Here is a 55,627-nt window from a genome sequence, read left to right as displayed (position 1 = left end):
CCACCGGCGGCCTGGGCGACGAGCTCGCCGCCGGGTTGCGACGACCGCGGCCCGTAGAGGCCGAACGGGGTGACCATAACGACGACCGCGCCCTCGGCTGTGGGTGGTGTGACGGCAACGCCGTGGTCGACGATCACGATGTCGTATTCGTTGCCGAATGCCGGTGCATATCGGCCCGGTTCGAGTATTTGCTTGCGCCGATCAAGGGTGAGGTCGATGGCCGCCACGGGACCGGCCGCAGCGGCGATCACCGGCCCCACTCGGGCGGGCGCTGCACGACCCGCCACCTTGGTAGCGTCGGCTCCGAGGTCAGCCAGCAGCGCCACGGCCGCCGAACCGGCGATCCCATCGCCGAGTTGGAGAACCCGGACGCCGGACAAAAATGTCGCGTGACCGACGACGGTCATTTCCCGCTCGGTCCTGCGTCGCCGGCGGGATGGCGCGCGATCAGCCAGCGCGTGACCACATCGCGGTGGTAGGCGCGGGGCCCGAGGCTCGCCGCCGCGCTCGCCGCGCGGCGCAGGTAGATGTGCGCGTCGTGCTCCCAGGTGTAAGCGATTCCGCCGAACACCTGGGTCGCGCCTGCCGGCACCGCCCGTAGCGCGTCGATGCCCCAGTAGGCGGCGAGGGATACCAGCGCCGGGGCGTCTGGATGCTGCTGCTGGCAGGCGTCGGCAGCCCGGTTGACGAGCGCACGCCCCACTTCGATCGCGCATCGCTGGTCGACCAGGCGGTGTTTGATCGCTTGGAAGGCGCCGATCGGGCGGCCGAAGGCCACGCGGAGCTTTGCGTACTCGGTTGCGGCGGCATTGGCGGCCGCCGCGATGCCGACCAGTTCGGCCACCTGAGCAACGCAATTCCGCAGGGCCGCCTCGCGGTGGCGACGTCCGGCACCCTCGCCCGACTCGATGACTCGAATGGGCGCATTGTTCAACGTGATTCGCGCTGCCGGGTTGTGGTCGAGCGGGGTCACCGGTTCGCAGAGCACCCCCGGCGTGGTGGCTTTGACCGAGCCAAGAACCGTGGCGTCCCCCGTGCCCGCACAGACCAGCAGCCTGGTCGCGACCGCGCCGTACGGCACGAGCTGCCATATCCCCGAGACGCCCGTCGCGGCACGCTCACCGCGCTCGAGTAGCAACAGGCTGACGCCCTCGGCGCAGCGGTCCTCGCACCACCCGGCGACCGCCGCCGCGGTGAGCGGGACGGGTGCCGACGCGGCGCCGGCGGCCTCGGCGAAGACGCACAGTTCGCGCAGGCCGCCCCCTCCCCCGCCGACGGTCTCGCTGACCAAGACGTCGGCCCAACCCGCGTCGGTGACGGTCTGCCACAGCTGGCGGTCGAACACCGCGCCCGGGCTGTCGAGCAAGGCCCGACACGCCTGAGGCGTCCACACCCTTCTTAGGATATCGTCGGCCGTCGCGCGAAGCCGGGCGAGTTCCTCTGCGCTGTCTGCGATTTCGCTCAACGACGTCACACCGTCAGGGGTCACGGGGCAACCCCAGCAGTTTCTCGGCGATGACGTTGCGCTGGATCTCCGATGTGCCCGCGCCGAATGTCGCGGCCCGCATCAGCAGGTAGCTCTGTGCGACGTTGCCGTTCTTCGTCGCCCCCACCGAGCCGCGCTCCAGGGTGCCCCCCGGTCCGGCGAGGTCGAGGCCGAAGTCGGCCATGGCTTGGTCGACCTCCGAGGTCATGAGCTTGGCCACCGACGCTTCGGGTCCGGGACTGACACCGCGGACGCCGGCAGCCGTTGCCTGGGCGGCAATTTGACGTAACGCCTCTACTCGCGCGGCGAACCCAACTATCCGATCGGCCGCGTAACCGTCGTCGCAGCCTTCGTGCCCCAGCGCCCCCTGTTCTTGTGCCATCCGGACCAGGATTCCCAGCCGCCGTTCGATGCGATGGGTGCGGCTTTGGCCCACCCGCTCGTAGCCCAGCGTGGACTTCGCCACCTGCCAACCGCCGTGCAGTGGCCCGAGCACGTTCGCGAGCGGCACCCGCACCGAATCGAAGAACACCTCGTTGAACTCGGCCTGCCCGGTGATCTGGCGGATCGGGCGCACCTCGATTCCGCTCGCGGTCAGCGGCACAAGGATGTAACTGATTCCTCGGTGCTTTTCCGCCGTCGGATCGGTGCGCGCCAGGATATACATCCAGTCGGCATACTGCGCCTTGGACGTCCAGATCTTCTGGCCGGTGATGACCAACTCGTCGTCGCACAGTTCGGCCCTGGTCTTCAGAGCGGCGAGATCACTGCCCGCGTCGGGCTCGCTGAAGCCCTGACACCACACTTGTTCGCCCGAAAGGATTTTCGGCAGATAGCGGTGGCGTTGCTCGTCGGTACCCCACTGAATGATGGTGGGCCCGAGCTGATTGACGGCGCTGCGGTTGATGGGCTCCGGCGCATGCGCTGCGGCCATTTCGGCGTTGAAGACGAGCTGCTGCACCGGGGTGGCGCCGCGACCGCCGAATTGCACGGGCCAGGAGATCGCTGCCAAACCGGCGTCGTGAAGCCGGCTCTGCCACAGGCGCATTCGCTGCAGCCGGTCGGCCTCGGCGCGAGCGGAGCCGCGGATGTCGGCCGTGAGAGCCGATGCCAGGAAGGCGCGAACCTCGTCACGAAACCGTCGATCGGCCTCGGTGAGGACGACCCCGTAATCCGGTTCGGTCACGCCCCACCGCGAAGGATCGACGCCATCCGTACCTTCATGTCGCCGTAGGTGATCGCGGTAGCGCCCGCCCTGGGCGCGCGGCCGGCGTCCACCTTCGGCGCCGACAGATCCAGACCGGCGATTCTTTCCCGCAGCGCCGCGACGGTGCAGTGTTCCCTGCCCCGTCGCTCGACGCCGGTGTAGCCGAAGGCGCGGGCCGCATTGCGCCAAGTGATCGCCTCGACCTCGTCGGGTGTGCAGCCCTCCAACTGGGCGGCGAGTTGCTCGGGCGCGTCCGGCCAGCTGCTGTCCGAATGCGGGTAGTCCATCTCCCAGCAGATGGTCTCCACCCCGATGCGATCCCGCATCTCGATGCCGACCCGGTCGCGGATGAAGCACGACATGAAGTTGCGGCGATACACGTCGCTCGGGCTCAGTCCGTCACCCAGGTCGTCCCCCGTCCAGGCTCGCTGGCGCGAGTAGATGTCCTCAAAGCGCTCCAGCAGGAACGGAATCCACCCGATGCCGCCTTCCGACAGCGAGAACTTGATGGACGAAAACTTCCGCACGATCGGCGAGAACAACAGGTCGGCCACGAAACGCTGGGTATCGATCGGCAGCATCGAGTTGTAGGCCAGATAGGTCGTCAGGTCCGACGGCACGGGCAACCCGCCCCCCGTGCCGATGTGGATGTTCACCACCGTGTTCTCTTCACAAATCGCCTCCCACAGCGGATCCCAGTGCGAATCCTGCCAGGGCGGCTGCCCGTAACTTCCGATGTGCTGCGGCGCTGTGACCGCGCGACAGCCGCGCCCCGCCAGCCGCCGCACTTCGGCCGCGGCCAGGGCTGGGTCCCACAAGGGCAGGATCCCCATCGGGATGAACCGGTCGGGATGCCGGCCGCACCAGTCCTCGATGTGCCAGTCGTTGTAGGCGCGCACCATCGCCTCGGACACGTCGCGGTCGCCGCGGTAGGTGAACAGCGCGCCCGAGATGGTCGGGAACGACGGGAAACACAGTGACGCAAGGACACCGGAGGCGTCCATGTCGTTCACTCGGGCGTCCACGTCGTAACACCCGGCCCGCATGTCGCTGAACCGTGACGGCTCGAATCCCCATTCGTCGTTGGGCCGGCCCACGACGGCATTGAGCCCGATGTTCGGCAGCTGCAGGCCGTCGTACACCCAGAAACACACGCCGTCGGCGTCCTCGACGATGCGCGGCGCGTCCTCGGCGAAGCGGCTGGGCACCCGGCCGACGAACATGTCGGGTGGTTCCACGGTGTGGTCGTCGACGCTGATCAGTACCAGATCGAGAGGATCAATCACTCGAACAATCCTAAACCATTAGACATTTTCTGTCTAAGTGTTCTATTGGGATCGACTCGCTTGGGCGAAGTCTTGCACCCAGCCCGCCATCAAGCCGTAAACGGACTCCATGGCACCGCGTGCGGCGGCATCATCACCGATGGGCTCGTAGTCGATGTCCCAGACCACGATTGATTCCTCCGCGGCGTCCGGGCTCCCGGTCACGGTGTTCACCGCCACGAAGCGGCTGACCGGCATCGGATTGTTGGCGATCTCGTACGACAGCGCGCGCTCGTCGGGCTTGATCCAGATCAGGGTCTCGATGACCGGCTTCTCCGTGCTCGCGGCGATGAACCGCCGCATGCCGGGCCCTTCACCGTCGACCCTGACATCGCTGGGTCCGGGGATCCAGTCGACGTTGCCGAAGTCGGCGAGAACGGCCCACACCGCGTCCGGTGGCGCGGCGAGCCGCTTGGTGACCGTGAATGTTGGCATTCGCCGACCGTATCACCCGATGTGACAGTTGATCGACTAGTGTACTTGTGTACTGCCAGCGCGGGAAGGAGCGCGGATGGGCAACGACGCCGCCGCTGACGGCGAATTCGACGTCGATGAGGACTGGGTCCGCTACGAGATCGTCGAACCGCACGTCGCGCAGATCACTATCAACCGGCCCGAACGGCGCAACGCCATCCTGTCGCCCGGCATGCATCGCCTCTTCAAGGAGCGCCTCGACCGCGCCGAAGACGACGACCAGGTCAAGGTCGTCGTATTGCTGGCCGAGGGCAAGGATTTCTGCAGCGGAGACGACGTGCGCCGACTCCCGGTGGAGGAAGCGGGGCTGCGCAAGGGCGCGCGATTGCCGCAGACCGCGCGCCTGGGCAACGCCCGACGCCTGCACCGGCACCTCACCAATTGGCTGGAGTTCCCGAAGACGGTGATCGCCGGCTGCCAGGGAGCCACGCTGGGCGCCGGGGTGAATCTCGCCCTGGCCGCCGACATCCTCGTCGCCTCCGATGACATGTACCTCGCCCGCCCCCAGGCGCGCATCGGGTTCGCCGGGTTCTCCACGGCCATGCCGCTCGCGCTGCTCAAGCTGGGGCCCAACCGCGGCTACGAGGCGATGATCACCGGCCGCAAGGTGACCGCAACCGAGCTGCGGGAGTGGGGGGTGGCCGCGTCCGTGGTCCCCGCCGACCGGCTCCGCGACGAAGCGTTGCGGTATGCCCGCGCCATCGCTCACCACTCCGCCGACGGCCTGATGGTGGGAAAGCACGCCCTGATCGCGTTCTGGCACGCCGTCGGGATGGCGCAGTTCGGGGACTGGGTTCCGATGGGCCACACGGTATTCAGCAACCTTATGTGGCGCGACGACGAGTTCAACTTCATGAAGGAACGCGGTGCCCGTGGCGGCCGGGAGGCGATGGCCGAACTCGAACGCCGCTATGCCGAGTGGGGGTTCGAGTAGCCTGAACTAAACAGCTATACAGATTTTGTGTGTCTGTTCTGTATGCTAGCCAGACGGGATGGGAGTTGACTGACCATGGGTGTGCTTGACGGACGTACCGCGCTGGTAACCGGCGCCGGGCGGGGAATCGGCGCCGCGGTGGCCGAGGGCCTGGCCGCCGAGGGCGCGACGGTCCTGGTCTCCGATGCGGGCGTCAGCGTCGACGGGACCGGACACGACTCCGGTCCGGCCGAAAGCGTCGCGGCGACCATAACGAGCCGTGGCGGCAAGGCATTCGCCGATACCACCGACATCACCGACTTCGCCGCATGCGCGGATCTCATCGGCCACGCCGCCGAGACGCTCGGCGGCCTGGACGTCGTGGTGAACGCCGCGGGGATCCTCCGGGACGGCATGGTCTTCAAGATGAGCGAGCAGGACTGGGACGCGGTGGTGTCGGTGCACCTCAAAGGGACGTTCAACGTCACGCGCCACGCGGCGGCCTGGTGGCGGGAGAACCGGGGCGGGCAGTACCGGCTGATCAACTTCACATCCATGTCGGGCTTGCAGGGCGCGCCGAGCCAGCCGAACTACGCCGCGGCCAAGATGGGCATCGTCGGCCTGACCTTCTCGTGCGCCAACGCGCTGCGCAACTACGGGGTGCGCTGCAACGCCGTTGCGCCGATCGCGGGCACCCGGATGACGCAGGGCATCAAGGGCGGCGGCAGCATGGACTACTCGGACTCGAACGTTCGCCTTTCGCCGAAGAATTGCGTGCCGCCGGTCGTGTATCTGGCCAGCGAGCAGTCCGACTGGCTCAACCGGCGCGTGATCTTCGCCGGGAACGGGCGGATCAGCCTGATGTCCAATCCGGTCGTCGAACGCGAGATCGTGTCGGCGTCGGGGACGTGGGACATCCCGACCGCATTCGCCGAGATCGAGACGTCGTTCAAGGAAGCGGTGCTGTATCCCAACATCTTTGACAAGCCACCGTCCAGCTGAACCGACGAAAAGTGCGACAATGACCGAGCTTGCCACCGAGCGGGTGCCACAAAAGTTCGCCTGCGGTGAGACTTTCGTGCCCAAGAGCCGGTACATCGACCCGGAATTCCTGAACCTCGAGCTGGAGCGATTGTTCACCCGGGTGTGGCAGCCCGCGTGTCGCGAAGAGGAAGTACCGGACGCCGGCTGCTTCTACGAGTACACGATCGGCCGGCAGTCCATCGCCGTGGTGCGCCAGAAGGACGGCAGCATCAAGGCATTCCACAACACCTGTGCCCACCGCGGCATGAAGGTCGTCCGCGGCAGCGGTTGCTCGGCCAACAAAGAGCTGCGCTGCGAATTCCATGGCTGGCGTTACGAATTGGACGGCCGGTCCTCCTTCGTCCCATGTCGCGACGAATTCGCACCGCGTCCGCGCCAGCAGTGGGGCCTGCGTCCCGTCGCCGCCGGGACGTGGGGTGGCTGGGTGTTCGTGAGCATGGCCGAGGACCCGCCGGGTCTGCTCGAGTGGCTGGACCCCCTGCCGACCGCGCTGGCCCCATTTCGGTTGCAGGACATGCGCTACCGCTGGCGCAAGCGCACGTTCCTGCCGGCGAACTACAAGACCGTCATCGACGCTTTCATCGAGGGCTATCACACGCCTGGGACCCATCCGCAGACGATGCGATCGGCGCAAGGCCCGCGGCCGTCTGCGGAGCCCGCAGCGCCGCAAGAATACGTCTACGCTCCCTACACCCCGACCATCACCTATAAGAACCACTCGCGGTTCGTCTACACGCAGCGTCCCGAGCATGCCGGCCGCGACAAAGGTCGCCGGGAGCAGGCGGCGCGACCAGAGGTGTTCGCGAATTCGATGAAATACCAATACCTCGAGGTCGGGTCGCTGGTCACCGAGCGAGACTACCGGGCCGCGCAAAAGCTGGCCGCGATGGAGCCCGGCGACGTCCCACCGTTTGTTCTGTACCACCAGATGTGCGAGGAACTCGCCCGCGCCGAAGGCGTTGACTTCCCGCGGATGTCGATGGAGCAATACTTCGCGGGGAACGGCGACTGGCATGTGTTTCCGACCATGGTGATCCTGGTCGAGAAGTCCTGCCTGCTGGGATACCGCATGTTGCCCGACGCCGAAGACCCGAATCGGTGCACGTTCGAAATGTTCTCTCTTGAGCATTTTGCGCCCGGCGAGGTGCCCGAGACGCAATGGCAAGTCTTCGAGCGATGGGAGGACCACGACGGCTGGGGTGAGCTGCCGTCACAGGATTTGAGAAACATCGGGGCTATCCACGCCGGCATGCACTCGGCAGGTTTCTCGGGACTGTGGCTAAACACCGCTCAGGAGATGTCGATCCGGAACGAGCACGCGATCGCCGACAGGTTTCTTTTCGGCTCGGGGGGGTGTGACGAGTAAACGATTCTGCCCGACGGTGATGCCGCCTCAAAGTCTTTTCGTCATGCAATCGTCCTCCGGCGCAAAGGTGCGAATCGTGGCTCGCTGCGGAACGCTTATCGCGCATCACGTCCTCTGCGCGTCTCGCAGAGATGTATGAGTTCGTGACCGTGCATTGAATCGGCCCCACACAATCGCATGCCGTGAGGACGTGGTCACGGCGACACCAGAGCGCACCAGGGGGCGGTCACGACGCCTCGGCCGGGTCGGTCAGCCCGATACACATCGGATGGCTTTTCTTGAGTTCACCACGAACAATCGTCGCTGCCTGGAGTTGTTGCTTTGGGCGTCCCGTTTCCGACGCCAAAAGTAACAGGACTAGCGACCTTCAGCGCAGATGCGGTGGCCAATGGACGATGACCTCGGTGCCGGGCTCCGGTGCATCCTCCAGCCCCAAGTCGCCGGAGTACACGTGCGCCTTAGGCGGTGGAACTGTTTAGCCGGAGAGGCACTCGAATAGACCGCGCTGCCGTCGCTGTAAGTACGGCAGTAGTAGCCATCCTCGTCGCAGCCAACGGGGAGCTGATCGCAGCCTTCCCCGTACAGCCGATCAACCCCGCCGAACACCTCGCGCACGTGATCGTGAATCCGGTCGCGGTCGGCGTCGGTGAGCTTGCTTGATACTTGCCGCCGGGACGCTTGGGGATATGGCCCCATCCGTGCCGGTTCGTTTTGCCTGGCAGTTAACAATTTCCTCTTGCATGTGGCGATCTGTTGGCTATCTGCCTGTCCTTCGCCGTCAAATTTGTCCAACGTGGCCAGACTTCCTTCGGCACTTATTGCCTGGTAGTTGGAGGTTCATGCTGGACACCGACCCATCAGCCGGGCAGTTTCGAATCCTGCCGGGGGCACCCGCACATGTGTGACGGGCCGCCACTGTCATGCTCAATCCGGCGAGGGGTATGAAACGGCGGCACGGCGCAAGAGGATGGCCCTATGACCATCACACCGAACAGCGCCCTCATCCCGACATTCGCCGCACTGCGCTTCGCCACCGGCGTGACCGCCTGGGCGGTTCCAGTCAAGGCCGCTCGCCTGTTTGGGCTGGCCGGCGCCGAGCAGCAGCCCTTCACCACCCAGCTGTTCGGGTCGCGCGAACTGACGCTGGCCCTCGCCGTCACGGATGCCTCTCCGCGGTTGCGCACCCGCGCACTACAACTTGGGCTGCTCACCGACGCCCTGGACGTCATCGCGGCGCTGCGCGGCATCCAACGTCAGACGCTGCCGCCGGCCGGTGCCCTCATCACCGGAGGCGGCGCAGCGCTGTTTCTCGGCTTGGGACTTGCCGCGTTGGCAAACCAGAATCGCGCCGGCGCCTCGACGGCGTGAGCCGGGTGGTGAGTTGGGTCACGTCGTCGCCCGATCGGGCAACCTTCCGATCGTCCAGGTGTTGCAGGAACTAGCCACTGATCGAACGGTGGCCATGCACACTTAGCGAGGCCGACATGCAGACCGCTACCGGCTCGGGCGCCCGCCACGCGATTGCCGAAACACTTTGGCTCATCGCTGGCTTTATCTTGTTGCTCGCCTTGGGCGACGTTGTGATCGTGGCGGCGCTGGCACTGACCGTCGTGGCCATGGCTGCCGCCTGGTGGATCCGTCGCAACGCCGTGCGTCGCGCGCGAGGCGGCGACGTGGCCCTGGCCTCGGTGTCTCACCTGTCGGCCGGCCGCCGTGAGTTGAGGAAGGCGTCGACGCACGCACCGTGGCACCGCCACAGCGCCGCCTAGCGGCGCCACAGGCCAAGCCCACCTTGCGCTACCCCCAGGTGGCCCGAGGCGGTGTGGCTCTCGACGCCTCGGCAGAGGACAGATGCACGGCATGGACGCCCGGCTTCTTGGCCAGCTGGTCCAACAGGCTTTCCAGGTGCGCCTTATCGGTGTGCCAGTGCTGAACCGCCTCGGGCGCCTGCTGGAGTTCCGCGAGGACGGTCTTCAGCTTGTCCGGCGTTTCGGCGTCGTCGCCCGACGGGCGGCGGCCCACCCCCCGCAGGGCGGCTCCGGTGAGTCCGCGGGGCAGCGCGCCGCCCAGGGCGCTTCCGGCCAAACCCGCCAGGACCATTTCGCTGGCGAGACCACCCGTGCTCGCCGCGACCGTCGGCGCGGCACCCACGCTGGTGCACTCCAGCACGGTGGCGGCCAATTTGACCCCCGGGGCGGCCACCGCCCAGCTCGGCGGTACGGATAACGCTCCTGCCAGACCCGCACCGCCGACGCTCGCGGATACGGCGGACGCGCCGGCCGTACCGGCCGCCTGCGTGCTCGAGCCGAGCGCGGCGAACAGCGGTCCTTCCAGGTCGACCGCCGTGTCGCTCCAGGTCCGTGCCGTGACCACCAGGCCCAAGCTCAGGCTGAGCAACGTGTCGTTCACCGGGCGAATGGCTTTGGTGATGAACTCGACGTTCGCGGCGATCTTCGCCAGCGGTGTGGAATTCAAGCTGTTCAGCCACGTCGCCAACGACGACGGATCCGCTGCCGGAGATGCGGTCGGCGCTGCGAGGCTTTGCATTGTGCGCGGGGTCGTCGACATCAGGTGCGACAAGGCGGCTTGCGCGTGGGCGGGCGCGGCGCCGGCGGCGCTGGCGACGGCACCCGATTGACCGACCGTTCCCCCGGGATTAGTGGTCTGCGGCGCCGAGTTGAACGGCGTCATCTGCACGGCGGCCGCCGAGGATCCGGCATAGCCATACATCGCCGCGGCGTCTTGCGCCCACATCTGCCCGTACTCCGCTTCCGTGGCCGCGATCGCAGCGGCGTTCTGGCCCAGCACATTGGCCGCCATCAGTGCCGCCAGGCGGCTGCGGTTCTCCGCGACCGCCACCGGCGGCACCGTCGCCATGAACGCGGTCTCGTAGGCGGCCGTTGCCGCCCTGGCCCGCGAGGCGGCCTGCTCGGCCTGCGCGGCAGTGGCGCTCATCCACTCCACATAGGGTGCAACCGCAGCCGCCATCGCCGCCGACGACGGACCCTGCCAACCGCTGGCCAGGTTGGAAATCACCGCCTCGTACGATGCCGCCGCACCGTGCAGCTGGGCGGCCAACCCATCCCACGCCGACGCGGCGGCCAACATTGATGCCGAGCCGGGCCCGGCGTACATGCGACCGGAGTTGAGCTCCGGCGGCAGTGCTGCGAAATCCATTGCTGCTCCTTCATTCTTCGCGCCCAGTTCAGGGGTGCGATGCCGGCGCCGGCTACTCCCGCGGGTCGTCGGCGTTGATGACGATGATCGTGGCAGTGGTCGCAACGCGCCCCAATGCGCCACTCGCACAGCCCATTCCGCGGGCATAACCACCACCGGCCACGGCCACGGCGCGGCCGGTCAGACCGGATGCGGCCACGTTGCCGAACAACGACCCCGGTCCCTCTGCGGTGAGGGCCGCCGGAGCGCCGGCGAGATCCGCCTGCGGCAACACCGCAGCCACCGACCGGATCTCCGGCGCGGCCGCGGCCCATCCCGGTGGCACCGACAAACGCCCGACCACACCGGCGCGACCCGTGGGCATTGCGCCGCCGGTCGGGAACGTCGAACGCACCACCCGCGTCTCGGAACCGAGGCCTCCGCCCAGCGACCCGAGCTTCGATCTGTCCCTGTCGAGGCGCTGCCTCGCGCTGTTCACGTTCGCCACGTTCTGGGGCACCAGATAGTTTTCGACGCCCAGTAGGTATGGACTGCCGCCGATGCCGAACAGCGAGACGGGTCCCAACGGGCCCGTGAGGGCCGAGTCCAACGCCGACAGCAGCGACGGGGGATCGGCGGCTGCGGGCGCCGCCAGACTTTGTAGCGACTGCGGGACGGCCGAAATCAGTTGTGGTAAAGCCGATTGCGTGTGAGTCACGACCGACCCGCCGGCAGCGTTGGCGACGGTAGCGGCTTGTGCCGCCGTCCCGGCCGGGTTGGCGGTCTGCGGCGCCTGGGTGAACGGCGTCATCTGAGCGGCGGCCGCCGAGGAACCGGCATAGCCGTACATCGCCGCGGCATCCTGGGCCCACATCTCGGCGTACTCGGCCTCGGTTGCCATGATCGCCGGAGTGTTTTGACCGAGGAGGTTGGTCGCGATCAGTGCCATAAGCCGCGCACGGTTGGCGGCGACGATCGGGGGCGGCACGGTCGCAGCGAACGCGGCTTCATAGGCGGCCACCGCCACTCGCGCCTGATCGGCGGCCTGCTCGGCTTCGGCGGCGGTCACGCTCATCCACGCGACATACGGTGCTGCCGCCGCCGCCATCATGCCCGACGAGAGGCCACGCCAATCACCGGTCAGGCTCGCGATCACCGACTCGTACGACGCCGCCGCGGAGTGCAGCTGGGCGGCCACCCCATCCCACGCCGCCGCGGCGGCCAGCATCGGGCCGGCGCCGGGGCCGACGTACATCCTGCCGGAGTTGACCTCCGGCGGTAGGAATCCGAAATCCATTGTTATCCAACCTTTTTTCGGTGCAACAGTCGTTCCATGCGTGCCATGCACCGGCCGCCGCACCGTCAACTGAGCCGAAAAATTATTTCGTGCCTCTGGCCTCGTGCGGCCCGATGCGCATTCCCCTAGCAGGGCTGCAACACCGATCGGATCGGGCGCGGGCGGCGGGAGCTATGACATCAGTTGTTGTGTCGCACAGCGATTCGCTAAACCGCAGACCGTGACCAGGAACCCTGCGACGTGGCTACGGCCGTTCTTCGGCCATTGCAATAATCGTCACCGTCGTAGTAGCGCAACGCCGGTCACGACATGAAAGGGTCAACCTCGAATGGTTAGGATCCCCTGTTGCGCCACGGGCGATGCCGTCGACGCTGCAGGTATGACTCGACGCGGCGATTATGGGTATCCGCGATGACTTCGATTGCGCGCCAGCTACCTTGACGGGTCTGCTCGGCGATGAACGCGGCGAGGAAGGGCCGTCCCCGGGTGAAGTGACCGGCCGGCACCGGGGCGTGACCCGGGCGGCGCAAAGCGATTCCACAAGCGCACGCCGCAAACACTGACGGCGAGCTCCCCTCCAGAGACCTCATTGCAATGCTCCTGCTTGCACGGCTTTGTGCCGCAAGAAAATCCCCGCTCAACAAGTAGACGAACAGAACACGATCGTACTTTTCGTTGTGGCGCGGTGTCCAGCTTGCGTTCATCCACGTTGTCTAGTGTCTAGCGCTTCTCCGCGGGCGCCCACCGGGGGAGGCGCGCCGGAACCGGGCACTGCGGCGCATGTGGCCCGCCGGCCGTCCGGCCGTTGGCCCAGCCGCCGCCAATTGGTCGGCAGTCACCATTCGAGTTCCGCCCGAAAGCCGGAGAAGAGGACTAGCATCTATAACGTGCGTGTGAGGGAAGAAGCGTAGCGCCCGTCGCTTCGTTGGGGCATGGGATCTGCCGAGCCTGCGATGCGGAAGCTAGTCGCGACACTGATGGCCGCTGGGGCCGTGCTGTTCAGCGGGGCTACCGCCAGCGCCGAGAACCAACCGGCGCCGCCTCCCCCGCCCGCGCCTTCGTTCTACGCACCGAAGTGCCTGAGTTTCGACCCCAATCCGCCGGCACACTGGAACTACCTGCCCTGCGGTTGGACCACGGACGGCAAGCGGTGGATTCCGCCGCCGCCGTGACCGATACCCCCTGACACAGAACGGCGACGACGGCATGGCGAAACGCCTTGCGCCGTTTGCTAACTGGCTTTGAGGTGTCCGCCTCCCCGGCAGCTAACGCCGCAGACGCCCGCATCCCCCCGGGCGTCTGCGAGCGAAAGCGCCTGGTCGATCGGAACACCACTGCAGTCCAGGCCGTTGACCACCAGACCCAGGCTGATCGCGCCGTCGGCGCGGGTTCCTTCGATGCACACCTCGATGTCCCGCAGGCCCGGCCTGCCGACCGTCCAGAAATCCGGACGGTGACCGTCGAACACCGTGTGGGTCTGCGCGCCGTCGCCCCTCGACGCCGCGCCCGCCGACGAACTGGGCACGTCGTCGGGTAAGGCCGCCGCCGCGAGAGGAGTGAGCGGGTCGGCCAGGCCGCAACAATTGTCGTGATACTCCAAGGCGATCATCGTCGCCCTCCTCTGACTCGGCCATCGTTGTTCGGTGGCAATGCTTTACGGCAGCACGGTGTGCATCAGCATCACGTCGTATGCCGACCACAACGACAGGTTGAAGTACAGGTCTCGTCCCGACGACCAGGGATGGATCATCGGCGCGTAGATGCCGCCGGGCATCTGGAAGGAGGACACCAGCGGTTGCTCGGGACTCCATGGGCCTTGCGGCGTCGGCGCGGTCCTTGCCACTACGTCGTTGCTGCCGCCGTCGGTATAGAGCACCAGGTACTGCTTGAGATAACTGTTGTACTGCGCTGACATTTCGCCGACCGGTCCCGGGAAGATCGGCGTCGCCGCGCCGGGATTGTTTGCGACCCAATGGCCGCCGTTGTCGCCGTTCCAGTACTGGTACTTGGTCAGGTCGGGCAACTGATTCGGTGGGACGCGGGACAAAAACGCCGCGCCGCCACGTCCCGACGGGGTGCCGAACTGGTAGAGGTAGCCGTCGTTGCCCTTCAGGAACGCGCCCATCTGGAAGTTCTCATTGCCCGGCGTAAACCCGGCTCCCGGAATGGCATCCGGTGAGGCGGTGCGGATGGTGGTAGGGAAGATCCCCCAGTTCTGGCCGTTGTCATTGGACCTGGCGATCGCCGAGTAGTTGGTCGACCACTCGCCGTCGCGGCCCCACTGGCGGATCGACATGTAGCTCATGTATTGCGTGCGGCCCATGGACATCGCCGCGGTCGGGATGATTCCGGTCTCGTGCGCCGCCTTGTGGATGGTGTTGACGACCTGCTTGGACAGCCCGGGCGCCCACACGGGCGACCCCGAATACCGGTCGTTGGCCACACCGTCGGCGATGTGAATCCCCTTGGACAGGTCGTGGTCGTTGCTGCGGAACAAGGTGTTGTAGCGCCACTGCTGGCCGTGCACCTTGCAATAGCCGAACGTATCACCGAAGGCCATCAGTACCTGACGGTTGGCGGGATCGCCGTTGTCCCAGGCGATCCCGAGGTCGGTACCGGAGATGCTGAAGCGTTGCAGGGTCTTGTTCGGACCGTTCGGTCCGGTCACCCAGTCGACCAGCGACGTCGGCGCCCCGGCGATCGAAGGGGGCGGCGGTCCCGGCTCGGGCTGCGGTTGCGGAATCGGCGCGGCGTTGGGACGCAGCTGGTTGGCATTCGGCGGCAGCGCGGGAACCCCGGGCGCGGGCGGATTGGGGCCGGGCGGGAGCACCTCGGCTTGCGGATACATCGGCGCGGAGGGGTCGGCTCCGGGCCCTTCGGCTCGCGGATGCACCGGTGCGGAGTACTGTCGGCCCGGAGCGGCCGGCTTGAGCAACGACGAGATCAGCGGACCCAGCCGCGGCAGCGGCGCCTGGTCATTCGTATGCGTGGGCCTGCGCCCGGTCGGCGGCTGGACGACCGGCTGCGGCGCGGGCATGGACACCGGCGGGGCGGGAGGATCGACGTTCGCCTCGGGCGCCCCACACGGTGTGGCGTTTGCAGTTGGCGCGGGCCCGATCACGAGGACGAATCCGACAGCGGCCGCCGACGCCATCGTGAGCGACACACTTCGCAGAAACGCCGACATGTAACACCTTTCGAGGGTAGGACGCCGGTCCTAAGCGGGCTCATGTGACGATAGTGATCTACGGGGCATATGTGACCAGTGATGAACCGATAGGTATCCATCCGTGACCGTGTCGCAACGCGGAGATCGCGGCGGTGCAGCAGCCATTTGACGGTTAACTCCGAGCCGATCCGTGCAGTTGAGAGGCGTTGTCGGCTTTGCCATTCTCGCCAACACAGTCGACTATGCGGCGCCGGAAGCGCTGCCAGGATGGCCCACGGGCCGATCGGACCGAACCGAGGCGCCTTCCCGCCGGCGGGCATGCCTGCCGCTCGGTGACCGGGCATTGCGCACACGGGTCCATCGGCGCCCGCGCGGTTGTTTCGAGGCGCGGCGGTGGGTGGCGACGCCACTTTGCTGAGCAACTCGAGGAGACGGCAACGACATAAGCCGGCGCGGCGACCCGTCGTCCAGCCCCGGGCAGCGGAGCGCTGCGCCGGTCGCGCCCCCGCCCGCATCGGTACAAGCGCACCACATTGGCGCAGCTCAGCCTCTCGCCGACGGAACCGACCCAACGCTGTTGCACACACGCAAAACGAGATCCGCCATTCGCCTGGCACCGCGCGAACGGCGTGCCACACTGAAACAGATTGGGTCAGCATGTTTGTCGACCGTCATGGGCGGCAATGATCCAACAGAGGCGAGCACGTCGGCCGGCCTTCGTGTCCGCCTAGGTCCCGTCGGTTCAGCCCGAGAGCCGACGGGGCCGCCCTTTCTTCGGGGCTTTCACCGCCTGACACCGGTCCGCAGCGGCTCGCCGATAGGCCTCAACAACACAGCCGTGCGGGAGTACCGTCGGCGTATGGATGGGCCGCGCGGTGTGTGGATTCTCGGTGGTTACCAAAGCGATTTCGCGCGCAACCTGACCAGGGAAGGCCGCGACTTCGCCGCGCTGACCGTCGAGGTCGTCGACGCCACACTCACCGCGGCGAAGGTCGATCCGGTCGCCATCGAGGTGGTGCACGTCGGCAACGCCTTCGGTGAGATGTTCGCCCGCCAGGGCCACCTCGGGGCGATGCCGGCCACGGTTTGCGACGGCCTGTGGGACACCCCGGCCTCGCGGCACGAAGCGGCGTGCGCGTCCGGCAGCGTGGCGGTGCTGGCGGCGATGGCCGATCTGCGATCGGGCGCATACGACACCGCACTGGTGGTGGGCATCGAGCTGGAGAAGACCGTCCCCGGCGACACCGCCGCCCAGCATCTGGGTGCCGCCGCGTGGACCGGACACGAGGGCGCCGACGCCCGCTACCTGTGGCCGTCCATGTTCGCCCAAGTGGCCGACGAATACGACCGGCGGTACGGCCTGGACGACGCACACCTGCGAGCCATCGCACAGCTCAACTTCGCCAACGCTCGGCGCAACCCCAACGCGCAGACCCGCGAGTGGACCATCCCGGACCCGATCGGCGACGATGACGCGACCAACCCGATCACCGAAGGCCGGCTACGGCGGTTCGACTGCAGCCAAATGACCGACGGCGGCGCGGGTTTGGTGCTCGTCAGCGACGCCTATCTGCGCGAGCACCCCGATGCACGCCCGATCGGGCGCATCGACGGGTGGGGTCACCACACAGTCGGGCTGGGACTGCGACAGAAACTGGACCACGCCGACGGCGACCCGTACGTCCTGCCCCACGTACGGGCCGCGGTCGCCGATGCGTTGCGCCGCGCGCGGCGCGGCCTCGACGACGTGGACGGATTCGAGGTGCACGACTGCTTCACCCCCAGCGAGTACCTGGCCATCGACCACCTCGGGCTGACCGGTCCGGGTGAATCGTGGAAGGCCATCGAGAACGGCGAGATCGAGATCGGGGGCCGGCTGCCGATCAACCCCAGCGGCGGGCTAATCGGCGGCGGACACCCGGTCGGCGCGACCGGCGTGCGGATGCTGCTCGACGCGGCCAAGCAGGTCAGCGGCGCCGCCGGCGAGTATCAGGTCGACGGCGCGCAGACCTTCGGCACGCTGAACTTCGGCGGAAGTACCGCCACCACAGTCAGTTTCGTCGTCAGCGGCACCCAAGGCGCATGAGCCATGGATGTTGAAATCGTCGGCAAGTTCCTGACAACCCTGCCCGAAGACGACGATCACCCCTACCGAACCGGGCCATGGCGCCCCCAGACCACCGAGTGGGACGCCGACGACCTCGTCGCCGTCGAGGGTGAGATCCCCCGCGACCTGGACGGCGTCTACCTGCGCAACACCGAGAACCCGCTCCACCCCGCACTCAAGACCTACCACCCGTTCGACGGCGACGGCATGATGCACGTGGTCGGCTTCCGCGACGGAAAGGCCTTTTACCGCAACAGATTCATCCGCACCGACGGTTTTCTCGCCGAGAACGAGGCCGGCGAACCGCTGTGGCCGGGTCTGGCCGAGCCCGTCCAGCTTGCGCGCCGCGAGAAAGGGTGGGGCGCGCGCACCCAGATGAAGGACGCGTCTAGCACGGACGTCATCGTCCACCGCGGGGTCGCGCTGACCAGTTTCTACCAGTGCGGTGACCTGTACCGGATCGACCCGTACACGGCCGACACCCTCGGCAAGGAGTCCTGGAACGGCGGCTTCCCGGCCGACTGGGGGGTGTCCGCACATCCCAAGGTAGACAACAGAACCGGCGAACTACTGTTCTTCAACTACAGTAAGCAAGAGCCGTACATGCGTTACGGCGTCGTCGACGAGCGCAACGAGCTCGCACACTATGTCGACATCCCGCTGCCCGGGCCGCGGCTCCCCCACGACATGGCGTTCACTGAAAACTACGCCATCCTCAACGATTTCCCGCTGTTCTGGGATCCTCAGCTGCTCGCACACGACGTGCATCTGCCCCGCTTCTATCCCGACATGCCGTCGCGATTCGCGGTGATTCCCCGCCGCGGCGGCACCGGAGACATTCGCTGGTTCGAGGCCGACCCGACGTTCGTGCTGCACTTCACCAACGCCTACGAAGTCGGCGACGAGATCGTGCTCGACGGATTCTTCGAGGGCGATCCGTCTCCCCTGGATACCGGAGGGACCAAGTGGGAGAAGCTGTTTCGCTTCCTCGCACTGGATCGCCTGCAGGCCCGGCTGCATCGGTGGCGCTTCAACCTGGTGACCGGCGCGGTGCGAGAAGAGCGGCTCTCGGAGTCCATCACCGAGTTCGGCACCATCAATCCCGAGCACGCGGGCGGCGACTACCGCTACACCTACGCCGCCACCGGCAAGCCCGGCTGGTTCTTGTTCGACGGTCTGGTCAAACACGACTTGCGCACCGGGCACGAGGAGAAGTTCGCCTTCGGCGATGGCGTCTACGGCAGCGAGACCGCGATGGCGCCGCGCGCGGGCGCCATCGGCGAAGACGACGGCTACCTGCTCACCCTCACCACCGATATGACCGCCGACGCCTCCTATTGCCTGGTGTTCGACGCCGCCCGGGTCGGCGACGGCCCGGTGTGCAAACTGCAACTGCCCGAGCGCATCTCCAGCGGCACCCATTCGACGTGGGCGCCCGGAACACAGCTGCGGCACTGGCGCACCATGGAGTCGGCGGCCGCCGCGATTGGGCTGTGACGATGCCGCATCGCCGCCGGATGACGCACTGGCCCGCACAGCTGGCCTCAATCGGCGGTCTGCGTTTCGCTCGCCGGTCGTCGAATTTCTCTGAGACGGTGCGGTTTTACCGTGAACTAGTGGGGCTGCCGCTCTATGAGACTTTCGAGGGAAGCTACGGCAACAACGGCGCCATTTTCGGACTGCCCAGCTGGAACCTGACGCTGGAGATCGTCGAATCGCCCGAGCCCATCGCTGTGGACCAGCACGAGCAGCTGTGCCTGTACTTCCCCGACAAGCGGGCCCAACAGGCCGCGATCGCCCGTCTTCTAGCGGCCGGGACGTCGCCTGTCGAACAGCACCCCTATTGGGCGGCCACCGGTGCGGTCACCTTCCGCGACCCGGACGGTCGCGAGATCGTGTTCGCGCCCTTCGTGTTCGGTGTCAACGAGCCCGACCACAGCGCCAGTTCGGGCAAGCACGAATTCCCGTCGGCCTGACGGTTCAGCGGCCGGGCCGGCCGGAGGCCAGCGCCGCGATGACGGCCACCAGCGAGCACGCCACCGCGCAGACGGCAGCGCCCGCCCCGACATAGAGGCCGTATTCGGCCGACACCGGCGGGCTGACGTTGATCTTGTAATACCACACCGTGAGCGCCACCAACAGCGACGAAACCAGCAGGGCGGCAACCGAAGCCACCTTCACCGAGAGGCCACGACCGATCATCGCGCCGACCACCAGCAGCGAAGAGGCCAACAGCACGATGAGCTGGCCCGCGCCGAATCCCCGCGGCAGTTCCAGGTTGCCGTGGGCGCCGCCGATGGCGTTGGCCCAGCCCCCGCCGTTCACGTTCGTCCTCAGCCACGGCAGCCATGCGCTGGCCGACACCACCACGGCGAAAAACGCCACCAGCCAACCGGGACGGAGTCGGCGAGTCATGCTAGCGAGATTAACGGACTGCGGCACCGGGCCGCGTGAGCGCGCGTGCGGCTCGCCGCACTTGGACCGCTAGGTCGGCAGCGAGGACAGGTTGAAGATCACACCCGTCGGATCGCTCGCGGCGGCCAGCCGTCCGTACGGGGTGTCCTCGGCGTCTCGCACCACCGCGCCGCCGTGGTCGGCGATCACCCGCAGCGTCTTGTCGACATCCTCGGCGCCGAAGAAGATCACCCAGTTCGGCGGAATCTCCTCCGGCAAAGCTGCGCCGTCCATCACGCCGATCAGCTCCTCATCGCCGAACCGTGCAGTGCTGTAGCGGAATTCGTCTGTATCGGAAACCGACTCGGTCTGCCATCCGAGCACGTCGCGGTAGAAGTCGAGGGCCGCGCCGTAGCCGCGTGTGGTCAGCTGGTGCCAGACCGGACTGCCGGGCGCCCCGATCAGTTCGAAACCACGGTGCTCCAGCGGCTGCCACAAGCCGAACACCGCGCCGGTTGGGTCGGTCGCCACGGCCATGTGGCCCTTCGCGGGCACCTCGATCGCCATGCACACCGACCCACCGGCGCCGGTCACCGCGGACAGCGTGGCGTCGAGGTCGGCGGTGTGGAAATAGGTGGTCCAGTGGTCCGGTGACCCAGCTTCGGGCCGATTGGCCATCAGGCCGGCGACCTTATGGTCGTCCTTGGCGGCGTTGACGTATCCGTGGTACTCGGGACCGGCGGCTTCGAACGTCCAGCCGAAGACCGCGCCGTAGAACTCCTGGGCACGGGCCACGTCGGATGTGGTCAGGTCGATCCAACAGGGAGCGCCCAGCGGCGCGCTGTCACGGGTGGGCACGGTGACCTCCTTGGGGCGTCTGGCCCCCGGACGAGGGGGCGTCACCCTGATCGACTGCCGCCTAGCCGAAAACTCATCGGCGATCAGCCGTGCGCCCTGCCGTCGCCGTTTGTGCTGGGGTCGGATCGGGTGAACACCGTGACGAAGTTCTCCAGCGACCGGTCGATGTCGCCCCGCAGGGCGGCGGCGACGATCATGCCGATCGGCCCGAACAGCGCCGGGCCGCCCAGGTGCACGTCGAAGCTGACGACGGAGCCGTCGTCCTTGGGCGCGATCTTGGCCATCAGCTTGACCTTGACCCCGCCGACGCCGTCGCCGTTGAGCGTCATGCCCTCGGGCGGCTTGTAGCGCACCACCGTCCATTTGATCCGGTTGTACATGCCCTTGACCTCGACGATCGACTCGACGACCGTGCCCTTTTCGATCTCGTCGGGCAAGGTGCTGCGCCACACCCGGTGAATGGTCAGCCAGTCCTTGTACCGGGACAGGTCAGAGGCGTGCTGCCAGGCCACCTCGGGTGGCAGCGGGACATCGATGGATCCGGAAAGCTTGGCCATTGCTCAGTTCTGCTGGTCGCCGGTGTCCGCGGTGCCGGCGGCCTTCTTGGCCTGCTCCTGCACCTGGTGGATGGTGTCGGTGTACTTGCCCTGCGTCTTGTCGTCGACGAACTCGCCGGCCTTGTCGATCGCCATTTCGACCTTGTCGGCGTTCTGCGACAACAGGTCCTTCGCCTTGTCCAGGAATCCCATGCGCCCTCCCTTTTCCCGGCATCGTACTTGGCCGGTGACGACGCCCTGCGGTGAGTTCGGCGCTCTCAGCGCCACAATCGCGGCTGCACGCCCAGCACTTTGGCCCTGATCCACCACGTGGCCTCGATCGCGGCCGCGCCCAGCACGCCGACCCCCAGCGCCGTGGCGGTCACCGCGACATTGGAGGGGTCGAGCAGGAACGCTTTGCGCGCCAGCGGCAGGCTGAAAATCACCACATAGGCCAGGCCCGAAGCGATTACCAGCGCCACCCGCCACCACTGGTAGGGGCGGGCCACCACCGCCAGCACCCACAGCGCCGTCATCAGCAGCGTGATCAGCGCCGCGGTCGACGCCTGATCCTGTTGGACGTAGGTGGCGTGGCGGCCGTGATAGGCCAGCAGGTAGGACGCGAACGTCGCGGCGCCGACGATCAGCCCGCAGGGCAGCGCGGAGGTGAGCACCCGGCGCACGAAACCCGAGTGGGCCCGTTCGTTGTTGGGCGCCAGCGACAGGATGAACGACGGTATGCCGATGGTGAACCAGGCCGCGATGGTGACGTGGATGGGTTGGAACGGATACAGCAGCGGGTCGGCATTAAGGGGTTTGGCGAGCAGGCATTCGATGCCCACCAGCAAGGCCAGCAGCACCGAGTACACCGTCTTGGTCAGGAACAGGTTGGCGACGCGCTCGATGTTGCCGATCACCCGGCGCCCCTCACCGACGACGTAGGGCAGCGTGGCAAACCTGTTGTCCAGCAGGACGATCTGGGCGACGGCGCGAGACGCCGGGCTGCCGGAGCCCATCGCGACGCCGATGTCGGCGTCCTTGAGGGCCAGCACGTCGTTGACACCGTCACCGGTCATCGCCACGGCATGGCCATGCGACTGCAGGGCGTGCACGATGGCGCGTTTCTGGTCCGGCCGGACCCGACCGAACGTGGTGTGGGATTCCAGCGCGTCGGCCAATGGTGCCGGCTCCGACGGCAATTGGCGCGCGTCCATCGTCTCGCCGTGCAGCCCGAGCTTGCCGGCGACGGCCCCGACCGACACAGCGTTGTCGCCGGACAGCACCTTGACCGAAACACCTTGCCCGGCAAAGTAATCCAGCGTCTCGCGGGCGTCCGGTCGCACCTTCTGTTCGAGGATTACCAGCGCGACGGGGGTGACGCGGCCCGGCGCGTCCGGGTGGTCGACGGCGACGTCGCCGGCGGCGACCAGCAAAACCCGCATCCCCTGCGCGCCGATCCGCTCGGCCTGTTCGGCGGCCGCCGATCCCGGCTCGAGCAGCACGTCCGGCGCTCCCAGCACCCAGTTGCCGTGGTCGGCGAAGGACACACCGCTCCACTTGGTGGCCGACTTGAAAGGCGCTGTCGCCGTGGCGGTCCAGCCGGGTGGCTCGCTGTAGGTCTCGGCGATCGCCCGCATGCTCGCGTTGGGTCGCGGGTCCTGGGCGGCCAACGACGCCAGCACGTCGGCGATGGGCGGGCGCTGCCCCGGTTCGTCGAGTTCGTCGACCCGCGCGACCCGCATGCCGCTTTCGGTCAGGGTGCCGGTCTTGTCCGCGCAGACCACGTCGACCCGCGCGAGTCCCTCGATGGCGGGCAGCTCCTGCACCAGGCAGCGGCGCTGACCGAGCCGGACCACCCCGACCGCGAACGCGACCGACGTCAGCAGCACCAGCCCCTCGGGGACCATGGGCACCAGCGCGCCGACGGTGCGCAGCACGGCCTGCCGCCAGCCGGTGTGCGTGGTGGTGAACAACTGGGTGTAGATGGTGAGCAGACCGGCGGGCACCAAGAGGTAGGTGATGAACTGCAGGATGCGGTTGATGCCGTTGCGCAGTTCGGATTTCACCAGGGTGAACTTGCTGGCCTCCTCGGCGAGCCTGGTCGCATAGGCGTCCGGTCCGACCTTGGTGGCGCGGTAAACGCCGCTGCCCGCGACGACGAAACTGCCCGACAGCACCGCGTCGCCGACGGTCTTGGCGATGGGGTCGGCCTCACCGGTCAGCAGCGACTCGTCGACTTCCAGGTTCGCCTCCTCGACGATCTCGCCGTCGACGACGACCTGATCCCCGGGGCCCAGCTCGATGATGTCGTCCAGCACCACCTCGGCGGGCGGCACCGCCCGGGTGCCGGATTGCCTGCGCACCAAAGGTTTCGCCTGCCCGACGATCGCAAGCTTGTCCAGGGTCTGCTTGGCCCGGATCTCCTGAACCATGCCGACGACACTGTTGGCGATGATCAGCAGCCCGAACATGCCGTTGATCAGCGAACCGGTCGCCAGCACGATCAGCAGCAGCACCCCCAGGATCGCGTTGATCCGGGTGAAGACGTTGGCGCGCACGATGTCGGCGATGCTGCGCGTGGCGCGTTCGCGCACCGCGTTCGTCTTGCCGTCGGCCACCCGCTGCGCCACTTCGGCGTCGGTCAGGCCAGACGTAGCGGCGAGAGTCATCGCGTGAAGGTCCCCAGCTTGTCGGAGTCGTAGTATTCCAAGTTCAGCGAAGGCGTCGGCGAACCAGAAAATGTAGCCTTGGAAATCGTTCCGGGTGGGGCGTTTTCGTCGGTCAGGCCGAAGGTGAAGGTGTCGCCGTCCCAGTGGGTGAGGGTGAGGGTCCGGTTCTTCGGACCCATCGCGAGTTGCAGCGCGCCGTCGCGTTCGGTGACGACGGCCGGCCCCCAATAGTCGCTGGCGTAGACGCCGGCGTATTCGCCGAGCGGTCTGGCCGGTGCGGGGTTGGCCGGGGGTCGCTTGCCCACCAGTGAGCCCAGCGGGTTGTTCAGCCAGCCGATCGCCTTGTTGTACAGGGACCCCCAGTCCTCGCGGATGTGGCCGTACTGGACGAGGTCCATGAATTCGGCGGTCAGCGTTTCCGGGATGCCGTAGGGCGCGGCGTTGGTCAGCGCGATGATGCCCAAATCCTCGGCGGGCAGCGCGACGAAGTTGGTCGCCGCGCCCAGATCGAAAGCGCCCGAATGGCTGTACTCGGTGCGTCCCGAGGAATCCACCGAGGAGTTGAAGCCGTATCCGTAAAACCCGGTGCGCGCCGGCGGAGTTTTCGCGGGCGCCGACACCACCTGCGGGCTGATGGCGGGCAGCAGCGCTTCCGGTGAGGTGATCCGCCGGCCGTCGTAGGTTCCGTTGCCCAGCAACATCATCAGCCAGCGGGCCATGTCGTTCACCGATGAGCTGACGCCGCCCGCGGGCGACTGGGCATCGGGGTCACGCTGGAACCGGGCCTGCCACGTGCCGTCGATCTTGATGTGGTTGACCGCATGGTTGGGCCGCGCCAGGAAATCGGCGAACCGTGAACTGGTCGACGTCATGCCCAGCGGGCGGTAGAGCACATCGTCGGACAGGTCCTCCCACGGCTTGCCCGCCGCGGCCGCCACCGCCTGCGCCGCGGCGGTGATCCCATAGTTGGTGTAGGCGTAGCTGATTCGGAACGGGTCCAGCGGCAGGTACTTGAGCCGCTCGAGCGTTTGCCGACGGTTGTAGCCCAGGTCTTCGAGCTTGTCACCGGCGTGGTCGGGCAGCCCCGAGCGATGCGCATACAGGTCGCCGACGGTCACATGGCCGGTGACAAAGGGATCGCTCAGCGTGAACCACGGCAGCTTGGCTGCGACGGGCGTGTCCCAGGCGACGACGTTATCGCTGACTTCGTGCGCGATCACGGTCGCGCCGACCGATTTGGACACCGACGCCAACTGGAAGACGGTGTCGGCGTCCACCCTGTTGTCCTGACCCTGCCCCTTGCTGACGTCCCTGATACCAAAACCTTTGGCATACAACACCTTCCCGCGGTGCACAATGGCCACGGCCATTCCGGGGATGCCGCTGCCTTTCATCAGGTCGCCGACCAGTCCGTCAACCTTGGCGACGGCCTCGTCGATGCGGCCGGCGGGGATCGATACGCCGAAGACCTGGTTGGGCGGGACGTCGGACAGTGTGGACGGCGGCCCGGCGGTCGGCTGGCCGGAACCGCAACCCGTCAGCCCGAGCACCGCCGCGGCGATGGCGGCCATGGCCGCGCGTGTGGTCACCCGCGCACCCTAACGCGGTGACGATGCGCGCCGCGGGAACCTACAGCCGCCACCAGGGATCGGATTCCCCCGGCGTCGCGGGATCGATGCGTTGACCGGGCAGCGGCACCGCCACGTTCACGCCCTCGGGTCCCGCGGCGGCGAGCAGGCGCTCAACCGGTTCCGCCCACGGGTGGGGGGCCAACCGGAAAGTGCCCCAATGAATCGGGACCAGCAGCCCACCGTCGGTGACGTCCAGGTGCGCCCGCACCGCCTCCTCGGGGTTCATGTGCACGTCGGGCCATGCCGTGTTGTAGGCCCCGATGGGCAGTAGGGTCACGTCGAACGGTCCGTGGTCGGCGCCGATCTGCGCGAAGCTCTTGGTGTAGCCGGTGTCGCCGCCGAAGTACGCGCGATGGGTGGGCCCGACGAACGCCCACGACGCCCACAGCGTTGTGTTGCGGTCCAGAAAGCGTCCCGAAAAGTGCCGCGCCGGTACGCAAACCACCGTGAGCTCGTCGACCTTGGCGCTCTGGTGCCAGTCGAGCTCGACGATGCGGTGCTCGGGTACCCCCCACCTGCGCAGGTGGGCCCCGATGCCGAGCGGCACGAAGAACGGGGCCCGCTGGGTGCGGGCCAGCGCCTGGACCGTGTCGATGTCGAGGTGGTCGTAATGGTCATGGCTGATCACCACTGCATCGATGGCGGGCAGCGCCTCGAGTTGGATCGGCGGCGGGTGCAACCGCTGCGGGCCGACGACGTCGGACGGCGAACACCGGTCGCTCCATACCGGGTCGGTGAGCACCCGGTAGCCGTCGATCTCCAGCAGCGCCGTGGAGTGGCCGAACCAGCTGACGGCCAGCCGACTCGGGTCGGCGTCGAGGATTCCCGGCGACGCCAGCGGGATCGGCCCCTTCGGCCGGCTGCCGCCCCGGTTCCCGATCAGCTCCCAGGCGACCAGCCGCAATTGCTCGCGGTCCATCCTGGCTTCCGAGGGGGGCTCGAGGTTGACGAAGGCGCCGTCGCGGTAGTTCGGCGACCCAGCCGTCACCTCGGCGATCGAGGCGGGGTGGGCACCGAGCGCGTCCGGCGCACCGTGCAGCGCTCGCACCAGCCAGCTTCCGGCCGCCAGCGACGCCGTACCGGCGACCAGCCGCAGCGTCCCCCGCATGATCGTCAGGCTCCCTGGAACTTCGGCGGCCGCTTCTCGATCCTGGCGACCTGGGCTTCGATGACGTCTTGGCTGCTCCAGGCCTTGTCGAAGAGTTCCTTATGCACCGGCCCGGCCTCCTCGATGGCGCCGTCGTCGTTGAGCACGCGCTTGGCGTGCTGGATCGCCAGCGGCGCCAGCCCGGCGATCTCTGCCGCCCAGGCCTGCGCGTCGGCGAGTGTGCCGATGCGGTTTGCCATCCCCGTTTGCAACGCCACGTCGGCGGGCAGCTTCTCCGCCGTCAGCAGCATCGCCCGGGCGCGGCCGTGGCCGACGAGGGACGACAACCGCCGGATGCTCCAGTTGTCCAGCGCCAGGCCATATTTCGAGGTCGGAAACTGGAAGAACGCGTCGGGAGCCACCACCCGCAGGTCGCATTGCATGGCCAGTTGCAGGCCGGCGCCGATCGCCGGGCCGTTGATGGCCCCGATGACCGGGATCAGCGTGGCGTCGAGCACCCTGTGCAGCTCGACGAGCCGGTCGGGGTAGTCGGCGGCGAAGGCGTCCCCGGACAGGTCCGCGCCGGCGCAGAACACCGTGCCCTGACCGGTCAGCACGATCGCGCGGGTGGAGCCGTCGCCCGCCTTGAGCACGGCCTCGCGCAGCTCCTCGACCAGCTCGGAGTTCAAGGCGTTGCGGCGCTCGGGACGCTGCAGCTCGATGGTCATCACGGCCTCGGCCTGGGTAACACCGATCATGGCAGCCACCCTATATAGCCTCGTCTCGTGAGTCGTATCACGGCTGGTCAACTACGCGATGCGGTGCTGGACGAAAATTCCTTCCTGCGCTGGGACACCGAGCCGCTGGCCGTGCCGGTAAGCGCGGCCTACGCCCAAGAGCTGGCCGACGCCCGCGCCGCGACGGGTCTGGACGAATCGGTGCTGACCGGCGAGGGGCGCATCTTCGGGCGCCGGGTCGCGGTCGTGGTGTGCGAGTTCGGCTTCCTGGGCGGCTCGATCGGGGTGGCCGCGGCCGAACGCATCACCGCCGCGGTGCAGCGGGCCACGGCCGAGGGGCTGCCGCTGCTGGCCTCGCCGAGCTCCGGCGGCACCCGCATGCAAGAGGGCACGGTCGCGTTTCTGCAGATGGTGAAGATCGCCGCGGCCGTGCGGCTGCACAAGCAGGCTCACCTGCCCTACCTGGTTTACCTGCGCAATCCGACGACCGGCGGGGTGTTTGCGTCGTGGGGCTCGCTGGGCCACGTCACGGTCGCCGAGCCGGGCGCGTTGATCGGCTTCCTCGGCCCGCGCGTGTACCAGCTCCTCTACGACGAACCGTTCCCCGAGGGCGTGCAGACCGCGGAGAACCTGCAGCGCCACGGCGTGATCGACGGCGTCATCCCGCTCGATGAGCTGCGCCGCACCCTGCACCGCGCGATGACCGTCATCGCCGACGCCCCCGAACCGCTGCCCGCCTCGGCGCCGCCGGAACCGACACCCGACGTTCCCGCGTGGGATTCGGTGGTGGCGTCGCGCCGGCCGGACCGGCCCGGGGTGGGGCTGTTGCTGCGACACGGCGCCACCGACCGGGTGCTGCTGTCCGGGACCGGCCAGGGAGAGGCGGCCACCACACTGTTGGCGCTGGCCCGCTTCGCCGGCCAGCCGGTGGTGGTCCTGGGCCAGCAGCGACTGACGGGTGGTCTGGTGGGGCCGGCCTCGCTGCGCGAAGCCCGGCGCGGCATGGCGCTGGCCGCCGAGCTGCGGCTGCCGCTGGTGTTGGTGATCGACACCGCGGGACCGGCCCTGTCGGCCGAGGCCGAACAGGGCGGGCTGGCCGGCCAAATCGCCCAATGCCTGGCCGAGCTGGTGACGCTGGATACGCCGACGGTGTCGGTGCTGCTGGGCCAGGGCAGCGGCGGGCCGGCGCTGGCGATGGTGCCCGCCGACCGGGTGCTGGCGGCGTTGCACGGCTGGCTGGCGCCGCTGCCGCCCGAGGGCGCCAGCGCGATCGTCTTCCGCGACACCGATCACGCCCCGGAACTCGCTGCGGCACAAGGCATCCGATCGGTCGACCTGCTGCGATCCGGGATCGTCGACGCCGTCGTGCCCGAGCATCCCGACGCCGCCGACGAGCCGGTCGAGTTCGCGCAGCGGTTGGCGCGGGCCATCGCCGCCGAGGTGCAGGCGCTGCGCGAACTTCCCGCCGCCGAGCGGCTGGCCGCCCGGTTGCGGCGCTACCGCAACATCGGTCTCCCCGACCCAGATCGCAACACGTGAACCACGCATAAGAAACGCCGAAGCGGCTATGCGTGGTTCATGCCTGACCCTCCGGGCGCCGGCCGAGCGGTCGTCGGGCAAGACTCCCGCGCAGCCTCCCACAGCCATAGTCGACAATCAGGCAAAATGGGCCGCATGGACACTGGAGCTAGCTCACCGCGGGTCTTGGTCGTCGACGACGATTCAGATGTGCTCGCGTCGCTCGAACGCGGTCTGCGGCTGTCCGGATTCGAGGTGTCGACCGCGGTCGACGGCGCCGAGGCGTTGCGCAGCGCCACCGAGACGCGCCCGGACGCGATCGTGCTCGACATCAACATGCCGGTGCTCGACGGCGTCAGCGTCGTCACGGCGCTGCGCGCGATGGACAACGACGTCCCCGTCTGCGTGCTGTCCGCCCGCAGCTCGGTCGACGATCGGGTGGCGGGCCTGGAGGCTGGCGCCGACGACTACCTGGTCAAACCCTTCGTGCTGGCCGAGCTCGTCGCGCGGGTCAAGGCGCTGCTGCGCCGCCGCGGCGCCACGGCCACGTCGTCCTCGGAAACCATCACGGTAGGGCCGCTGGAGGTCGACATCCCGGGAAGGCGTGCCCGGGTCAATGGCGTCGACGTGGACCTGACCAAGCGGGAATTCGACCTGCTGGCGGTGCTGGCCGAACACAAGACCGCGGTGTTGTCCCGCGCGCAGCTGCTCGAGCTGGTGTGGGGCTATGATTTCGCCGCCGACACCAACGTCGTCGATGTGTTCATCGGATACCTGCGCCGCAAGCTGGAAGCGAACGGCGGCCCCCGGCTGCTGCACACCGTGCGCGGAGTGGGATTCGTACTGCGCATGCAGTAATCAGGTCGGCCGGCCATGAAGTTCCTGTCTCGAATCCTGACCCGGACGCCCTCGCTCCGGGCCCGGGTCGCGGTCGCGACGGCCATCGGCACCGCGATCGTGGTGGTCATCGCCGGAGCGGTGGTGTGGTTCGGCATCACCAGCGCCTGGAAGGAACGCCTGGATCGCCGCCTGGACGAGGCTGCGGGTTTCGCCATTCCCTTCCTGCCCCGCGGTCCCGACGACATCCCCCGCACCCCCAACGATCAGGACACCGTGATCACCGTGCGGCGCGACGGCCAGGTCAAGTCCAACTCGGACGTCACGCTGCCGCCGCTGGACGTGGGCTATGCCGACACCTACATCAACGGGGTGCGCTATCGAGTGCGAACGTTGGAGGTCCGCGCGCCGCAGCCGGCGACATTGGCGGTGGGCGCGACCTACGACGACACCATCGCCCAGACCAACAACCTGCATCGCCGGGTGATCCTGATCTGCGCGCTGTCGATCGGCGCGGCGGCGGTATTCGCCTGGCTCCTGGCCGCTTTCGCGGTGCGGCCGTTCAAACGCCTGGCCCAGCAAGCCCGTTCGATCGATGCCGACGAACGCCCGCAGGTGGCGGTGCGCGGCGCCAGCGAGGCGGTCGAGATCGCCGAAGCCATGCGCGGGATGCTGCAGCGCATCTGGACCGAACAGGACCGGACCAAGGATGCGCTCGCGTCGGCGCGCGACTTCGCCGCCGTGTCCTCGCACGAACTGCGCACCCCGCTGACCGCGATGCGCACCAACCTCGAAGTGCTGTCCACCCTGGACATGCCCGACGACCAGCGCAAGGAGGTGTTGGGCGACGTGGTCCGCACGCAGTCGCGGATCGAGGCCACGTTGACCGCCCTCGAGCGGCTGGCCCAGGGCGAACTGTCGACGGCCGACGACCACGTGCCCGTCGACATCACCGAGCTGCTGGACCGCGCCGCCCACGATGCCGCCCGGATCTACCCGGGGGTCGACGTTTCGCTGGTGCCGTCACCCACCTGCATCATCGTCGGGTTACCGGCCGGGTTGCGCCTGACCGTCGACAACGCGATCGCCAATGCCGTCAAGCATGGCGGCGCCACCCAGGTCCAGCTGTCGGCGGTCAGCTCGCGCGCCGGCGTCGAGATCGCCATCGACGACAACGGCAGCGGCGTGCCCGAGGACGAACGACAGGTGGTCTTCGATCGGTTTTCGCGCGGATCGACGGCCTCCCATTCCGGCTCGGGCCTGGGGTTGGCGCTGGTGGCCCAACAGGCCCAGCTGCACGGCGGGACCGCCGCACTGGAGAGCAGCCCGCTGGGTGGCGCGCGCCTGGTGTTGCGGATCCCCGCCCCGAGCTAGCGCTCTACGGGGTTGTCCCCGTGGTCGCGCCACGGCGTGAAACCGGCTTGCTGCGCGGACTTTTCGTCCCGAAACCAGACCTGGGCGGTGGTTGAGTCGTAGGACGGATCGTCGGGCGTGCGATACAGCCTTTCGGCCATCCGGGCCTTGATCAGGAATCCCGCCGGCCCGCCGCCGTCGGGGCCTGCGTCGGCTGAGCCCGGGCCGTACGGCGCGCGGGGCGTCACCGCCATTTTGGTGGTCGGCGATTCCTTTGCGACCGGGATCTTCGTGGTGCGCTGTTCGGCGGCCGGGATGGTCGTGGTGCGCTTTTCGGTGACCGGGATCTGGATCGTGTCGGGCTCTCGCACCGCCCGCTCATCCCGCGACTTTCCCACAGGCGCTTGGCTTTTGGCGGGTGCCATCATCAGCGTGAGCGTCAGCGCCAACCCCAGCGCGAAGGACAGACCGAAAAGCCACCAGTTCACGTGGGTCATCGCACGCCCTTGCGCACCCGGTCGAGGATCGTGGCGACCACCCAGGCGACGGCCGAGCCGGCCAGAAAAGCGAGCAGGTACCACAACCACCCGATGACGAAGTCCATACCGAATGCTCCTCAGCTCACCACGATTTCGACCCGGCGATTCTGGGCGCGACCGTCATCGGTGCCATTGGGGGCGACCGGGTTGGCCGAGCCGAAACCCGTGGTCGTCAAGCGGTCGCCGGGCACGCCATGGGCTTCCAGAAACGCCGCGACGGTTTGGGCGCGCTGTTCGCTCAACGGAACGTTCAGGCTGGTATTGCCGGTGCTGTCGGCGTAGCCGTTGATCGCCACGCGAGCGTTCGGGCATGCCTTGAGTTGGTCGGCGACCCTGGTCAGAACCTGCTCGTCGGACGCGGTCAGGCTGCCGAGGTTCGATTCGAAGGTGAGCGCACCGTCGGTCAGGGTGTTGATGGCCGACTGCAGGTTGGCGCACGACGCGGCGGCACTGGGCGGCGCAGACGTCGGTGAGTTAATGGCAAGGTTGTCAATGACTTTCAGGTTGGACCAGATCCGCTTGGCATCGGTGTCGATGGTGTCCTTCTGGTCGGGTGATGCCGCGGTGCCGGCCAGCGTGATGGTGTCGCCGCCGACGGTGAGGGTGAAATCGGCGATCGACGCGCTGTCGACGAAAACCGGTTTGGCCTTGGCGAAATCGAGGGCGTCGACGGCCGGGTCGATGCGGATCTGGTCGACGACGCCGACGCGGGCGGGCAGCGCGCTGCCGAGGACCTTCAGCAACGCGGCTTTGGCGGACTCGTCCGGGAAGGCCCCGGTCAGGGTGACGCTGTCGCCGCTGCGGGCCATCGAGAACGCGGCCAACGAAATCGTCGGCGCGCCACCGCCGGTCGAGGGCGCCGGTGACCCGCGACCGGACGCCGATCGCGTCGAGACCGCGTGGCCGATCACGGCTAGCAGAAGTGGGATGATCACCAGGGCGACCAGCCAGGGCAGGCCGAGCCGTTTGACGCTCACGACGGCACTCCCTCATCTCACTTGCCCGGGCCGGCCCGGGTGCCAGGCGATATGCAGCCTACCGATTCACCACCCCCGGGGTCGGGCACACTGGAGCGATGGCCAACGGCAGTAAACCGACCGACAACGACACCCTCGCCGTCATTCGCGACCTGGTCGCCGAGGAGAAGGCGCTGCGGTCCCAACTGCAGCGCGGGGACATCGACACGTCCGAAGAACACGACCGCCTCCGCCGGGTGGAGGTCGAACTAGACCAGTGCTGGGACCTGCTGCGGCAGCGCCGCGCGCTGCGCGAGAGCGGCGGGGACCCGCGAGAGGCGGAGGTGCGGCCCCCCGACGAGGTCGAGGGCTACCTGAGCTGAGCGACCATGCGACCGACGTCGACGCCGTAATCGTCGGGGGCGGCCACAACGGTCTCGTCGCCGCCGCGTACCTGGCCCGCGCCGGTCTGCGGGTGCGCCTGCTGGAACGGCTGGAACACATCGGCGGCGCCGCGGTCTCGGCGCAAGCCTTCGACGGCGTCGACGTCCGGGTATCGCGCTACTCCTACCTGGTCAGCCTGCTGCCGCCGAGCATCGTCCGGGATCTGAGTGCCACGGTGCGGCTGGCGCGACGGCCGTTTTCGTCCTACACCCCCGACCCGGCGAGTGGCGGGCGCAGCGGGCTGCTGATCGGGTCGCCCGCCGACACCTTCGCCGCCATCGGGGCAGCCGGCGACGCGCGGGGCTTCGCCGACTTCTACCGACGCTGCCGGCTGGTGACCGAACGCCTCTGGCCGACCCTGCTCGAACCTCTGCTCACCCGCGAGGGCGCCCGCCGGCGCGTAATGGCAGGCGCCGAGCGGCGCGCCGCGGCCGCCTGGCGGGCGGTGATCGAGGAGCCCATCGGGCATGCCATCGCCGACGCCGTGGCCAACGACGTGGTTCGCGGGGTGATCGCGACCGACGCCCTGATCGGCACCTTCGCCCGCCTCGACGAACCGACGCTGACGCAGAACGTCTGCTTCCTGTATCACGTGCTCGGCGGGGGCACCGGAGACTGGGACGTCCCGATCGGCGGCATGGGCGCGGTGACCACGGCCCTGGCCGCGGCGGCGGTCCGCCACGGCGCCCAAATATGCACCGGCGCAGACGTTTACGCCGTCGACCCGGCCGGCGAAGTGCGCTATTGCGCCGGGGAGGAAGACCACCGCCTTACCGCCCGGTTCGTCCTGGCCGGCGTCTCACCCACCGTCCTGGCCGGACTACTCGGCGAAGCACCGGCCCCCGCGGCGGGCGGCGCGCAGGTCAAGGTGAACATGGTGCTGGCGCGGCTGCCCCGGCTACGCGACCACGCTGTCACACCCGAAGCTGCCTTCGCCGGGACCTTTCACGTCAACGAGACCTGGACACAGCTCGACACCGCCTACGCGCAGGCCGCCGCGGGCCGACCGCCGAATCCCTTGCCGTGCGAGGCCTACTGCCACTCGCTGACCGATCCCAGCATCCTGTCGGTGGACCTGCGCGACGCGGGAGTGCACACGATGACGGTGTTCGGCCTGCACACCCCGCATTCGCTGTTCGACGGCGCCGACTCCGGCACGCTGCGCCACCAGTTGACCGACGACGTGCTCGCATCGATGAATTCCGTTCTGGCCGAACCGATTCAAGACCTCTTGCTGACCGACGCGCAGGGCCGCCCCTGCCTCGAGACCACCACCACGGCGGATCTCGAGAAGACGCTGCGCATGAGCGGCGGCAACATCTTCCACGGCGGCCTGTCCTGGCCGTTCGCCGAGGATGACGACCCGCTGGACACGCCGGCGCGGCGTTGGGGTGTGGCCACCGCACACGATCGAATCATGCTGTGCGGCTCCGGAACCCGTCGCGGTGGAGCGGTCTCGGGGATCGGCGGACACAACGCCGCGATGGCGGTGCTGGCGGCGCTCGATCACCGGTCGTGATCGCGGCCGATCAGTGCAACATCGCCGCTCGGCAGAGCACCACGAACGCCGCCAACAGGAGTAGCGCGATGTTGACCGCGACCGCGCCGCGTTCGTGCAGCCGCGTGTGCGCCCACGCGGCGCCGACCATGACCACGCACAGGCCCGCCGCTGCCAGCGGCGTCAAGATCAGCGCAATGCCCGTCAGTCCCGGCGCGAGAAGTCCCGCCGCGGCGAGTATCTCCGATGCGGCGGTGAAACGGACGACCGGCATGGGAAACATGGCGACGCCGGTCTGACCCGTGGCCAGTAGTCGTTCGCGGCTGAATGTGAGCTTGACCGTTCCGGACAGGGCGAATATCGCGGCCAGGACGATCTGTGCTGACCATAGCGCGGCGTTCATCGTCTTCCTTTCTTTTGAGCGGACGACCCTGAGACGAACGACGGCCGCCGCGCGTGACATCGGTGGGCGATCCAGCTCGCTACCCGTCACACCGCCGACGGCTCGATCGTCTACAGAACATGACGACTCCTCCGACCGACCGTCCGCCCGGCGACAGTGCCGAACTGCAGCGGGACGTTGCCGATCTGCGGCCGCTGCTGTTCGCCATCGCCTATCGCATGCTGGGCAGCGTCACCGATGCCGAGGACATTGTGCAGGGAACGTATCTGCGCTACCTCGACTACTTGCAGCAAGGTCACCACGTCGAGTCACCACGCTCGATGCTGACCACCATCGCAACCCGCCTCGCGATCGACCATCTGCGCTCTGCCCGCGTGCAACGCGAAAAGTACTTGGGCCCTTGGCTTCCCGAGCCACTGATCACCTCGACCGTTCCCGACGCCGCCGATGTTGCCGTCATGTCCGACTCTGTGTCGATGGCGTTTCTGCTGCTGCTGGAGACGCTCTCACCCGTGGAGCGCGCCGTTTTCTTGCTCCGCGAGGTATTCGCCTACGACTACGCCGACATCGCGCGCATCGTCGACAAGTCACCGGCCAATTGCCGCCAATTACTCAACAGGGCCCGCCGACACATCGCGGCGGGGCGTCGCCGCTTCGACGCCGACGCCACGCGCCGCGATCAGCTCGCCGATCGCTTTTTCGCCGCGGCCCAGAATGGTGATCTGGACGATCTGGTGCAATGGCTGGCCGACGACGTGTCCTTCTACGGCGACGGGGGCGGTATCGGCCGCGGACTGCCGCGACCGATCTTCGGCCGAAACCGCGTGCACCGGGCCCTGGCCGCAATCATGGGTGCCTACCGCAGCCTCGGCGTGCGACTGCAGCGTTCACGGATCAACGGGCAACCTGGCGTGCTCGCCTTCGACCCCGACGGCGCGCTGATCAACGTCCTGACCCTCGACATCTACGGCGGAAGCATCTGCACCATCCGCTCGGTGATCAATCCACACAAACTCCAACACCTTGGATTCGCCCTGTCGCCCCTGGCGCGCCGCGATCCGGTGACCCGTCGTACGGCCCGGGAAACACCGCGCGCATGAACAAGGGTTTTTCATACGATCGGCTACGCGCGGTCCGCGGACGTCGGCACGTCGACCTTGAACCGTCCGTCCAAGTTGAGCGCGCTGAACCAACCTCGACCCCCAGAAAGGAGCAGTAACCATGCGCACGCCTGTCACCGCCGACGATCGCTCGCAGCGCACCCGGTCATTCGCGCGCGTGCTCGGACCATTTATCGCCGTGGTCCCTGCGATCGTCGCGATCAGGGCAGCAAGCATCGGGAACGAACTGTCCGGTTTCTCGAGCGACCCGATGTGGCCGTGGGCGCTGGGTGCGCTCCTGTTTTTCTGCGGCCTGTTCGTCGTGGCGTTTCACCAGTATTGGCGCAGCGTCGCCGCTGTGATCATCTCGCTGTTCGGCTGGTTCCTGCTGCTGCGGGGTTTCGCGCTGCTCGCCGTGCCGCAGACGATCGTCAACGGGGCGCAAGCCGCGACCCAGACGTCGGGGACAGCGATCATCGCCGTGCGGGTCGGTTTCGGGTTGCTCGCGCTGTGCGGCGTCTACCTCGCGTACGTGGGCTGGCTCAAGAAGGCCGACTGACCGGGCGCCGCGCTACCGGCGACCGGGACAGTTACCGCGCGTCGATGGTGACGTAGTCGCGCTCGGTGTAACCGGTGTAGATCTGGCGCGGCCGACCGATCTTGCTGTCGCCCTCGTCGTGCATCTCACGCCAGTGCGCGATCCACCCGGGCAGCCGCCCGAGCGCGAACAGAACGGTGAACATCCGGGTCGGGAAGCCCAGCGCCCGGTAGATCAGGCCGGTGTAGAAGTCGACGTTGGGGTACAGCTTGCGCTCGATGAAGTAGTCGTCGGTCAGCGCGGCCTCTTCGAGCTGCTTGGCGATGTCCAGCAGGTCGTCGTCGCCGCCGAGCTTGGCCAGGATCTTGTCGGCCTGCTCCTTGACGATGCGGGCACGCGGGTCGTAGTTCTTGTAGACGCGGTGCCCGAAGCCCATCAACTTCACGCCGGCTTCGCGGTTCTTGACCTTGCGCACGAATTCGCTGACGTCGTCGTCGCTTTGGCGGATCTTCTCGAGCATCTCGAGCACCGCCTGGTTGGCGCCGCCGTGCAGCGGTCCCCACAGCGCGTTGATCCCACCGGAGATGGAGGTGAACAGGTTCGCCTGGGAGGAGCCCACCAGCCGGACCGTCGACGTCGAACAGTTCTGTTCGTGGTCGGCGTGCAGGATGAGCAGCATGTCCAGCGCCCGAACGATTTCGGGGTCCGCCTCATACGGCTCGGCGGGCAGCCCGAACGTCATCCGCAGGAAGTTCTCCACCAGAGACAGCGAGTTGTCCGGGTAGAGGAACGGCTGGCCGACGGACTTCTTGTAGGCGTAGGCCGCGATGGTCGGCAGCTTGGCCAGCAACCGGATCGTCGAGAGCTCGACGTCCTCGGTGTCCATCGGGTCGAGCGAGTCGGGGTAGTAGGCGGACAGCGCGTTGACGGCACTGGACAACACCGGCATCGGGTGGGCGTTGCGCGGGAAGCCGTCGAAGAATCGCTTGAGGTCCTCGTGCAGCATGGTGTGCAGCTGGATCCGCTTGGTGAAGTCTGCCAGCTGCTCCTTGCTCGGCAGTTCGCCGTAGATCAAGAGGTAGCTCACCTCGATGAAGGTCGACTTCTCGGCGAGCTGCTCGATCGGGATGCCGCGGTAGCGCAGGATGCCGGCGTCGCCGTCGATGTAGGTGATGGAGCTCTTACACGAAGCGGTGTTGACGAAGCCGTTGTCGAACGTGGTGTAGCCGGTCTTGGACAACATCGAGCCCAGCGCGATGCCGTCAGCGCCGTCGGTGGCCTTGACGATCTCCAGGTCGGTCTCACCGCCCGGGTACTTCAAAGTGGCGGTGTCGTCGGTGTCTGCCACGAGAACCCCTTTGCGCTCTGGCTGATATGGCTGCTGACTTGGTGCTTACTGCAAAAGGTAGTCGTTATGACGATGGGGCGCCTGCCCGGGGTCGAGTCCGCTGGTCACGCCAGCAATCGATCCCGCCACGCCGCGGCGCGACGTGCATCATCAGCGGTTTAGGGCTGCAGGCGTTCCACCCGACCCCCGGTGATGCGGATGCGGTTGTGCAATCGGTTTTCCCGGCCCTGCCAGAACTCGACCAGCTCCGGGGCGATGAGGTAGCCACCCCAGCCGGGCGGGACCGGGACCCGCTCGCGGTCGGCGAAGCGGGCGGTCACCTCGTCGAGCTGGTCGAGCAGCGCCGCGCGCGACGCGATCGGTTGCGACTGGTGCGACGCCCACGCCCCCAGTTGCGACCCCCGCGGCCGCTTGGACCAGTAGTCCTCGGTGACCTCCGCGGCGACCTTACGCACCGGGCCGCGGACGTGAACCTGACGGCCGAGCTGGTACCAGGGAAACGTCGCCGAGGCGTACGGCGTCGCGGCCAGATCGTCGCCCTTGGCCGAGTCATAGTTGGTGAAAAAAGTGATCCCGGTCTCGTCGACGCTCTTGCACAACACCGACCGGCTGGCCGGCCTGCCGTCGGCGGTCACGGTGGCCAGCACCAACGCGTTGGGTTCGGCGACCCCCGCCCGCTCGGCGTCGTCGATCCATTTGCGCAACAACGAAATCCAGCCGTCGCGTAACCACTCCGCGTCGAGATCCGGGCTGCCGTCTTTTTCCACTGATCCGTATTCCACACGCATTCTTTGCAGGTGCTCTTTTCCTGGCCCGGGGTCTGGTCCTGCCATCGCGTCCACGCTACCGGCGCTTGCTACCGGCCGGTAGCGTCGGCCCGATCAGGGGGTGCGAGAATTTTCGGCATGACTGTGGTCCCCGAAGACTTTGTCCCCGGCCTGGAAGGCGTGGTCGCCTTCACCACCGAAATTGCCGAGCCGGATAAAGACGGCGGCGCGCTGCGCTATCGCGGTGTCGACATCGAAGACCTGGTGACGCAGCAGGTCACGTTCGGCGACGTGTGGGCGCTGCTGGTCGACGGCAAGTTCGGCCGCGGCCTGCCGCCCGCCGAGCCCTTCCCGCTGCCCATCCACACCGGCGACGTGCGCGTCGATGTGCAGGCGGGCCTGGCGATGCTGGCCCCGATCTGGGGTTACAAGCCGTTGCTGGACACCGACGACGACACCGCCCGCGACCAGCTGGCCCGGGCGTCGGTGATGGCGCTGTCCTACGTCGCGCAGTCGGCGCGCGGGATTTACCAGCCCGCCGTCCCGCAACGGGTCATCGACGAATGCGACACGGTCACCGCCCGGTTCATGACGCGCTGGCAGGGGGAGCCGGACCCACGGCACGTCGAAGCGATTGACGCCTACTGGGTCTCGGCCGCCGAGCACGGCATGAACGCCTCGACGTTCACCGCACGGGTGATCGCGTCGACGGGCGCCGACGTGGCGGCGGCACTGTCCGGGGCGATCGGGGCGATGAGCGGCCCGCTGCACGGCGGGGCGCCGGCGCGGGTGCTGCCGATGATCGAGGAGGTCGAGCGCACCGGCGACGCGCGTGGTCTGGTGAAGAAGATCCTGGACAGCGGCGACAAGCTGATGGGCTTCGGGCACCGGGTCTACCGCGCGGAGGACCCGCGGGCGCGGGTGCTGCGCGCCACCGCCGAACGGCTGGGGGCGCCACGCCACGAGGTCGCCGTCGCGCTGGAGCAGGCGGCCCTGGCGGAGCTGCGCGAGCGCCGTCCGGACCGGGCCATCGAGACCAACGTCGAGTTCTGGGCCGCGGTGATGCTGGACTTCGCCCGAGTACCGGCCACCATGATGCCGGCGATGTTCACCTGCGGCCGCACCGCGGGCTGGTGCGCGCACATTCTCGAGCAGAAGCGGCTCGGCAAGCTGGTCCGGCCGTCGGCCATCTATGTGGGCCCCGGCCCGCGCAGTCCGGAGGCCGTCGAGGGCTGGGACCGCAGCCTCACCAACGCCTGAGGCCTCCCGGCTGTCGGTACCCGGCGATCTAATGGTTGCCGTCGCGATGAGTTTTTGTCGCCGGCGCAGTCATAAGTCGTGAACCTGCCCGTCATGGGCAGGGCAGGGCACCGATAGCAAGGAGAATCAGCATGGCGATCAACATCGAACCCGCACTGTCCCCGCACCTGGTGGTCGACGACGCCGCCGCGGCAATCGACTTCTACGCCAAGGCTTTCGGGGCCCAGGAGATCGGGCGCGTGCCGCGTCCCGACGGGAAACTGGTGCACGCCGCGGTGCGCATCAACGGCTTCACGGTGATGCTCAACGATGACTTCCCCGAAGTGTGCGGCGGCAAGTCGATGACGCCGACATCGCTGGGCGGCACCCCGGTGACGATCCACCTGACGGTCACCGACGTCGACGCCAGCTTCCAGCGCGCCCTGGACGCCGGTGCCACCGTGGTGACCCCGCTGGACGACCAGTTCTGGGGTGACCGCTATGGCATGGTCGCCGACCCGTTCGGCCACCACTGGTCGCTGGGGCAGCCGGTCCGCGAGGTCAGCATGGAGGAAATCTCGGCGGCGATGTCCGGGCAGGGAGCCGGCTAGTGGCGATCGCTAGCGCGGCGTAGCCGGGCGACGCGGTCGCCACCATCGGCTCTAGCCAAGCAGCCGGTCGAGCAGCCGGCGTCGTTGCGGCGGCGCCGGCTCTGCGGCCGCCGCCGCGAGCATCGCGGAGACGTCGGTGAACTTGATGCGGGGACGGCCGTGCTCGGTGCCGCGCGCGATTTCGGCGGCGTCGATGGCGCGCCATCCCGCGGCATCGATCGCGGCGGGCTGGCGAGCGTGCACCAGCCCGGCCAGCGCGTCGGGCTTGGCGATTGGATCGGCCAGTTTGCCGGCGTTGAAATCGGCGACCAGGGACTGCACGGTCTGCAACGAGCAGGACTTGTTGGTCCCGATGAACCCGCTGGGTCCCCGCTTGATCCAGCCCGCGACGTAGGCGCCGGTCACCGGGTCACCAGAAACGGGGTCGACGACGCGACCCGCGTCGTTCGGCACGACTGCCGACGATTCGTCGTAGGGCAGATCGCGAATCGGCTTGCCGCGGTAGCCAATCGACGTCAGCACCAGGCCGGTTTCCAGAAGGCGCGTCGCGTCGGTGCCGGTGACCGAGAACTCCATCGCGGTGGCGCGCTGGTCCCCCAGCACCCGGCGCGGCGTGAGCCGATACGCCAGCTTGATTCTCGGGCGGGACGGCGGCGTCGAATCGTCGCCGAGGGTGCTCAAGATTTCTAGCTTGCGCTTGGTCAGGGCGTCCGACGCGGTCGCGAGATCGGCCGCCACCAGCTCGTGGTCGGCCGCGCTGAGCACCACCTCGGAGCTGCCGGTGAGCCCGATCAGCTCTGGCAACGTGAACGCCGACTGGGCGGGGCCGCGCCGGGCGGCGATCACCACCTCGCGCACCGCCGAGGCGCGGAGGGCCGCCAGCGCGTGGTCGGCGATGTCGGTGCGGGCCAGCTCGTCCGGATCCGAGGTGAGCAACCGGGCGACATCGAGGGCGACGTTGCCGTTGCCGACGATCACGACCCGCTCGTGGCTGAGATCGACCGGCAGATCGGCGAAGTCGGGATGCCCGTTGATCCACGCGACCAATTCCGTTGCCGTTCCGGTCCCCGGCAGGCCCATGCCCTCGATGTCCAGCCGGCGGTCATCGGGCGCACCCACCGCATACAGCACGGCGTGGTGGTGAGCGAGCAGGTCGGCGTGGCTCAGCTGCGTGCCGACCTCGACGTTGAGATAGAACCGGAACCGGCGATCACCGGCGACCCGGTCGAACAGCCGGGTGACCCGCTTGGTGTTCTGGTGATCGGGCGCCACCCCGGCCCGCACCAAACCGTATGGGGTGGGCAACTTCTCGAAGACGTTGACGCGCACGTCGCGCTGGGTCAGCAGTTCGTCGGCGGCATACATCGCCGCGGGCCCGGATCCGACGATGGCCACCGTCAGCGGCCTGCGGCGCGCGCGCACCTCGGCGGCCGGGATCACCGGTGCCAGCTTGGACGTCGGCGGCAGCTTCTCGTCCTTGGGCCGGTCCGGGTAGAAGGACGCGTTGATCTCAATGAACGGCAACTGCTTGGCGTCCAGCCGGGTGTCGGGCGCGATCGCGCCGACGGGGCAGGCGCTCACACAGGCACCGCAGTCCACGCACGCCACCGGATCGATGTAGAGCATCTCGGAGGTGGCGAAGCCGGGCTCGTCCGGTGTGGGGTGGATGCAATTCACCGGGCATGCGAAGACACAGGACCCGTCGTTACAGCACGACTGGGTAATAACGTGCGGCATAAACGAACTCGCAGTGGCTACGCAGCCGGGACCGCGGTCAGGTGCTGGCGCTGCGGCTCGCTGCGGTAACGCGACGGCTTGCCGTTGATCTTGCACAACCGCCACATCAACCGCGCCGAGCGCGTCTCCATCAGGCCCGTGTCGTAGGCCAACATCCGCACGTCACCAAACATGTCGCTGAGCCACTTCCGCGATTCCGGCGACCGGAAGAACAGTTCCTTCTTGACCTCCCGCGGGATGTCGAACTCGCGCCAGAAAGCCTTGGGCGGCACCACAATTGCGCGACAGAGCGCCTTCATGGTCAGCGGCAGGTACAGCGCGGTCCAGAATCGCTGCCTCTTGGTCAATTCCGGCACCCGCTTGCGCAGGAACTCGTGGGCGAACGAGATGTGGCGGGCCTCCTCGGCCACGTGGATCGCCATCACCTTCTCCATGATGGGGTGCAGCGACTTGCCTTCGCGCAGAACGTTTTTCTGTGTGTGGTCGATGGGCTCCTCGCCGGCGAGCACGCCGATGAAGAACGCCACCGGCAGCGGGCCGGCCACCAGCGGAACCAACGGCGAGAGCCACTTGAGAATCCGCGGCATGCCCGGCACGTCGGCGCCGATGCGGTTCACCATCTCCTGGAACATCATGGTGTGGTTGCACTCTTCGACCGATTCGTGCAGGCAGTACCGGTACTCCGGCGATCCGTTGGGCACCCAGAACGTGTAGTTCATCAGGCCGCGAATCAGGATGGATTCGAAGTGCAGTCCCACCTTGGCGACGTTGGCCTGGCGCCACATCCCGATCTTGATCTTGCGCTCGTCGGACTGCGCCAGGTACCAGGGATGGCGGCCCAGCGGGTCGGTGTTCGGCAGGATCCATCGCGGATCGTCTTCGGTCACCGCGAATTCCGGTGAATCCCAATCGATGTCAGTGTACGGATTGAAGTTGCGCCGCACCGACCCCTCGGACAGTGTGGCAAGCATGTTGACGTATTCGGCGTCGTCGCGCACTTCCATGTTGTTTCGCCAACGCCGGACTAATCGCGTCCTAGCCATATCCAGGCCTCCCCAACGAGGTTTACATTTGGACGTGCTGTGTCCAGACAGTACCGCAGGTACCGGATAATTCCTAGACCCCTTTCGGGCACTGTGACCTGACCGGTGGTCATGAAATTTTTATGCCCCAGATCACAGCCGATCAAACGTCCGGACACGGCCGAGCAGGCCTTTTGCCCGGGCGGCCGGGGTTGGCGGTCGGCCTCCGCACCGATCGGTCAACTCGGCTCATTACCCTGATGAGCATGGCTGACCAGCTCGAGATCCCCGCTGACATCAAACCCCGCGACGGCCGCTTCGGGTGTGGCCCGTCGAAGGTCCGGCCCGAGCAACTGCAGGCGCTGACCACGACCGCCGCCCCGTTGTTCGGCACCTCGCACCGGCAGGCGCCGGTCAAGAATCTGGTGGGCCGGCTGCGCTCCGGGCTCGCGGATCTGTTTTCGCTGCCCGAGGGCTATGAGGTGATCTTGGGCAACGGCGGCGCGACGGCGTTCTGGGACGCCGCGGCCTTCGGCCTGATCGACAAGCGCTCGTTACACCTGTCCTTCGGCGAATTCAGCTCCAAGTTCGCCTCGGCGGTCGCCAAGAACCCCTTCGTCGGTGAGCCCGTCGTCATCAAGGCGGACGCCGGCAGTGCCCCCGAGCCGCAGAGCGACCCGTCGGCGGACGTGATCGCCTGGGCGCACAACGAAACGTCGACCGGAGTCGCGGTGCCCGTCCGCCGGCCCGCCGAGTCCGGCGATGCGCTGATCGTCATCGACGCGACGTCGGGCGCCGGCGGGTTGCCGGTCGACATCGCCGAGACCGACGCCTACTACTTCTCGCCGCAGAAGAATTTCGCCAGCGACGGGGGCCTGTGGCTGGCCATCATGAGCCCTGCGGCGCTGGCCCGCGTCGAGTCGGTCGCCGGCTCCGGCCGCTGGGTTCCCGACTTCCTGTCGCTGCCCATCGCGGTGGAGAACAGCCTGAAGGACCAGACCTACAACACCCCGGCGGTCGGCACCCTGGCGCTGATGGCCGAGCAGGTCGACTGGTTGCTGGGCAACGGCGGGCTGGACTGGGCCGTCAAGCGCACCGCGGACTCTTCGGGGCGGTTGTACTCCTGGGCCGAGGAGCGGCCCTACACCACACCCTTCGTCACCGACCCCAAGCTGCGCTCGCAGGTGGTGGGCACCATCGACTTCGCCGACCAGGTCGATGCCGCGGCCGTGGCGAAGGTGTTGCGGGCGAACGGCGTCGTCGACACCGAGCCGTACCGCAAACTCGGCCGCAACCAGCTGCGAGTGGGGATGTTCCCGGCGGTGGACCCCGACGACGTCAGCGCCCTCACCCAATGCATCGACTGGGTGGTCGAGCGGTTGTAACCGACCGGCAATCAGGGCGCAACCGCACAGCGTGTCAGCACAGGTGATGGGCGGTTGCTGGACTAAAGTGCGCACGTGACGGGTCCGTCGCTGACCTGCACGGAGCCTGCGAGGAGATAACCATGCGGGAACTCAAAGTGGTTGGGCTGGATGCCGACAGCAAACACGTCATCTGCGAGGGTGGCGATCCCGCGGAGCAGTTCAAGCTGGCGGCCGACGACCGCCTGCGAGCCCTGCTGCGCGACGCGGCCCTGTCCTCTGAGCAACCGCAGCTCGAGATTGAAGTCACCAACATGCTGAGCCCCAAAGAAATTCAGGCCAAGATCCGCGCGGGTGCCTCCGTCGAACAGGTCGCCGCGGCGTCCGGCTCGGAGGTGTCGCGGATCCGCCGCTTTGCTCACCCGGTGTTGCTGGAGCGCTTCCGCGCCGCGGAGCTGGCAACCGCCGCACACCCGATGCTCGCCGACGGTCCCGCGGTGCTGACCCTGCTCGAGACGGTCAGCGCCGCGCTGGTGACCCGCGGGCTGAGCCACGACAAACTCAGCTGGGACGCGTGGCGCAACGAGGACAACCGCTGGACGGTGCAGCTGGCGTGGAAGGTCGGCCGGTCGGACAACCTCGCGCATTTCTGCTTCACGCCCGGTGCGCACGGCGGAACGGTGACCGCCATCGACGACGCGGCCAGCGCGCTGATCGACCCCAACTTCGAACGCCCGCTGCGGCCGGTGGCCCGGGTGGCGCACGTCGACTTCGACGAGCCCGCCAAGCCGCCCGTCGCCGACGACGCACCCGTCGCGGAACCGGACGAAAAACCGGTGCACACCCGCCGGGGCAAGCCCGTCATCCCGGCGTGGGAGGACGTGCTGCTCGGCGTGCGCTCGGGCGGGCAGCGCTAGGAACGACGATGGCGACCCGCATCGCCCGGCTATGCCGCGCTCGCGATCACCTCTAAGCGGTCGTCAGGGCCAACAGCGCAACCCACGCCACCGCCACACCCACAGCGGCGCCCAGCACGAACCAGCGCAGGACGGGCGTACGCCGCCACCCCCACAGGGTTGGCGCCAGTCCCCCGGCCGCCACGATGTTGAGCCCGACGGCCAGCAGCGCGTGCACGCGAAGCAGCCCCAGACTGAGCACCACGATCGCGGCGGCGGTGACCGCCGCGACGAACGCGGCGACCGTCAAACCCGTTGCCCAGGGCACGGACTCGTCTCGCATCAGCCGCAGCCTAGTGTGACTGTCCATCGCCGCCTCTCGCCGTCGAGCGGGCCCGCTCGTAGAACGCCAACGCCGCCGCCGTCGCGACGTTGAGCGAATCGGTGCCGCGCGACATCGGGATGCGCACCCGCACATCACTGCACCGCAAGGTGGCCGGCGTCAGCCCCGGCCCCTCCGCGCCGACCAACACCGCGACGCGTTCGTCGCGCGCGGCCGTCATCGCCTCCGGCAAGGCGCAGGCGCCGGCCTGCGGGGTCATCGCCAGGAGCCGAAAACCGTTGTCCCGCAACGTCGTGAGCTCGGCGGGCCAACAGCTTGCGCGCGCATAGGGCACCAGCAGCGCGTGGCCCATGGACACCCGCACCGCGCGGCGGTACAGCGGGTCGGCACAGCCGCTGCCGAACACCACCGCATCGACGCCCAGCCCGGCCGCGTTGCGGAAGATCGAACCCAGGTTCTCGTGATCGTTGACCCCTTCGAGGATCGCGACGGTGCGAGCCCCGGCGATCACGTCGGCGACGCCCGGTTCGGGCACCCGCCGGGCGGCCGCCAGCACGCCGCGGTTGAGGTGAAATCCCACCACCCGGGCCATGACGTCGGCGGACGCGCGATAGCACGGCACGTCGGTGCCGGCCAGGTCATCGTCGAGCTCGGCGAACCGGCGCTCGGTCCCGAGCAGGGCATGCGGGTGAAAGCGTGAGGCGAGCATGCGCTGCACCACCAGCACGCCCTCGGCGATCACCAGCCCCTTGCCCGACGGCAGATCGGGACGACGATCGACGCTGTTCAGGTCGCGGAAATCGTCGAGCCTCGGATCGTCGGGATCGTCGACATCGATCAACATGGGCCGGCTTCGGTCCGGGGGTTCACGGGCCTTCGTCGACCAGGGCCAACATCAGGTCGGCCGCGTTGCGCAGGATGTCTCGTTGTTCGCTGTCCAGCGTCGCCAGCCGCTTGGCCAGCCACTCCTGGCGGGCACGGCGGTTGGCCTTGACCAACTCGGCGCCGGACTCCGAGACCGAGACGAGCACCTGCCGGCCGTCGACCGGGTGCGGCGCGCGGTCCACCAGCCCCATCTCGGCCAGCGAGGCGATCACCCGGGTCATCGACGGCGGCCTGACCCGTTCGCGAATTGCCAGGGCACCGGGGGTCATCGGGCCTTCGTTGGTCAGCATGGCCAGCGCCGACAGCTGGGACAGCGACACCGGCGACGACGGGTTGCGGAACCGCAGTTGGCGGGCCAGCCGCATAACTGCCAGTGACAGGTCGCTGGCCAGCCGCGCATCGCTGTCAGGCATGGCGCGAGGTTACACGGAAGCCCGAGAAACCGGGACACGAACCGGTCAACGACGGGTCGCAGATCGCCTTCGCTAAGCTGCGGGGGTTTTCATCGAAACGCGTATCCGCCCACGTATCCCGCTTTGCTCGGCGGGGTGAAGACCATCCGTCCCGGCAAGTGGGTGCGCCGTCGCCCGCCACCGGCGGCGGGCTATGTTGATCCCGATGTCTGCCGAACCCCAACGCACCGCGCCGCCGCTGCCGGCCGCGCTCCTGCACGTGTGGCCGTTCATCGCGCTCGGCGCGTTGGGTTGGCTCGCCGCGGTGGCCGCTGCTTTCCTGGTGCCATCCCTGCAGGGCTGGCGTCCGGTGGCCCTGGCCGGCCTGGGTGTGGGTGCGCTCGGCACGAGCATCTTCCTGCTGCAGCTCGCGGCGGCCCGTCGCGGTGCCCGCGGCGCGCAGGCCGGACTCGAAAACTATCTCGACCACAACTGATTCTCCGCCCAGGAGGAGCGATGGTAGCCCCGCTGTTGCAAGCGCACGTCGACATCGACGCACCGGTGACCACCGTGTGGCAATTGATTTCCGACCTGCGCCGCATGCCGCGGTGGAGTCCGCAGTGTCGCTGGATGAAGCCCTTGGGCCCGGTGCGTCAGGGCACCCGAACGATCAACCTCAACCGCCGCAAGCGCATGTTCTGGCCGACCACCTGCACGGTGGTCGAGATCGTCCCCGAGCGCAAGCTCGCGTTCCGCGTCGACACCAACAACACCATCTGGAGCTATGAGCTCGAGCCCGGCGGCGCGGGCACCCGGCTGATCGAGAGCCGTCACGCCGAAAACGGAGTGACCGCGTTTTCGAATCTGTCGGTGAATGCGCTGTTCGGCGGGACCACTAACTTCGAGCGCGAATTGCTCGACGGCATGAACGCCTCGCTGGCGCGCATCAAGGCCGCCGCCGAAACCGCCTAGTCCGGCGTCTCGGCCTGCGGCTGCTGCTCGGGCTGCGGCGCCTCGGTCACCGGCTCGGCGTCGGCCTCCGCCGAGGGCTCCGAGGGCTCCAAGGGCTCCGCCGACTCCGTGGTCTCCGAGGTCTCCGAGGACTCCGAGGACTCCGAGGACTCCGAGGACTCCGAGGACTCCGAGGACAAGGGGGACGGTTCGACCGGCGTCTGGGTGACGTCCAGCTGGCCGTCGTCGTACGGCTCGTACGCGGGCGACCCGGTGCCCGCCGGGGCGGGCGTGTCCGAATGGGCACCACAGCCGTAAAGCTTGTCGACGATGTGGCCGTCGGCCGACAATTCGTTGCCGCAGACGCCGAACAGTGCGCCCAGCGAACCCGACAGCGGCAGGAAGAAACCGCAGTCGCGGCACACTCGCTTGGTGGACCGCGCCATGGGCGAGTCCGGGCCGTACTCGCCGGTGCGCCAGCGTTCGGCCGTGTCCGACCGGCCCTCGGCGCTCATCACCCAACGCCGGCCCAGCCCGATCTCGGCGGCGGTCTCGTCGACCTGAGGGTCACCGCTGGCGGTGTAACCGGGTACCAGCCGGGGATCGTCGGCGGCGGGCGCCAGCAGGTCGCCCGGGCTCAGGTCGCCGGGCCGTACCCGCTGGTCCCACGGCACCCATTCGGGTGCCAGCAATGCGGTCGGCCCCGGCACCAGCACGACCTCGCTGATGGTCGCGTGGTCCGCGCCGGGATACGCGGCGACGACGACCGCCCATTGCCACCCCTGGTAGCCGGGCAGGTGCGCCAGGAAGCGGTGGGTGGCGCTGTTCGGATCTTCGTAGCCGACGCCCAGGTAGTCGCCGACCATCTCCGGTGCGCTGAACTCCACCACGGCGGCCCTGGCCGCCTCCGCCGCACCCGTGAGCACCGCCGCCAACCCCTCGGTCCATTCGGCCACGGTCGACACGGCGGATCCCTCGATAGGTCTGGTCACGCTGTCTTCTTTCTGCATCGCGGTTCCAATACTAGGTTGGCGAGCCACGCCCCGTTACCTGCAGACGCATCCAGGCGCCATAGGGGAGAATCGGGACGTGTCTGGACGGCGCCAAAACGACCCGGGCCGAGTGGCCTCTCAGCCGGGCCGCCGGCCCAGCAAGAACGCCGCATCCCAACATCCGGGCGCGGCCAACTACCCCGCCGGCGAGGGCGCCGATCGGCGCGCCCGTCGCCCGTCGATGCCGAGCGCCAACCGCTACTTGCCCCCGCTGGGCCACCAGCCGGAGCCGAACCGCAGCAGCGACGCGCCGCCTCGCGCGCCGGCTTCCGGGGAGCGGATCACCGTCACCCGCGCCGCGGCACTGCGCAGCCGCGAAATGGGTTCGCGGATGTACTGGATGGTGCAGCGCGCCGCGACGGCCGACGGCGCCGACAAGTCCGGGCTGACGGCGCTGACATGGCCGGTGGTGGCGAATTTCGCGGTGGACGCGGCGATGGCCGTCGCGCTGGCCAACACCTTGTTCTTCGCCGCGGCCACCGGCGAGAGCAAGGGCCGGGTCGCCCTGTACCTGCTGATCACCATTGCGCCGTTCGCCGTGATCGCGCCGCTGATCGGTCCCGCGCTAGACCGGCTGCAGCACGGCCGCCGCGTCGCGCTGGCCGCGTCGTTCGCCCTGCGCACCGCGCTGGCGGTGCTGCTGGTCATGAACTACGACGGCGCCACCGGCAGCTTCCCGTCGTGGGTGCTCTATCCGTGCGCGCTCGCGATGATGGTGTTCTCCAAGTCGTTCAGCGTGCTGCGCAGCGCCGTGACACCCAGGGTGATGCCGCCGACCATCGACCTGGTGCGGGTCAACGCCCGACTGACCATGTTCGGTCTGCTGGGCGGCACCATCGTCGGCGGCGCGATCGCCGGTGGTGTCGAGTTCGTCTGCACCCACTTGTTCAAGCTGCCCGGGGCGTTGTTCGTGGTGATCGCGGTGACGATCGCCGGCGCCATGCTGTCCATGCGGATACCGCGCTGGGTCGAGGTGACCGCCGGCGAGGTACCCGCCACCCTGAGCTACCGCCAGGACAGCGAACCGCTGCGGCGCAGCTGGCACCAGGAAGTCAGCGGGGCGCTCCGGCAACCGTTGGGCCGCAACATCATCACCTCGCTGTGGGGCAACTGCACCATCAAGGTCATGGTCGGCTTCCTGTTCCTCTACCCCGCGTTTGTCGCCAAGGCGCATCAGGCCAACGGCTGGGCCCAGGTCGCCATGCTCGGGGTGATCGGCGCCGCGGCCGGGATCGGCAATTTCGTCGGCAACTTCACCAGTGCGCGCCTGAAGCTGGGCCGGCCCGCCGCGCTGGTGGTGCGCTGCACGGTGGCGGTGAGCGCGGTCGCGCTGGCCGCCTCGGTGGCCGGCAACCTGGTGGTGGCCGTGATCGCCACCCTGGTCACGTCCGGAGCCAGCGCCATCGCCAAGGCGTCCCTGGACGCGTCGCTGCAGAACGACCTGCCGGAGGAATCCCGCGCGTCGGGCTTCGGGCGCTCGGAGTCGACGCTGCAATTGGCGTGGGTCCTCGGCGGCGCCGTGGGGGTGTTGGTGTACACCGAACTGTGGGTCGGCTTTACCGCGGTCACTGCGCTGCTCATCTTGGGCCTGGCGCAGACCCTCGTCAGCTTCCGCGGCAACTCACTGATTCCCGGCCTGGGAGGAAATAGGCCAATCATGGTCGAGCAGGAGGGCACGCGCCGCGGTGCCGGCGCCGCGGCGGTGGTTGCCGAGTGAAACCGCAACGCAAGCGGGGTGTGGCCGTGCTGCTCGCCTGCCTGGTGGCGCTGCTCTGCGTCGGCGCGGGTGTGGGCACCTGGTTGCTGGTGGGGCGCCCCGGCCCGCGGCACCCCGAGATCAGCGCCTATTCGCACGGGCATCTGACGCGGGTGGGGCCCTACCTGTATTGCAACGTGCTGAATCTCGAAGACTGCGAGACACCGCAGAACCAGGGCGAGCTACGGGTCAGCGAGCGTTACCCGATTCAGCTGTCGGTGCCCGACGCCATCTACCGGGCACCGTGGCGGCTGCTGCAGGTCTACGACGACCCGACGAACACCACAAGCACGATCTTTCGGCCGAAAACCCGCTTCGCCGTGACGATCCCGTCGATCGACCCGCATCGCGGGCGCCTGGCCGGGATCGTCGTGCAGCTGCTGACATTGGCGGTGGATCCTGCCGGGGAGCTGCACGACGTGCCCCACGCGGAATGGTCCGTGCGGCTGACGTACTAGCCGCTGGCCCGCCGAGAACTAGGCGCCGTGGCCGGCGGGCACGCGCTCACCTTCGACCGGCGGCCCGGGAGGTGTTCCGTCCCCGAATGGCCTGCCGCCCAAGTCTTCTCGCCCGTGCGGCGAAGCCAGCCGGCCAGGTCCGGACCCTTGGGCACGATCCGGGTGGGGTTGATGTCGGCGTGCACGATGTAGTAGTGCTGCTTGATCTGGACGAAGTCCACGGTGTCACCGAACCCCGGCGTCTGGAACAGGTCGCGCGCATACGCCCACAACACCGGCATCTCGCTCAGTTTGCTGCGGTTGCATTTGAAGTGCCCGTGATAGACCGGGTCGAAGCGGGCCAAGGTGGTGAACAGCCGCACGTCGGCTTCGGTGATGGTGTCGCCCACCAGGAATCGCTGATCGGCCAGCCGCTCGCTGACCCAATCCAGCGCGGCGAATAACCGGTCGTAGGCCGCCTCGTAGGCCTGCTGCGAACCGGCGAACCCGCACCGGTACACACCGTTGTTGATTTCGGTGTAGACCCGCTTACTCACCTCGTCGATTTCGGCGCGCAGGTGCTCGGGGTACAGCTCGGGCGCCCCGTCGCGGTGATAGGCCGACCACTCCGTCGAGAGGTCCAGCGTCATCTGCGCGAAGTCGTTGGTGACGACCGCCCCGGTCGGGACATCGACGATGGCCGGGACCGTGATGCCCTTAGGGTAGTCGGGGACCCGCTTGAAGTAGGCGTCCTGCAGCCGCGGAATCTTGAGCACCGGGTCGACGCCGCCGGGATCGAGATCGAACGTCCAACTGCGCTCGTCGTGGGTGGGGCCGCAAAAGCCAATGGAGAGAACGTTTTCCAAGCCCAGCAAGCGGCGCACGATGATCGCGCGGTTCGCCCACGGACACGCGCGCGCGACGACCAGCCGGTACCGGCCGGGCTCGACGGGGTAGCCGTCGCGCCCGTCGGCGGTGATGCGGGTGGTGATGTAGTCGGTGTCGCGGGTGAATTCGCCTGCCTGCGCGATATAGGAAGCCATAGCTCCCATAGTCAACGAGCCGACGTCAGGCGTCGAGTTCCCGAGCGACGGCCTTGACCACCTCGGAAACCCGGCGGGCGGTCTTGCGGTCCGGGTAGCGACCCTTGCGCAGTTCGGGCTGCACGGTGCTTTCCAGCAGCGTGATCATGTCCTCGACCATGCCGTGTAGCTCGTCGGGGTTGTGCTTGTGCTCGGCGGGCGCCTCGCGGCGCGTCTTGGTGAGGCTGGGCGGCGGCTCAATCAGCTTGAGGCTCAACGCTTGCGGCCCGCGCCGCCCGGAGGCGATGCCGAACTCCACCCGCTGGCCCGCCTTGAGGCCCTCGACCCCGGCGGGCAACGCCGACGAGCGGACATAGACGTCTTCGCCGTCCTCTTGCGACAGGAAGCCGAAACCCTTGTCAGCGTCGTACCACTTAACCTTGCCCGTCGGCACTGGTCTCACCTGCTTGTCTAACGGATCAATAGAAATCGCCAACACAATAAGCGTCCCGCCTGCGCAGGACGCCGTATTAGGAGTCTGATCCTACTCGGATGCCCGGGTAACGAGCACCCCCGTTATCGGTCACTCGGTACGCTTGGTAATACCCGCGGAGGAGATATGCGCCTGATCCTGAACGTCATCTGGTTGATATTCGGCGGCCTGTGGATGGCCGTCGGATACCTGGCTGCGGCGCTGGTCAGCTTCCTGCTCATCATCACCATTCCGTTCGGCTTCGCGTCGCTGCGCATCGCCTCCTACGCACTGTGGCCGTTCGGCCGCACGATCGTGGACAAGCGGACCGCGGGGTCCGGCGCGCTGGTCGGCAACGTCATCTGGGTGGTGCTGTTCGGCGTGTGGCTGGCGATCGGCCATCTGGTCAGCGCGGTCGCGATGGCGCTCACGATCGTGGGCATTCCGCTGGCGCTGGCCAACCTCAAATTGATCCCGGTGTCGTTGATGCCGCTGGGCAAGCAGATCGTTCCGGTCAGCTCGCCGGTGCACCACGCCCCGCCGGTGGCCGCATGACGCTGACGACGCTGGGCCTGCCCTCGGTACCGAGTCGCGCTGACGGCCCGGCCGTTTCCGCCGACGCTCCTGCGACCGGACCCCTGGTGGACACTTACGGCCGGGTCGCGACCGACCTGCGGGTCTCGCTCACCGATCGCTGCAACCTGCGGTGCAGCTATTGCATGCCGGCCGAGGGCCTGAACTGGCTGCCGGGCGAGCAACTGCTGAGCGCCGACGAGCTGGCCAGGCTGATGCACATCGCTGTCACCCGGCTGGGCGTAACCAGCGTGCGGTTCACCGGCGGCGAGCCGCTGCTGGCGCGCCATCTCGACGAGGTGGTCGCCGCGGCCGCCGCGCTGCGGCCCCGCCCCGAGATCTCGCTGACCACCAACGGTGTCGGGCTGGCGCGGCGCGCCGCCGCGCTCGCCGTGGCCGGGTTGAACCGCGTCAACGTCTCGCTGGACAGCGTCGACCGGCGGCATTTCGCGGCCATCACCCGCCGCGACCGGCTCAACGACGTGCTGGCCGGCCTGGCCGCCGCCGGCGCCGCCGGCCTGACGCCGGTGAAGGTGAACGCGGTGCTCGACCCCGCCACCGGGCGCGAGGACGTAGTGGGACTGTTGCGGTTCTGCCTCGAGCACGGCTACCAACTGCGCGTCATCGAGCAGATGCCGCTGGACGCCGGGCATCAATGGCGGCGGGACGCCGCGCTGAGCGCTGACGACGTCCTGGCGGCCCTGCGCCCGCACTTCCGGCTGCGCCCCGACCCGGCGCCGCGCGGATCGGCGCCCGCCGAGCTCTGGCTGGTCGACACCGGCCCGGGCACCCCGAGCGGGAAATTCGGTGTCATCGCCTCGGTTTCGCACGCCTTCTGCGCGGCCTGCGACCGCACCCGGTTGACGGCCGACGGCCAGGTCCGCAGCTGCTTGTTCGCCGAACAAGAGACCGACCTGCGTGGGCTGCTGCGCGGCGGCGCGTCCGACGACGCGATCGAGGCAGCGTGGCGCACCGCGATGTGGGGCAAGCCCGCCGGACACGGCATCAACGACCCCGACTTCATCCAGCCCGTCCGCCCGATGAGCGCGATCGGTGGCTAGCCCGATGGGACAGACGCCTGTCCAAGCAAACGGAATCCAGGTGACGGTGCGCTACTTCGCGGCCGCCCGCGCGGCCGCCGATGCCGAGTCCGAGACGGTGGTACTGCGCCCGGGCACCACGGTCGGCGAACTGGTAGGGCGACTCGCCGCGCGAGGGTCCCGCCTCGCCACGGTGTTGACCCGATGCTCATACCTGCGCGACGGGATCGCCGTGCGCGACGAGACCGTGGCGTTGCAATCCGGTGACACAATCGATGTTCTGCCGCCCTTTTCTGGCGGCTGAAACTGTGAGTTATCTCACGTAACGGATTCATAACGGCGCGGTCACGCTGCGATATCGCCCGCGATGACCTGCGCAAACACCTTGTGTTCCTGCGGTTTTCGCAGATGGCCGAGAGGGAAACGCCGGGTTTCGCAAGACGTGACGCGACCAACAGAAACCGTTACCGTCTCCGAAGGCTCGCCAGCCATCCCGATTGGCGGACCTCCCCTCCCTATCGCGCCGAGCTCCATCCAATAGGCGGGGGCCACCGAACCACATGGATGGAGACGGGGGACCCACCGGTCCACCGTGATCGGACTGGGGCCGCTCGCGGCTCCTAGGGGTGAAGCCGACGTCGTCGCATGACGACAACGTCGGCCGGGTGGCCTCTCCAACCCGAACCCGACAGCTGACCTCGCAGGCGCGTGACGAGAGAGGAATACCCCGGCGCGTATGAGTGGACGTCACCGTAAGCCCAGCAGTTCAAACATCAGCGTCGCCAAGATCGCCTTCACCGGTGCGGTTCTTGGTGGCGGCAGCATCGCCCTCGCCGGTCAGGCGGCCGCGGCCACCGACGGTGAATGGGATCAGGTAGCCCGTTGTGAGTCCGGCGGCAACTGGGGCATCAACACCGGCAACGGCTATCACGGCGGCGTGCAGTTCAGCTCAAGCACTTGGGCCTCGCACGGCGGCGGCCAGTACGCCCCGTCGGCCGAACTCGCCACCAAAGAACAGCAGATCGTCGTCGCCGAGCGGGTTCTGGCCACCCAGGGCCGTGGCGCCTGGCCCGTGTGC

Annotated in this window: 56 protein-coding genes, 3 pseudogenes and 1 riboswitch (1 of these 60 cut by a window edge); of the genes and pseudogenes, 28 read left to right on the top strand and 31 right to left on the bottom strand. The window is 68.0% G+C overall.

The window, feature by feature from the left end:
- The 5 genes in view from DQP58_RS02095 to DQP58_RS02075 are tightly spaced (at most 42 nt apart) and all read right to left on the bottom strand, a layout consistent with a single transcriptional unit that may run on beyond the window.
- Window positions 1-407: the 5' end (the start) of a CoA transferase gene (locus DQP58_RS02095; protein WP_112706851.1), read on the bottom strand. It extends 1,729 nt beyond the left edge of the window; 407 of the gene's 2,136 nt are visible here — the first part of the coding sequence; its start codon is at window positions 405-407; the stop codon falls past the left edge of the window.
- The gene (locus DQP58_RS02090; protein ID WP_276310479.1) at window positions 404-1,474 is read right to left on the bottom strand and encodes an acyl-CoA dehydrogenase family protein; all 1,071 of its coding nucleotides are present in this window, start codon (window positions 1,472-1,474) and stop codon (window positions 404-406) included. The genes DQP58_RS02095 and DQP58_RS02090 overlap by 4 nt, the downstream gene beginning before the upstream one ends.
- A 4-nt stretch (window positions 1,475-1,478) precedes the next feature.
- Complete coding sequence (locus DQP58_RS02085) at window positions 1,479-2,672, bottom strand: acyl-CoA dehydrogenase family protein (protein WP_112706849.1); 1,194 nt, start codon at window positions 2,670-2,672, stop codon at window positions 1,479-1,481.
- The gene (locus DQP58_RS02080; RefSeq protein WP_112706848.1) at window positions 2,669-3,979 is read right to left on the bottom strand and encodes an amidohydrolase family protein; all 1,311 of its coding nucleotides are present in this window, start codon (window positions 3,977-3,979) and stop codon (window positions 2,669-2,671) included. The genes DQP58_RS02085 and DQP58_RS02080 overlap by 4 nt, the downstream gene beginning before the upstream one ends.
- A 42-nt stretch (window positions 3,980-4,021) precedes the next feature.
- On the bottom strand, window positions 4,022-4,453 hold the full coding sequence (locus DQP58_RS02075) for an SRPBCC family protein (RefSeq protein WP_112706847.1): 432 nt from the start codon (window positions 4,451-4,453) through the stop codon (window positions 4,022-4,024).
- 76 nt (window positions 4,454-4,529) lie between these two features.
- Between DQP58_RS02075 and DQP58_RS02070 the strand changes: the two genes are divergently transcribed.
- From DQP58_RS02070 to DQP58_RS02050, 5 genes are all read left to right on the top strand, one after another.
- Window positions 4,530-5,426, top strand: coding sequence for an enoyl-CoA hydratase/isomerase family protein (locus DQP58_RS02070; protein WP_112706846.1), 897 nt, complete (start codon window positions 4,530-4,532; stop codon window positions 5,424-5,426).
- A 75-nt stretch (window positions 5,427-5,501) separates the two neighbouring features.
- Window positions 5,502-6,407, top strand: coding sequence for an SDR family NAD(P)-dependent oxidoreductase (locus DQP58_RS02065; protein WP_112706845.1), 906 nt, complete (start codon window positions 5,502-5,504; stop codon window positions 6,405-6,407).
- Between the two features lie 19 nt (window positions 6,408-6,426).
- On the top strand, window positions 6,427-7,815 hold the full coding sequence (locus DQP58_RS02060; protein ID WP_112706844.1) for an aromatic ring-hydroxylating oxygenase subunit alpha: 1,389 nt from the start codon (window positions 6,427-6,429) through the stop codon (window positions 7,813-7,815).
- Between the two features lie 975 nt (window positions 7,816-8,790).
- The gene (locus DQP58_RS02055; protein ID WP_112706843.1) at window positions 8,791-9,183 is read left to right on the top strand and encodes a hypothetical protein; all 393 of its coding nucleotides are present in this window, start codon (window positions 8,791-8,793) and stop codon (window positions 9,181-9,183) included.
- A 116-nt stretch (window positions 9,184-9,299) separates the two neighbouring features.
- The gene (locus tag DQP58_RS02050; RefSeq protein WP_112706842.1) at window positions 9,300-9,584 is read left to right on the top strand and encodes a hypothetical protein; all 285 of its coding nucleotides are present in this window, start codon (window positions 9,300-9,302) and stop codon (window positions 9,582-9,584) included.
- A gap of 28 nt (window positions 9,585-9,612) precedes the next feature.
- On the opposite strand, the gene DQP58_RS02045 is transcribed toward DQP58_RS02050, so the two are convergent.
- Entirely contained in the window at window positions 9,613-10,992 is a 1,380-nt protein-coding gene (locus tag DQP58_RS02045; protein WP_112706841.1) for a PPE family protein, read from the bottom strand.
- Between the two features lie 52 nt (window positions 10,993-11,044).
- A complete protein-coding gene (locus DQP58_RS02040) occupies window positions 11,045-12,268 on the bottom strand; it encodes a PPE family protein (protein ID WP_112706840.1) in 1,224 nt (407 codons plus the stop codon).
- 953 nt (window positions 12,269-13,221) lie between these two features.
- Here DQP58_RS02040 and DQP58_RS02035 point away from each other — a divergent pair.
- A complete protein-coding gene (locus tag DQP58_RS02035; protein WP_112706839.1) occupies window positions 13,222-13,440 on the top strand; it encodes a hypothetical protein in 219 nt (72 codons plus the stop codon).
- 59 nt (window positions 13,441-13,499) lie between these two features.
- Here the strand turns inward: DQP58_RS02035 and DQP58_RS02030 are convergent, their stop codons facing one another.
- Entirely contained in the window at window positions 13,500-13,877 is a 378-nt protein-coding gene (locus DQP58_RS02030; protein ID WP_112706838.1) for a hypothetical protein, read from the bottom strand.
- 45 nt (window positions 13,878-13,922) lie between these two features.
- Window positions 13,923-15,455 (bottom strand): DUF4185 domain-containing protein, encoded by a 1,533-nt coding sequence (locus tag DQP58_RS02025; protein ID WP_112706837.1) that lies wholly within the window; start codon window positions 15,453-15,455, stop codon window positions 13,923-13,925.
- Between the two features lie 841 nt (window positions 15,456-16,296).
- On the opposite strand from DQP58_RS02025, the gene DQP58_RS02020 reads away from it, so the two are divergent.
- Genes DQP58_RS02020 through DQP58_RS02010 form a run of 3 tightly spaced genes read left to right on the top strand, consistent with a single transcriptional unit; the run spans window position 16,297 to window position 19,520 of the window.
- Window positions 16,297-17,523 carry an acetyl-CoA acetyltransferase gene (locus DQP58_RS02020; RefSeq protein ID WP_112706836.1) on the top strand — a complete coding sequence of 409 codons (1,227 nt, stop codon included), beginning with the start codon at window positions 16,297-16,299 and terminating at the stop codon, window positions 17,521-17,523.
- A gap of 3 nt (window positions 17,524-17,526) precedes the next feature.
- On the top strand, window positions 17,527-19,041 hold the full coding sequence (locus DQP58_RS02015) for a carotenoid oxygenase family protein (protein WP_112706835.1): 1,515 nt from the start codon (window positions 17,527-17,529) through the stop codon (window positions 19,039-19,041).
- A 2-nt stretch (window positions 19,042-19,043) separates the two neighbouring features.
- A complete protein-coding gene (locus DQP58_RS02010) occupies window positions 19,044-19,520 on the top strand; it encodes a VOC family protein (RefSeq protein WP_112706834.1) in 477 nt (158 codons plus the stop codon).
- Window positions 19,521-19,524: 4 nt separating this feature from the next.
- Here DQP58_RS02010 and DQP58_RS02005 read toward each other — a convergent pair whose 3' ends face one another.
- The 8 genes from DQP58_RS02005 to DQP58_RS01970 all read right to left on the bottom strand — a co-directional run bounded on the left by DQP58_RS02005 (window position 19,525) and on the right by DQP58_RS01970 (window position 27,477).
- The gene (locus tag DQP58_RS02005) at window positions 19,525-19,959 is read right to left on the bottom strand and encodes a hypothetical protein (protein ID WP_112706833.1); all 435 of its coding nucleotides are present in this window, start codon (window positions 19,957-19,959) and stop codon (window positions 19,525-19,527) included.
- Between the two features lie 69 nt (window positions 19,960-20,028).
- Complete coding sequence (locus DQP58_RS02000; RefSeq protein ID WP_112706832.1) at window positions 20,029-20,796, bottom strand: VOC family protein; 768 nt, start codon at window positions 20,794-20,796, stop codon at window positions 20,029-20,031.
- A gap of 83 nt (window positions 20,797-20,879) precedes the next feature.
- On the bottom strand, window positions 20,880-21,353 hold the full coding sequence (locus tag DQP58_RS01995) for a type II toxin-antitoxin system Rv0910 family toxin (protein ID WP_066866772.1): 474 nt from the start codon (window positions 21,351-21,353) through the stop codon (window positions 20,880-20,882).
- A 3-nt stretch (window positions 21,354-21,356) separates the two neighbouring features.
- The gene (locus DQP58_RS01990) at window positions 21,357-21,545 is read right to left on the bottom strand and encodes an antitoxin (RefSeq protein WP_112706831.1); all 189 of its coding nucleotides are present in this window, start codon (window positions 21,543-21,545) and stop codon (window positions 21,357-21,359) included.
- Between the two features lie 65 nt (window positions 21,546-21,610).
- Window positions 21,611-24,001 carry a cation-translocating P-type ATPase gene (locus DQP58_RS01985; protein WP_112706830.1) on the bottom strand — a complete coding sequence of 797 codons (2,391 nt, stop codon included), beginning with the start codon at window positions 23,999-24,001 and terminating at the stop codon, window positions 21,611-21,613.
- Window positions 23,998-25,590, bottom strand: a complete 1,593-nt coding sequence (locus tag DQP58_RS01980) for a serine hydrolase (protein ID WP_205869310.1) — start codon at window positions 25,588-25,590, stop codon at window positions 23,998-24,000. The genes DQP58_RS01985 and DQP58_RS01980 overlap by 4 nt, the downstream gene beginning before the upstream one ends.
- A gap of 40 nt (window positions 25,591-25,630) precedes the next feature.
- On the bottom strand, window positions 25,631-26,743 hold the full coding sequence (locus DQP58_RS01975; RefSeq protein ID WP_112706829.1) for an MBL fold metallo-hydrolase: 1,113 nt from the start codon (window positions 26,741-26,743) through the stop codon (window positions 25,631-25,633).
- Window positions 26,744-26,745: 2 nt separating this feature from the next.
- A complete protein-coding gene (locus DQP58_RS01970) occupies window positions 26,746-27,477 on the bottom strand; it encodes an enoyl-CoA hydratase (protein ID WP_066866782.1) in 732 nt (243 codons plus the stop codon).
- A 27-nt stretch (window positions 27,478-27,504) separates the two neighbouring features.
- On the opposite strand from DQP58_RS01970, the gene DQP58_RS01965 reads away from it, so the two are divergent.
- From DQP58_RS01965 to DQP58_RS01955, 3 genes are all read left to right on the top strand, one after another.
- Window positions 27,505-28,995, top strand: a complete 1,491-nt coding sequence (locus DQP58_RS01965; RefSeq protein WP_112706828.1) for a carboxyl transferase domain-containing protein — start codon at window positions 27,505-27,507, stop codon at window positions 28,993-28,995.
- A gap of 126 nt (window positions 28,996-29,121) precedes the next feature.
- Window positions 29,122-29,832: a two-component system response regulator PrrA gene (gene prrA, locus DQP58_RS01960; protein WP_112632790.1), complete on the top strand. Its 711-nt coding sequence runs from the start codon at window positions 29,122-29,124 to the stop codon at window positions 29,830-29,832.
- A 15-nt stretch (window positions 29,833-29,847) separates the two neighbouring features.
- Entirely contained in the window at window positions 29,848-31,185 is a 1,338-nt protein-coding gene (locus DQP58_RS01955; RefSeq protein WP_112706827.1) for a sensor histidine kinase, read from the top strand.
- Here the strand turns inward: DQP58_RS01955 and DQP58_RS01950 are convergent.
- The 3 genes and pseudogenes from DQP58_RS01950 to DQP58_RS01945 all read right to left on the bottom strand — a co-directional run bounded on the left by DQP58_RS01950 (window position 31,182) and on the right by DQP58_RS01945 (window position 32,680).
- Complete coding sequence (locus tag DQP58_RS01950; protein WP_112706826.1) at window positions 31,182-31,661, bottom strand: hypothetical protein; 480 nt, start codon at window positions 31,659-31,661, stop codon at window positions 31,182-31,184. The genes DQP58_RS01955 and DQP58_RS01950 overlap by 4 nt on opposite strands.
- 26 nt (window positions 31,662-31,687) lie before the next feature.
- A pseudogene (locus DQP58_RS27000) lies at window positions 31,688-31,768 on the bottom strand (hypothetical protein); the annotation flags it as partial.
- Between the two features lie 12 nt (window positions 31,769-31,780).
- Window positions 31,781-32,680, bottom strand: a complete 900-nt coding sequence (locus tag DQP58_RS01945) for an OmpA family protein (RefSeq protein ID WP_112706825.1) — start codon at window positions 32,678-32,680, stop codon at window positions 31,781-31,783.
- A 98-nt stretch (window positions 32,681-32,778) separates the two neighbouring features.
- Here DQP58_RS01945 and DQP58_RS01940 point away from each other — a divergent pair, with 98 nt between their 5' ends.
- Entirely contained in the window at window positions 32,779-33,042 is a 264-nt protein-coding gene (locus DQP58_RS01940; protein ID WP_112706824.1) for a DUF2630 family protein, read from the top strand.
- Window positions 33,039-34,622 (top strand): phytoene desaturase family protein, encoded by a 1,584-nt coding sequence (locus tag DQP58_RS01935; RefSeq protein ID WP_112706923.1) that lies wholly within the window; start codon window positions 33,039-33,041, stop codon window positions 34,620-34,622. Before DQP58_RS01940 ends, DQP58_RS01935 begins: the two co-directional genes overlap by 4 nt.
- 10 nt (window positions 34,623-34,632) lie before the next feature.
- Here DQP58_RS01935 and DQP58_RS01930 read toward each other — a convergent pair whose 3' ends face one another.
- On the bottom strand, window positions 34,633-35,004 hold the full coding sequence (locus DQP58_RS01930; protein WP_112706823.1) for a DoxX family protein: 372 nt from the start codon (window positions 35,002-35,004) through the stop codon (window positions 34,633-34,635).
- Between the two features lie 119 nt (window positions 35,005-35,123).
- Between DQP58_RS01930 and DQP58_RS01925 the strand changes: the two genes are divergently transcribed.
- Together DQP58_RS01925 and DQP58_RS01920 are read left to right on the top strand one after the other, a co-directional pair.
- Complete coding sequence (locus DQP58_RS01925) at window positions 35,124-36,104, top strand: RNA polymerase sigma-70 factor (RefSeq protein WP_112706822.1); 981 nt, start codon at window positions 35,124-35,126, stop codon at window positions 36,102-36,104.
- A 121-nt stretch (window positions 36,105-36,225) separates the two neighbouring features.
- A complete protein-coding gene (locus tag DQP58_RS01920) occupies window positions 36,226-36,663 on the top strand; it encodes a hypothetical protein (RefSeq protein ID WP_112706821.1) in 438 nt (145 codons plus the stop codon).
- Between the two features lie 31 nt (window positions 36,664-36,694).
- On the opposite strand, the gene DQP58_RS01915 is transcribed toward DQP58_RS01920, so the two are convergent.
- Both DQP58_RS01915 and pdxH read right to left on the bottom strand, forming a co-directional pair.
- Complete coding sequence (locus DQP58_RS01915; RefSeq protein WP_112706820.1) at window positions 36,695-37,990, bottom strand: citrate synthase; 1,296 nt, start codon at window positions 37,988-37,990, stop codon at window positions 36,695-36,697.
- 158 nt (window positions 37,991-38,148) lie between these two features.
- A complete protein-coding gene (gene pdxH, locus DQP58_RS01910) occupies window positions 38,149-38,778 on the bottom strand; it encodes a pyridoxamine 5'-phosphate oxidase (RefSeq protein ID WP_112706819.1) in 630 nt (209 codons plus the stop codon).
- Window positions 38,779-38,895: 117 nt separating this feature from the next.
- Between pdxH and DQP58_RS01905 the strand changes: the two genes are divergently transcribed.
- Window positions 38,896-40,017, top strand: a complete 1,122-nt coding sequence (locus tag DQP58_RS01905) for a citrate synthase 2 (RefSeq protein WP_112706818.1) — start codon at window positions 38,896-38,898, stop codon at window positions 40,015-40,017.
- A gap of 131 nt (window positions 40,018-40,148) precedes the next feature.
- Window positions 40,149-40,607: a VOC family protein gene (locus DQP58_RS01900; protein WP_112706817.1), complete on the top strand. Its 459-nt coding sequence runs from the start codon at window positions 40,149-40,151 to the stop codon at window positions 40,605-40,607.
- A gap of 51 nt (window positions 40,608-40,658) precedes the next feature.
- Here DQP58_RS01900 and DQP58_RS01895 read toward each other — a convergent pair whose 3' ends face one another.
- Entirely contained in the window at window positions 40,659-42,344 is a 1,686-nt protein-coding gene (locus tag DQP58_RS01895; protein ID WP_112706816.1) for a 4Fe-4S binding protein, read from the bottom strand.
- Window positions 42,345-42,361: 17 nt separating this feature from the next.
- Window positions 42,362-43,387 carry an AurF N-oxygenase family protein gene (locus DQP58_RS01890; protein WP_112706815.1) on the bottom strand — a complete coding sequence of 342 codons (1,026 nt, stop codon included), beginning with the start codon at window positions 43,385-43,387 and terminating at the stop codon, window positions 42,362-42,364.
- A 245-nt stretch (window positions 43,388-43,632) separates the two neighbouring features.
- On the opposite strand from DQP58_RS01890, the gene serC reads away from it, so the two are divergent.
- Together serC and sepH are read left to right on the top strand one after the other, a co-directional pair.
- Window positions 43,633-44,751, top strand: coding sequence for a phosphoserine transaminase (gene serC / locus DQP58_RS01885; protein ID WP_112706922.1), 1,119 nt, complete (start codon window positions 43,633-43,635; stop codon window positions 44,749-44,751).
- Between the two features lie 122 nt (window positions 44,752-44,873).
- Entirely contained in the window at window positions 44,874-45,647 is a 774-nt protein-coding gene (sepH, locus tag DQP58_RS01880) for a septation protein SepH (protein ID WP_112706814.1), read from the top strand.
- Window positions 45,648-45,699: 52 nt separating this feature from the next.
- Here sepH and DQP58_RS01875 read toward each other — a convergent pair whose 3' ends face one another.
- The 3 genes from DQP58_RS01875 to DQP58_RS01865 are packed head-to-tail and all read right to left on the bottom strand — an operon-like array spanning window position 45,700 to window position 47,267.
- On the bottom strand, window positions 45,700-45,969 hold the full coding sequence (locus tag DQP58_RS01875; protein ID WP_430915681.1) for a DUF2537 domain-containing protein: 270 nt from the start codon (window positions 45,967-45,969) through the stop codon (window positions 45,700-45,702).
- Between the two features lie 10 nt (window positions 45,970-45,979).
- Window positions 45,980-46,813 (bottom strand): TrmH family RNA methyltransferase, encoded by an 834-nt coding sequence (locus DQP58_RS01870; RefSeq protein WP_112706813.1) that lies wholly within the window; start codon window positions 46,811-46,813, stop codon window positions 45,980-45,982.
- Between the two features lie 22 nt (window positions 46,814-46,835).
- Window positions 46,836-47,267 carry a MarR family transcriptional regulator gene (locus DQP58_RS01865; RefSeq protein WP_112706812.1) on the bottom strand — a complete coding sequence of 144 codons (432 nt, stop codon included), beginning with the start codon at window positions 47,265-47,267 and terminating at the stop codon, window positions 46,836-46,838.
- A 205-nt stretch (window positions 47,268-47,472) separates the two neighbouring features.
- Between DQP58_RS01865 and DQP58_RS01860 the strand changes: the two genes are divergently transcribed.
- Window positions 47,473-47,742 carry a DUF2530 domain-containing protein gene (locus tag DQP58_RS01860; RefSeq protein ID WP_112706920.1) on the top strand — a complete coding sequence of 90 codons (270 nt, stop codon included), beginning with the start codon at window positions 47,473-47,475 and terminating at the stop codon, window positions 47,740-47,742.
- A gap of 20 nt (window positions 47,743-47,762) precedes the next feature.
- Window positions 47,763-48,218 carry an SRPBCC family protein gene (locus tag DQP58_RS01855; protein WP_112706811.1) on the top strand — a complete coding sequence of 152 codons (456 nt, stop codon included), beginning with the start codon at window positions 47,763-47,765 and terminating at the stop codon, window positions 48,216-48,218.
- A gap of 188 nt (window positions 48,219-48,406) precedes the next feature.
- Here the strand turns inward: DQP58_RS01855 and DQP58_RS01850 are convergent.
- Window positions 48,407-49,189 (bottom strand): annotated as a pseudogene (locus tag DQP58_RS01850) (DUF3027 domain-containing protein); the annotation flags it as partial.
- 130 nt (window positions 49,190-49,319) lie between these two features.
- Between DQP58_RS01850 and DQP58_RS01845 the strand changes: the two are divergent.
- Together DQP58_RS01845 and DQP58_RS01840 are read left to right on the top strand one after the other, a co-directional pair.
- Window positions 49,320-50,966, top strand: coding sequence for an MFS transporter (locus tag DQP58_RS01845; RefSeq protein ID WP_112706809.1), 1,647 nt, complete (start codon window positions 49,320-49,322; stop codon window positions 50,964-50,966).
- Window positions 50,963-51,463, top strand: a complete 501-nt coding sequence (locus DQP58_RS01840; protein WP_112706808.1) for a DUF2771 domain-containing protein — start codon at window positions 50,963-50,965, stop codon at window positions 51,461-51,463. Before DQP58_RS01845 ends, DQP58_RS01840 begins: the two co-directional genes overlap by 4 nt.
- A gap of 18 nt (window positions 51,464-51,481) precedes the next feature.
- Here DQP58_RS01840 and DQP58_RS01835 read toward each other — a convergent pair.
- A pseudogene (locus DQP58_RS01835) lies at window positions 51,482-52,485 on the bottom strand (glutathione S-transferase family protein).
- A 25-nt stretch (window positions 52,486-52,510) separates the two neighbouring features.
- The gene (locus DQP58_RS01830) at window positions 52,511-52,918 is read right to left on the bottom strand and encodes a cold-shock protein (RefSeq protein ID WP_007777168.1); all 408 of its coding nucleotides are present in this window, start codon (window positions 52,916-52,918) and stop codon (window positions 52,511-52,513) included.
- 165 nt (window positions 52,919-53,083) lie between these two features.
- Here DQP58_RS01830 and DQP58_RS01825 point away from each other — a divergent pair, with 165 nt between their 5' ends.
- The 4 genes from DQP58_RS01825 to DQP58_RS01810 form a co-directional block, all read left to right on the top strand.
- Window positions 53,084-53,491 (top strand): YccF domain-containing protein, encoded by a 408-nt coding sequence (locus tag DQP58_RS01825; RefSeq protein ID WP_112706807.1) that lies wholly within the window; start codon window positions 53,084-53,086, stop codon window positions 53,489-53,491.
- A complete protein-coding gene (gene moaA / locus DQP58_RS01820) occupies window positions 53,488-54,570 on the top strand; it encodes a GTP 3',8-cyclase MoaA (protein WP_112706806.1) in 1,083 nt (360 codons plus the stop codon). The genes DQP58_RS01825 and moaA overlap by 4 nt, the downstream gene beginning before the upstream one ends.
- 4 nt (window positions 54,571-54,574) lie before the next feature.
- A complete protein-coding gene (locus DQP58_RS01815) occupies window positions 54,575-54,853 on the top strand; it encodes a MoaD/ThiS family protein (RefSeq protein WP_112706805.1) in 279 nt (92 codons plus the stop codon).
- A 235-nt stretch (window positions 54,854-55,088) separates the two neighbouring features.
- Window positions 55,089-55,272: riboswitch (cyclic di-AMP (ydaO/yuaA leader) on the top strand.
- A 13-nt stretch (window positions 55,273-55,285) separates the two neighbouring features.
- Window positions 55,286-55,627 (top strand): transglycosylase family protein (locus DQP58_RS01810; protein ID WP_165827771.1); only part of this gene is annotated, 342 nt, incomplete at its 3' end.

The sequence above is a fragment of the Mycobacterium colombiense genome (assembly GCF_003284975.1).
Taxonomy (GTDB): Bacteria; Actinomycetota; Actinomycetes; order Mycobacteriales; family Mycobacteriaceae; genus Mycobacterium; species Mycobacterium europaeum_A.
Note: the sequence above shows the minus strand (reverse complement) of the source record. Positions and strands in the feature narration are given on the sequence as shown.

What these genes read in the sequence shown, in the direction of transcription:
- DQP58_RS02075 (WP_112706847.1), bottom strand. Translation starts at nt 4,453, where the DNA reads ATGCCAACATTCACGGTCACCAAGCGGCTCGCCGCGCCACCGGACGCG.
- DQP58_RS02070 (WP_112706846.1), top strand. Translation starts at nt 4,530, where the DNA reads ATGGGCAACGACGCCGCCGCTGACGGCGAATTCGACGTCGATGAGGAC.
- DQP58_RS02065 (WP_112706845.1), top strand. Translation starts at nt 5,502, where the DNA reads ATGGGTGTGCTTGACGGACGTACCGCGCTGGTAACCGGCGCCGGGCGG.
- DQP58_RS02060 (WP_112706844.1), top strand. Translation starts at nt 6,427, where the DNA reads ATGACCGAGCTTGCCACCGAGCGGGTGCCACAAAAGTTCGCCTGCGGT.
- DQP58_RS02055 (WP_112706843.1), top strand. Translation starts at nt 8,791, where the DNA reads ATGACCATCACACCGAACAGCGCCCTCATCCCGACATTCGCCGCACTG.
- DQP58_RS02050 (WP_112706842.1), top strand. Translation starts at nt 9,300, where the DNA reads ATGCAGACCGCTACCGGCTCGGGCGCCCGCCACGCGATTGCCGAAACA.
- DQP58_RS02045 (WP_112706841.1), bottom strand. Translation starts at nt 10,992, where the DNA reads ATGGATTTCGCAGCACTGCCGCCGGAGCTCAACTCCGGTCGCATGTAC.
- DQP58_RS02040 (WP_112706840.1), bottom strand. Translation starts at nt 12,268, where the DNA reads ATGGATTTCGGATTCCTACCGCCGGAGGTCAACTCCGGCAGGATGTAC.
- DQP58_RS02035 (WP_112706839.1), top strand. Translation starts at nt 13,222, where the DNA reads ATGCGGAAGCTAGTCGCGACACTGATGGCCGCTGGGGCCGTGCTGTTC.
- DQP58_RS02030 (WP_112706838.1), bottom strand. Translation starts at nt 13,877, where the DNA reads ATGATCGCCTTGGAGTATCACGACAATTGTTGCGGCCTGGCCGACCCG.
- DQP58_RS02025 (WP_112706837.1), bottom strand. Translation starts at nt 15,455, where the DNA reads ATGTCGGCGTTTCTGCGAAGTGTGTCGCTCACGATGGCGTCGGCGGCC.
- DQP58_RS02020 (WP_112706836.1), top strand. Translation starts at nt 16,297, where the DNA reads ATGGATGGGCCGCGCGGTGTGTGGATTCTCGGTGGTTACCAAAGCGAT.
- DQP58_RS02015 (WP_112706835.1), top strand. Translation starts at nt 17,527, where the DNA reads ATGGATGTTGAAATCGTCGGCAAGTTCCTGACAACCCTGCCCGAAGAC.
- DQP58_RS02010 (WP_112706834.1), top strand. Translation starts at nt 19,044, where the DNA reads ATGCCGCATCGCCGCCGGATGACGCACTGGCCCGCACAGCTGGCCTCA.
- DQP58_RS02005 (WP_112706833.1), bottom strand. Translation starts at nt 19,959, where the DNA reads ATGACTCGCCGACTCCGTCCCGGTTGGCTGGTGGCGTTTTTCGCCGTG.
- DQP58_RS01995 (WP_066866772.1), bottom strand. Translation starts at nt 21,353, where the DNA reads ATGGCCAAGCTTTCCGGATCCATCGATGTCCCGCTGCCACCCGAGGTG.
- DQP58_RS01990 (WP_112706831.1), bottom strand. Translation starts at nt 21,545, where the DNA reads ATGGGATTCCTGGACAAGGCGAAGGACCTGTTGTCGCAGAACGCCGAC.
- DQP58_RS01985 (WP_112706830.1), bottom strand. Translation starts at nt 24,001, where the DNA reads ATGACTCTCGCCGCTACGTCTGGCCTGACCGACGCCGAAGTGGCGCAG.
- DQP58_RS01970 (WP_066866782.1), bottom strand. Translation starts at nt 27,477, where the DNA reads ATGATCGGTGTTACCCAGGCCGAGGCCGTGATGACCATCGAGCTGCAG.
- prrA (WP_112632790.1), top strand. Translation starts at nt 29,122, where the DNA reads ATGGGCCGCATGGACACTGGAGCTAGCTCACCGCGGGTCTTGGTCGTC.
- DQP58_RS01955 (WP_112706827.1), top strand. Translation starts at nt 29,848, where the DNA reads ATGAAGTTCCTGTCTCGAATCCTGACCCGGACGCCCTCGCTCCGGGCC.
- DQP58_RS01950 (WP_112706826.1), bottom strand. Translation starts at nt 31,661, where the DNA reads ATGACCCACGTGAACTGGTGGCTTTTCGGTCTGTCCTTCGCGCTGGGG.
- DQP58_RS01940 (WP_112706824.1), top strand. Translation starts at nt 32,779, where the DNA reads ATGGCCAACGGCAGTAAACCGACCGACAACGACACCCTCGCCGTCATT.
- DQP58_RS01930 (WP_112706823.1), bottom strand. Translation starts at nt 35,004, where the DNA reads ATGAACGCCGCGCTATGGTCAGCACAGATCGTCCTGGCCGCGATATTC.
- DQP58_RS01925 (WP_112706822.1), top strand. Translation starts at nt 35,124, where the DNA reads ATGACGACTCCTCCGACCGACCGTCCGCCCGGCGACAGTGCCGAACTG.
- DQP58_RS01920 (WP_112706821.1), top strand. Translation starts at nt 36,226, where the DNA reads ATGCGCACGCCTGTCACCGCCGACGATCGCTCGCAGCGCACCCGGTCA.
- pdxH (WP_112706819.1), bottom strand. Translation starts at nt 38,778, where the DNA reads ATGCGTGTGGAATACGGATCAGTGGAAAAAGACGGCAGCCCGGATCTC.
- DQP58_RS01905 (WP_112706818.1), top strand. Translation starts at nt 38,896, where the DNA reads ATGACTGTGGTCCCCGAAGACTTTGTCCCCGGCCTGGAAGGCGTGGTC.
- DQP58_RS01900 (WP_112706817.1), top strand. Translation starts at nt 40,149, where the DNA reads ATGGCGATCAACATCGAACCCGCACTGTCCCCGCACCTGGTGGTCGAC.
- DQP58_RS01895 (WP_112706816.1), bottom strand. Translation starts at nt 42,344, where the DNA reads ATGCCGCACGTTATTACCCAGTCGTGCTGTAACGACGGGTCCTGTGTC.
- DQP58_RS01890 (WP_112706815.1), bottom strand. Translation starts at nt 43,387, where the DNA reads ATGGCTAGGACGCGATTAGTCCGGCGTTGGCGAAACAACATGGAAGTG.
- serC (WP_112706922.1), top strand. Translation starts at nt 43,633, where the DNA reads ATGGCTGACCAGCTCGAGATCCCCGCTGACATCAAACCCCGCGACGGC.
- sepH (WP_112706814.1), top strand. Translation starts at nt 44,874, where the DNA reads ATGCGGGAACTCAAAGTGGTTGGGCTGGATGCCGACAGCAAACACGTC.
- DQP58_RS01875 (WP_430915681.1), bottom strand. Translation starts at nt 45,969, where the DNA reads ATGCGAGACGAGTCCGTGCCCTGGGCAACGGGTTTGACGGTCGCCGCG.
- DQP58_RS01870 (WP_112706813.1), bottom strand. Translation starts at nt 46,813, where the DNA reads ATGTTGATCGATGTCGACGATCCCGACGATCCGAGGCTCGACGATTTC.
- DQP58_RS01865 (WP_112706812.1), bottom strand. Translation starts at nt 47,267, where the DNA reads ATGCCTGACAGCGATGCGCGGCTGGCCAGCGACCTGTCACTGGCAGTT.
- DQP58_RS01860 (WP_112706920.1), top strand. Translation starts at nt 47,473, where the DNA reads ATGTCTGCCGAACCCCAACGCACCGCGCCGCCGCTGCCGGCCGCGCTC.
- DQP58_RS01855 (WP_112706811.1), top strand. Translation starts at nt 47,763, where the DNA reads ATGGTAGCCCCGCTGTTGCAAGCGCACGTCGACATCGACGCACCGGTG.
- DQP58_RS01825 (WP_112706807.1), top strand. Translation starts at nt 53,084, where the DNA reads ATGCGCCTGATCCTGAACGTCATCTGGTTGATATTCGGCGGCCTGTGG.
- moaA (WP_112706806.1), top strand. Translation starts at nt 53,488, where the DNA reads ATGACGCTGACGACGCTGGGCCTGCCCTCGGTACCGAGTCGCGCTGAC.
- DQP58_RS01815 (WP_112706805.1), top strand. Translation starts at nt 54,575, where the DNA reads ATGGGACAGACGCCTGTCCAAGCAAACGGAATCCAGGTGACGGTGCGC.